This window comes from Sporolactobacillus nakayamae, from assembly GCF_900113325.1.
In the GTDB taxonomy this organism is placed as follows: Bacteria; Bacillota; Bacilli; order Bacillales; family Sporolactobacillaceae; genus Sporolactobacillus; species Sporolactobacillus nakayamae.
In genome coordinates, this window is the sequence record NZ_FOOY01000006.1 from 19208 (window position 1) to 76878 (window position 57671).

At 45.8% G+C, this 57671-nt stretch carries 54 protein-coding genes, 1 tRNA gene, 1 pseudogene, 2 riboswitches and 1 other annotated feature (1 of these 59 cut by a window edge); of the genes and pseudogenes, 12 read left to right on the forward strand and 44 right to left on the reverse strand.

Translation table 11 applies throughout. The features are described from left to right. Positions 1-346 precede the first annotated feature (346 nt). The 3 genes from BM003_RS04695 to BM003_RS04705 all read left to right on the forward strand — a co-directional run bounded on the left by BM003_RS04695 (position 347) and on the right by BM003_RS04705 (position 2156). Positions 347-763, forward strand: a complete 417-nt coding sequence (locus tag BM003_RS04695) for an Rrf2 family transcriptional regulator (protein ID WP_093670628.1) — start codon at positions 347-349, stop codon at positions 761-763. A 152-nt stretch (positions 764-915) separates the two neighbouring features. Continuing rightward, positions 916-1554, forward strand: coding sequence for an NAD(P)-dependent oxidoreductase (locus BM003_RS04700; protein WP_093670630.1), 639 nt, complete (start codon positions 916-918; stop codon positions 1552-1554). Between the two features lie 77 nt (positions 1555-1631). Continuing rightward, positions 1632-2156: a YceI family protein gene (locus BM003_RS04705; RefSeq protein ID WP_093670632.1), complete on the forward strand. Its 525-nt coding sequence runs from the start codon at positions 1632-1634 to the stop codon at positions 2154-2156. A gap of 52 nt (positions 2157-2208) precedes the next feature. On the opposite strand, the gene BM003_RS04710 is transcribed toward BM003_RS04705, so the two are convergent. The 12 genes from BM003_RS04710 to argC (BM003_RS04765) form a co-directional block, all read right to left on the reverse strand. Then, complete coding sequence (locus tag BM003_RS04710) at positions 2209-2595, reverse strand: hypothetical protein (RefSeq protein WP_093670634.1); 387 nt, start codon at positions 2593-2595, stop codon at positions 2209-2211. Between the two features lie 15 nt (positions 2596-2610). After that, a complete protein-coding gene (locus tag BM003_RS04715) occupies positions 2611-3846 on the reverse strand; it encodes a multidrug effflux MFS transporter (RefSeq protein WP_177184640.1) in 1236 nt (411 codons plus the stop codon). Positions 3847-3988: 142 nt separating this feature from the next. After that, positions 3989-4933: an N-acetyl-gamma-glutamyl-phosphate reductase gene (gene argC, locus BM003_RS04720; protein ID WP_093670638.1), complete on the reverse strand. Its 945-nt coding sequence runs from the start codon at positions 4931-4933 to the stop codon at positions 3989-3991. A 167-nt stretch (positions 4934-5100) separates the two neighbouring features. Beyond that, positions 5101-6489 carry an argininosuccinate lyase gene (argH, locus tag BM003_RS04725; protein WP_093670640.1) on the reverse strand — a complete coding sequence of 463 codons (1389 nt, stop codon included), beginning with the start codon at positions 6487-6489 and terminating at the stop codon, positions 5101-5103. Further along, positions 6446-7693, reverse strand: coding sequence for an argininosuccinate synthase (locus BM003_RS04730; RefSeq protein WP_093670642.1), 1248 nt, complete (start codon positions 7691-7693; stop codon positions 6446-6448). Before BM003_RS04730 ends, argH begins: the two co-directional genes overlap by 44 nt. Positions 7694-7787: 94 nt before the next feature. Continuing rightward, entirely contained in the window at positions 7788-8747 is a 960-nt protein-coding gene (gene argF / locus BM003_RS04735) for an ornithine carbamoyltransferase (protein ID WP_093670644.1), read from the reverse strand. Between the two features lie 5 nt (positions 8748-8752). Further along, a complete protein-coding gene (carB, locus tag BM003_RS04740; RefSeq protein ID WP_093670646.1) occupies positions 8753-11989 on the reverse strand; it encodes a carbamoyl-phosphate synthase (glutamine-hydrolyzing) large subunit in 3237 nt (1078 codons plus the stop codon). Beyond that, on the reverse strand, positions 11973-13061 hold the full coding sequence (locus tag BM003_RS04745) for a carbamoyl phosphate synthase small subunit (RefSeq protein WP_093670909.1): 1089 nt from the start codon (positions 13059-13061) through the stop codon (positions 11973-11975). The genes carB and BM003_RS04745 overlap by 17 nt, the downstream gene beginning before the upstream one ends. Before the next feature lie 17 nt (positions 13062-13078). Continuing rightward, on the reverse strand, positions 13079-14275 hold the full coding sequence (locus tag BM003_RS04750) for an aspartate aminotransferase family protein (protein WP_093670648.1): 1197 nt from the start codon (positions 14273-14275) through the stop codon (positions 13079-13081). After that, on the reverse strand, positions 14268-15071 hold the full coding sequence (argB, locus tag BM003_RS04755; RefSeq protein WP_093670650.1) for an acetylglutamate kinase: 804 nt from the start codon (positions 15069-15071) through the stop codon (positions 14268-14270). Before argB ends, BM003_RS04750 begins: the two co-directional genes overlap by 8 nt. A 26-nt stretch (positions 15072-15097) precedes the next feature. Further along, on the reverse strand, positions 15098-16324 hold the full coding sequence (gene argJ / locus BM003_RS04760) for a bifunctional ornithine acetyltransferase/N-acetylglutamate synthase (protein WP_093670652.1): 1227 nt from the start codon (positions 16322-16324) through the stop codon (positions 15098-15100). 13 nt (positions 16325-16337) lie between these two features. Continuing rightward, positions 16338-17375, reverse strand: a complete 1038-nt coding sequence (argC, locus tag BM003_RS04765; protein WP_093670654.1) for an N-acetyl-gamma-glutamyl-phosphate reductase — start codon at positions 17373-17375, stop codon at positions 16338-16340. A gap of 139 nt (positions 17376-17514) precedes the next feature. Continuing rightward, positions 17515-17762: a binding site (T-box leader), on the reverse strand. Between the two features lie 272 nt (positions 17763-18034). Between argC (BM003_RS04765) and bacA the strand changes: the two genes are divergently transcribed. Beyond that, a complete protein-coding gene (gene bacA, locus BM003_RS04770) occupies positions 18035-18838 on the forward strand; it encodes an undecaprenyl-diphosphate phosphatase (protein WP_177184641.1) in 804 nt (267 codons plus the stop codon). 71 nt (positions 18839-18909) lie between these two features. Here the strand turns inward: bacA and BM003_RS04775 are convergent, their stop codons facing one another. The 3 genes from BM003_RS04775 to BM003_RS04785 form a co-directional block, all read right to left on the reverse strand. Continuing rightward, the gene (locus BM003_RS04775; RefSeq protein WP_093670656.1) at positions 18910-21531 is read right to left on the reverse strand and encodes an SH3 domain-containing protein; all 2622 of its coding nucleotides are present in this window, start codon (positions 21529-21531) and stop codon (positions 18910-18912) included. A gap of 477 nt (positions 21532-22008) precedes the next feature. After that, positions 22009-22821, reverse strand: a complete 813-nt coding sequence (locus tag BM003_RS04780; RefSeq protein ID WP_093670658.1) for a C39 family peptidase — start codon at positions 22819-22821, stop codon at positions 22009-22011. 20 nt (positions 22822-22841) lie between these two features. Continuing rightward, on the reverse strand, positions 22842-23765 hold the full coding sequence (locus tag BM003_RS04785) for a ketopantoate reductase family protein (RefSeq protein WP_093670913.1): 924 nt from the start codon (positions 23763-23765) through the stop codon (positions 22842-22844). Between the two features lie 235 nt (positions 23766-24000). Here BM003_RS04785 and rnhA point away from each other — a divergent pair, with 235 nt between their 5' ends. Beyond that, a complete protein-coding gene (gene rnhA, locus BM003_RS04790) occupies positions 24001-24459 on the forward strand; it encodes a ribonuclease HI (protein WP_093670915.1) in 459 nt (152 codons plus the stop codon). Between the two features lie 51 nt (positions 24460-24510). Here rnhA and BM003_RS04795 read toward each other — a convergent pair whose 3' ends face one another. From BM003_RS04795 to BM003_RS04820, 5 genes are all read right to left on the reverse strand, one after another. Beyond that, a complete protein-coding gene (locus tag BM003_RS04795; RefSeq protein WP_245734065.1) occupies positions 24511-26517 on the reverse strand; it encodes an FAD-dependent oxidoreductase in 2007 nt (668 codons plus the stop codon). A 214-nt stretch (positions 26518-26731) separates the two neighbouring features. Beyond that, the gene (locus BM003_RS04800) at positions 26732-27004 is read right to left on the reverse strand and encodes a hypothetical protein (protein WP_093670662.1); all 273 of its coding nucleotides are present in this window, start codon (positions 27002-27004) and stop codon (positions 26732-26734) included. A gap of 444 nt (positions 27005-27448) precedes the next feature. Next, positions 27449-27952, reverse strand: coding sequence for an anaerobic ribonucleoside-triphosphate reductase activating protein (nrdG, locus tag BM003_RS04810; RefSeq protein ID WP_093670666.1), 504 nt, complete (start codon positions 27950-27952; stop codon positions 27449-27451). 48 nt (positions 27953-28000) lie between these two features. Continuing rightward, entirely contained in the window at positions 28001-29863 is a 1863-nt protein-coding gene (gene nrdD / locus BM003_RS04815) for an anaerobic ribonucleoside-triphosphate reductase (protein ID WP_245734067.1), read from the reverse strand. 276 nt (positions 29864-30139) lie between these two features. Beyond that, on the reverse strand, positions 30140-30997 hold the full coding sequence (locus BM003_RS04820) for an HAD family hydrolase (RefSeq protein ID WP_093670670.1): 858 nt from the start codon (positions 30995-30997) through the stop codon (positions 30140-30142). A 194-nt stretch (positions 30998-31191) separates the two neighbouring features. Between BM003_RS04820 and BM003_RS17550 the strand changes: the two genes are divergently transcribed. Next, entirely contained in the window at positions 31192-31338 is a 147-nt protein-coding gene (locus BM003_RS17550) for a DUF5670 family protein (RefSeq protein WP_177184642.1), read from the forward strand. Between the two features lie 44 nt (positions 31339-31382). On the opposite strand, the pseudogene BM003_RS18215 reads toward BM003_RS17550, so the two are convergent. Together BM003_RS18215 and BM003_RS04830 are read right to left on the reverse strand one after the other, a co-directional pair. Next, positions 31383-31595 (reverse strand): annotated as a pseudogene (locus tag BM003_RS18215) (ATP-binding cassette domain-containing protein); the annotation flags it as partial. Between the two features lie 99 nt (positions 31596-31694). Continuing rightward, the gene (locus tag BM003_RS04830; protein ID WP_093670674.1) at positions 31695-32990 is read right to left on the reverse strand and encodes an aspartate aminotransferase family protein; all 1296 of its coding nucleotides are present in this window, start codon (positions 32988-32990) and stop codon (positions 31695-31697) included. 152 nt (positions 32991-33142) lie between these two features. Between BM003_RS04830 and BM003_RS04835 the strand changes: the two genes are divergently transcribed. Next, positions 33143-34027, forward strand: coding sequence for a LysR family transcriptional regulator (locus BM003_RS04835; RefSeq protein ID WP_093670676.1), 885 nt, complete (start codon positions 33143-33145; stop codon positions 34025-34027). On the opposite strand, the gene BM003_RS04840 is transcribed toward BM003_RS04835, so the two are convergent. The 5 genes from BM003_RS04840 to BM003_RS04860 are packed head-to-tail and all read right to left on the reverse strand — an operon-like array spanning position 34024 to position 38956. Beyond that, positions 34024-34749: an amino acid ABC transporter ATP-binding protein gene (locus BM003_RS04840; protein WP_093670678.1), complete on the reverse strand. Its 726-nt coding sequence runs from the start codon at positions 34747-34749 to the stop codon at positions 34024-34026. The two genes, BM003_RS04835 and BM003_RS04840, sit on opposite strands and share 4 nt — an antisense overlap. Beyond that, the gene (locus tag BM003_RS04845) at positions 34736-35413 is read right to left on the reverse strand and encodes an amino acid ABC transporter permease (protein ID WP_093670680.1); all 678 of its coding nucleotides are present in this window, start codon (positions 35411-35413) and stop codon (positions 34736-34738) included. Before BM003_RS04845 ends, BM003_RS04840 begins: the two co-directional genes overlap by 14 nt. Positions 35414-35443: 30 nt before the next feature. Then, a complete protein-coding gene (locus BM003_RS04850) occupies positions 35444-36220 on the reverse strand; it encodes a transporter substrate-binding domain-containing protein (protein ID WP_093670682.1) in 777 nt (258 codons plus the stop codon). A 56-nt stretch (positions 36221-36276) separates the two neighbouring features. Continuing rightward, the gene (locus BM003_RS04855) at positions 36277-37941 is read right to left on the reverse strand and encodes a M20/M25/M40 family metallo-hydrolase (protein ID WP_093670684.1); all 1665 of its coding nucleotides are present in this window, start codon (positions 37939-37941) and stop codon (positions 36277-36279) included. A 28-nt stretch (positions 37942-37969) separates the two neighbouring features. Beyond that, positions 37970-38956 (reverse strand): dimethylarginine dimethylaminohydrolase family protein, encoded by a 987-nt coding sequence (locus BM003_RS04860; protein ID WP_245734074.1) that lies wholly within the window; start codon positions 38954-38956, stop codon positions 37970-37972. A gap of 353 nt (positions 38957-39309) precedes the next feature. Beyond that, positions 39310-39410, forward strand: a riboswitch (purine riboswitch). A gap of 51 nt (positions 39411-39461) precedes the next feature. Between BM003_RS04860 and BM003_RS04865 the strand changes: the two genes are divergently transcribed. The 3 genes from BM003_RS04865 (at position 39462) to BM003_RS04875 (ending at position 41975) form a co-directional block, all read left to right on the forward strand. Beyond that, positions 39462-40799 carry a 5'-deoxyadenosine deaminase gene (locus BM003_RS04865; protein WP_093670688.1) on the forward strand — a complete coding sequence of 446 codons (1338 nt, stop codon included), beginning with the start codon at positions 39462-39464 and terminating at the stop codon, positions 40797-40799. A gap of 167 nt (positions 40800-40966) precedes the next feature. Then, a complete protein-coding gene (locus BM003_RS04870) occupies positions 40967-41599 on the forward strand; it encodes a superoxide dismutase (protein WP_093670690.1) in 633 nt (210 codons plus the stop codon). Positions 41600-41723: 124 nt separating this feature from the next. Continuing rightward, positions 41724-41975 (forward strand): YuzB family protein, encoded by a 252-nt coding sequence (locus BM003_RS04875; protein ID WP_093670692.1) that lies wholly within the window; start codon positions 41724-41726, stop codon positions 41973-41975. Positions 41976-41978: 3 nt separating this feature from the next. Here BM003_RS04875 and BM003_RS04880 read toward each other — a convergent pair whose 3' ends face one another. The 13 genes from BM003_RS04880 to BM003_RS04940 form a co-directional block, all read right to left on the reverse strand. Then, positions 41979-43022, reverse strand: a complete 1044-nt coding sequence (locus BM003_RS04880; RefSeq protein ID WP_093670694.1) for a lactonase family protein — start codon at positions 43020-43022, stop codon at positions 41979-41981. A 37-nt stretch (positions 43023-43059) separates the two neighbouring features. After that, on the reverse strand, positions 43060-43908 hold the full coding sequence (locus tag BM003_RS04885) for a hypothetical protein (protein ID WP_093670696.1): 849 nt from the start codon (positions 43906-43908) through the stop codon (positions 43060-43062). A 3-nt stretch (positions 43909-43911) separates the two neighbouring features. Beyond that, entirely contained in the window at positions 43912-44655 is a 744-nt protein-coding gene (gene nfsA, locus BM003_RS04890) for an oxygen-insensitive NADPH nitroreductase (protein WP_177184655.1), read from the reverse strand. Positions 44656-45542: 887 nt separating this feature from the next. Then, positions 45543-46472 carry a manganese-dependent inorganic pyrophosphatase gene (locus BM003_RS04895; protein ID WP_093670700.1) on the reverse strand — a complete coding sequence of 310 codons (930 nt, stop codon included), beginning with the start codon at positions 46470-46472 and terminating at the stop codon, positions 45543-45545. 161 nt (positions 46473-46633) lie between these two features. After that, complete coding sequence (psiE, locus tag BM003_RS04900) at positions 46634-47038, reverse strand: phosphate-starvation-inducible protein PsiE (protein WP_093670917.1); 405 nt, start codon at positions 47036-47038, stop codon at positions 46634-46636. Positions 47039-47067: 29 nt separating this feature from the next. Next, positions 47068-47535 (reverse strand): hypothetical protein, encoded by a 468-nt coding sequence (locus BM003_RS04905; RefSeq protein ID WP_093670702.1) that lies wholly within the window; start codon positions 47533-47535, stop codon positions 47068-47070. Further along, positions 47532-47747 (reverse strand): helix-turn-helix transcriptional regulator, encoded by a 216-nt coding sequence (locus BM003_RS04910; RefSeq protein WP_143128430.1) that lies wholly within the window; start codon positions 47745-47747, stop codon positions 47532-47534. Before BM003_RS04910 ends, BM003_RS04905 begins: the two co-directional genes overlap by 4 nt. Positions 47748-47869: 122 nt before the next feature. Continuing rightward, complete coding sequence (locus BM003_RS04915) at positions 47870-48532, reverse strand: methionine ABC transporter permease (RefSeq protein WP_093670706.1); 663 nt, start codon at positions 48530-48532, stop codon at positions 47870-47872. Further along, positions 48532-49545, reverse strand: a complete 1014-nt coding sequence (locus tag BM003_RS04920; protein WP_093670708.1) for a methionine ABC transporter ATP-binding protein — start codon at positions 49543-49545, stop codon at positions 48532-48534. The genes BM003_RS04915 and BM003_RS04920 overlap by 1 nt, the downstream gene beginning before the upstream one ends. Before the next feature lie 12 nt (positions 49546-49557). After that, positions 49558-50376 (reverse strand): MetQ/NlpA family ABC transporter substrate-binding protein, encoded by an 819-nt coding sequence (locus BM003_RS04925; protein WP_093670710.1) that lies wholly within the window; start codon positions 50374-50376, stop codon positions 49558-49560. A gap of 144 nt (positions 50377-50520) precedes the next feature. Continuing rightward, a riboswitch (SAM riboswitch) is annotated at positions 50521-50626 on the reverse strand. Positions 50627-50729: 103 nt separating this feature from the next. Continuing rightward, a complete protein-coding gene (gene galE, locus BM003_RS04930) occupies positions 50730-51734 on the reverse strand; it encodes a UDP-glucose 4-epimerase GalE (RefSeq protein WP_093670712.1) in 1005 nt (334 codons plus the stop codon). Positions 51735-51808: 74 nt separating this feature from the next. After that, positions 51809-53341 (reverse strand): Ppx/GppA phosphatase family protein, encoded by a 1533-nt coding sequence (locus BM003_RS04935; protein WP_245734075.1) that lies wholly within the window; start codon positions 53339-53341, stop codon positions 51809-51811. A gap of 162 nt (positions 53342-53503) precedes the next feature. Then, positions 53504-54283 (reverse strand): polyphosphate kinase 2 family protein, encoded by a 780-nt coding sequence (locus BM003_RS04940; RefSeq protein ID WP_093670716.1) that lies wholly within the window; start codon positions 54281-54283, stop codon positions 53504-53506. Positions 54284-54462: 179 nt separating this feature from the next. Here BM003_RS04940 and BM003_RS04945 point away from each other — a divergent pair, with 179 nt between their 5' ends. Then, positions 54463-54651: a hypothetical protein gene (locus BM003_RS04945; RefSeq protein WP_093670718.1), complete on the forward strand. Its 189-nt coding sequence runs from the start codon at positions 54463-54465 to the stop codon at positions 54649-54651. A gap of 57 nt (positions 54652-54708) precedes the next feature. On the opposite strand, the gene BM003_RS04950 is transcribed toward BM003_RS04945, so the two are convergent. Continuing rightward, complete coding sequence (locus BM003_RS04950) at positions 54709-56064, reverse strand: PFL family protein (RefSeq protein ID WP_093670720.1); 1356 nt, start codon at positions 56062-56064, stop codon at positions 54709-54711. A 22-nt stretch (positions 56065-56086) separates the two neighbouring features. Further along, on the reverse strand, positions 56087-56356 hold the full coding sequence (locus tag BM003_RS04955; RefSeq protein WP_093670722.1) for an ACT domain-containing protein: 270 nt from the start codon (positions 56354-56356) through the stop codon (positions 56087-56089). Positions 56357-56554: 198 nt separating this feature from the next. On the opposite strand from BM003_RS04955, the gene BM003_RS04960 reads away from it, so the two are divergent. Continuing rightward, positions 56555-56625, forward strand: a tRNA-Gly gene (locus BM003_RS04960). Positions 56626-56708: 83 nt separating this feature from the next. Here the strand turns inward: BM003_RS04960 and BM003_RS04965 are convergent. Together BM003_RS04965 and BM003_RS04970 are read right to left on the reverse strand one after the other, a co-directional pair. Beyond that, complete coding sequence (locus BM003_RS04965; protein ID WP_093670724.1) at positions 56709-57305, reverse strand: histidine phosphatase family protein; 597 nt, start codon at positions 57303-57305, stop codon at positions 56709-56711. Between the two features lie 253 nt (positions 57306-57558). Next, a protein-coding gene (locus BM003_RS04970) for an ABC transporter permease (protein ID WP_093670726.1) crosses the window boundary here: on the reverse strand, positions 57559-57671 show its 3' portion. It continues 853 nt past the right edge of the window; only the last 113 of its 966 coding nucleotides appear in the window; its start codon lies beyond the right edge, outside the window; its stop codon occupies positions 57559-57561.

Genomic DNA, 57671 nt, shown 5'->3' on the forward strand with positions numbered 1-57671 from the left:
TCTCCGCTCTTCGGCTGAACTTTCCACGTGTTCGGTTCGGCTTTTTACTCTTTAGGTGTAACTTTTCACTCGTTAGGTTGGACTTTTGGTCTTCGGTTCGACATTTCCTCTCTTGGGTTCGACTTTGGCCGCGTTCGGTTCGACTTTCCGATGGTTCGGTTTGACTTTTCCTTCGTTAGGTTGAACTTCAATATTCGGCCTAACTCCTTCTCTTATAGGTTTGCTGCGCTTCTTCCGTCAGCCGTTTAGTTATTAAGCTAAATCGCCAAAAATATTATTCCGTTAAGTTTAAAATGATTGACAGGTGAATACCCTGTAATTATAATAGTTACAGGTGGTGTAGGAAATGATCAATACCCGTGTCGCTGTCGCCGTACATATTTTAGCTCTGATCGCATCTAAGCCCCATGAGGATTTGCCATCGGATTATATTGCCGCCAGTGTGAACACCAATCCGGTTGTCATTCGCAGACTTCTCGGCATGCTTAAGAAAGCCGGTTTGATCCAAACAACCGCCGGCAAAGCCGGAGCGTCCTTGACTCGGCCGCCTTCCGACATCTCATTACTTGATGTATTCCGAGCGGTTGAACCGAAAGATCATCTTTTCGCCGTTCATGACAATCCGAATCCGCACTGTCCGGTAGGCAAAAGTATCCGTCACGTGCTTGACGATGCATTTGGCACTGCTCAAGCTGCTTTGGAGCGCAAACTCTCAAGTGAAACGATTGAAACCATCCTTCACCATCTTTTTGAAGAAGAGTGATTTATGCACCAAGTAGGTGTGAAATCGTAAAAGATTAGCGAAATCATAAGCACAACCAAGGCTTCGCTTTCTCTAAAGGCTCAGCGAAGCCAAGTTTTCTAATAAGCAAGCTGTAACTAACTATGTTACACCGATAAGGAGGAGGATTTTCCATGAACATCGCAATTATAGGTGCTGCGGGCAAGGCGGGATCACGCATTGCTCAAGAAGCAATCAAACGCGGCCATCAGGTGACCGCAATTGTCAGACATCCTGACAAATTAGACGATACAAGTCTCAACATTATTCAAAAAGACTTATTCGATCTGACGCGCGGAGATCTGGCAGCTTTTGACGCTATCGTAAATGCTTTTTCAGCGCCGTTTGGTCAAGAAGACCTGCATGTCAAGGCAGGAAGAAAGCTCATTGAATTAGTGACGGGTCTCTCTCAAACACGTCTGATCGTTGTTGGCGGCGCGGGCAGCCTGTTTGTTGATAAAGATCAGAAAACACGTGTCATTGATACACCGGACTTTCCGGATATCTTTAAGGCAACTGCTTCCAATCAGGCAAAGAATCTTGAAGAGCTTCAGGAAACGACTGATTTGAATTGGACCTTTATCAGTCCGTCAGCAGTCTTCGCGTTGGGCAAAAGAACCGGTCATTACAGAACCGGAAAGGATCAACTGCTTCTCAACAACACCGGCAAAAGCTATGTCAGTTGTGAAGATTACGCAGCGGCGCTCATCGACGAAATCGAAGCACCGAAGCATGTTAGAGAACGATTTACTGTAGTTTCCGAAGAAAATTAAAAGCTAATAAATCAGCAGAACACGCAGCTGCGTTGATTCTAAAATAGATTTCAAAAAACCATTAGGAGTGGATGAACATGGCAAAATGGACAATTGATTCAGCACACACAGAAACAGGCTTCTCTGTAAAACATATGGGGCTCTCAAATGTAAGAGGAAACTTCAAGACAACATCAGGCAATGTGACAACTGATTACAGCGGAAAAATTACTGCGGTCGAGGTTACGATTGACGTCGCTAGTATTGATACGCGCATTAAAGATCGTGATGATCACTTAAAAAGCGCCGATTTCTTTGATGCAGAAAAATTTCCGGAAATCAAATTTGTATCAACAAAAGTGACCGCATCTGATGATGGCGACTATGAAATTGAGGGAACACTCACGATCAAGGGAACGAGCAAAGCAGTGACCTTTGAAGCAGAGGTTGGCTCTCCTGTCGACGATCCATATGGTCTCAAACGAAACGGTGCAAGCTTGTCCTTTGCGATTGATCGTCGCGAATACGGCTTAGTTTGGAGCCAATCACTTGCTAACGGCAATCTTGTTGTCAGCAACAAGATCAAGATTAATGTTGAAGCTGAATTTACGCAAAACGCTTAATAACCTGCAAAAAATAAGAGCGGACGGCTTATCCAAGCTGTCCGTTCTTATTTTATTTTTCTTTTCTCACTGCTTTTTCACAACGCTTAATCCATTCGTTTTCAAATTGATCATGGGGGAGGATTCGTTCTTTCAAGTCGTCGATGAACATGACACGCTCTTCGCGGCACCAGTTGAGGCGGCTTTGATAAAGGTTCATATCCAAATCATCTTCATCCCAATAGACCGGAATGACCGATATTTTCGCCTCACTATAGAGGAAAGCGCGCGTGTGACCATCAGTCAGAAAAGCCTCACCCCCATTTTTCTTAATGGGGAGCGGCGCATTGAAGCGCACATTAAGCGGATCAAATAGCTCTTTTAAGCGATCAATTTTATCCTGATCTAAGTAAAGCTGGCTTGGTCGAATCTGGTATAAATCCATTAAAAATGATCTCATGCTGTCAATCTCTTTTCATTTCGTGATTTTTAAAGATCCCTTAGCGATAAAAAACAAATAGATGAAGAGCGCGCTTACTTCACAGAAGAGAATCATCAGCGCCATCGGAAAATACGTATGGCTGCCGCCAAGTCCGACTAGCGGCGAGAGCAACGCGCCAACGGTATTCATGCCCATCCCGAGAATCGCCGATGCACTTCCCGCCGCTCTCCCCTGACTTTGCATCGCTAGCGAGAAAGCCGTTGAGTTGACAAGCCCTACCATTGAAACAACGAGGAAAAGCGGAATCATCACTGCGATTAAATGTGGCGGTTCAAACAATAAGCTCGCAAAAAGCGCAATACTTCCGATTGTCGCTATATAAATACCGGTTCGCAAAATTTTTCGTGCATCCACTCGGCCGGCGAGCAGGCCCGCAAGCTGCGACATAAGCACAATGCCAAGACCATTGGTGGCGAAAAACAAGCTGAATCCCTGTGGTGACACCGAAAACATGTCCTGGAGTACAAATGATGAAGCCGAAATATAGCAGAACATCGCACCCATAACGAGCCCTAATACGAGCGCGTACCCAACGAAGCGGGTGTCGCGAAAAATATGACCCATCGCGGATACGGTCGCGCCAATGCCACCGGAAATCCGTTTTTCGGCAGGCAGTGTTTCCGGTATACAGGTTACAGCTCCAATAAAAAGCAAGAAACCAATCACGCACAGCACGACAAAAACACCGTGCCAAGAAGTAAACCGGAGCACAAAACCACCCAAAATTGGTGCCAATATTGGGAAAATGCCATTAACCGCCATCAGCATTGAGAAAAATTTCGTTAGTTTCGTGCCGGCATACAGATCCCTGGCGATCGCTCGCGAAATCACCATCCCCGCCGCTCCCGCCATCCCTTGAATCAGGCGCAGAACAACGAGCAATCCGATGGATGTGGTGATGGAGCAAAGAAAAGAAGTTAGTGTAAATGTGATCAGTCCGGCAAGCAAAGGAAGCTTCCGTCCAAATTTATCACTGAGTGGGCCTAAAATAAGTTGTCCTACCGCGAGCCCGATCAGACAGGCGGTGATACTTAATTGCGCCATAGATGTTGTTGTCTGCAGATCTCTTGTCAGCGACGGCAAGGAAGGAAGATACATGTCCATTGATAGCGGTCCGAACGCACCAAGTGCTCCGAGTACAAGCACAAAACGGACATGTGCCCCTCTTCCAAGTCCCGGCACCGCCGAAGCTGTTTGTGTTGCTTTCACGTTCAATCAGCCTTTCCATTCACGAAGTTCTTGTGGCTATCATAGCAAAAAACTGGTTGGTGTTGCTGAATTTCAACTAGATAATCGTGGAAAAACCGAACTTGCATTAAGATGCAACGACTTGACCCGTCCATTCAGACGGTTAAACAAGTCCGGTTTGTTCAGGAATTTCCAGCATAATATTCATGCATTGAATCGCCGCCCCGGAAGCTCCTTTGCCTAAATTATCTAATCGTGTCATCAGCATGATTCGATCGTCGTTCCCAAGCACAAAAAGTTCCGCCCTATTTGTATCGTTGCATGCCGTAATGTCGAAACTCCCATCTTCAAGAAATCCTTCCGTCTCATTAGGCATAACGTTTACAAATGGTTCTCCGGAATAATAATTTGCTAAAAAATGACGTATCTCTTCAGGTGAGTGATCTTTAGCTAACTTATTAGAGAATAGTGGAATGCTTACGGCTAGTCCTTTATAATAATCGCAAATAACCGGGATGAGCATTGGCTTATCGTCCAGTCCTGCATACTTTTGAATTTCAGGTAAATGTTTGTGATTTTGACTCAACGCATAGTGTCTCGGGATGTCTAAATGTCGGTCTCTATTCCCACTCTCGTATTTTGCAATCACATCTTTACCACCGCCACTATAACCTGTAACGGAGAAAATAGCTGCCGGATAATTTTTCGGGACAATTCCACCTTTTACTAATGGGGAAAGCGCCAATATTGCCGCGGTTGCATGGCACCCGGGAACACTCACACGTTTCGAATTTTTTATTCTATCTCTTTGGGTTGGGCCAAGTTCAGGTATTCCATATGCCCAATCGTCGTCAATCCTGTGTGCGCTGCTCGCGTCAATGATTCTCGTTTCACTGTTTTCAATGAGCTTTACCGCCTCTTTAGCCGCCTGATCAGGGAGGCATAGAAAAACGATGTCCGCTTCATTCATGTATTTTTTTCTCGTTTCAGGATCTCGTCTTTTTTCATAGTCTATAGTTAAGATTTGTACATTTTGATGCTTCGACAAATAGTCTTTAATTTTTAATCCTGTAGTACCATATTGACCGTCTACATATACACAATACATAACGCGCACAATCCTTTCTTTCGTAGGTCTAAAAAAAAACGGATACGTTTTATCCGTATCCGGTGCTTTAAGTAAAAATAGTAAGCTAATTTAGGGGGTAATAAACCTTACAGTAAGAATACAATTTGTGGAATTCTTACGGAAAGACACTATATGAAACAGCTGTCTCAGAATGAATGATTCTGATGCAGTCGTGTTTCCGCGAGTTTCAATTGTTGCTCAATTTGATGTGGCGCAGTGCCGCCTTCACTTTCACGGGCGCGCATCACATTTTCAGGAAGCAGTGCTTCAAAGATATCCTCTTCAAAAAGAGGACTGAATTGCTTGTACTCTTCCAAATCTAGATCAAGCAAATACTTTTTATTTTCAATGGCATAGAGGACCATTTTTCCGGTGACCGCATGCGCGTCACGGAACGGCAGTCCTTTTTTCGCCAGGTAATCCGCAATATCGGTAGCATTCGAATAGTCTTTTTCAACAGCGTGACGCATCCGATCTTTCTTGACGGTCATGGTCTCAAGGATTGGGGCGAGTAATTTAAGTGCCCCTTCCAGCGTTTTGACGGTGTCAAAAATGCCTTCTTTGTCTTCCTGCATGTCTTTGTTATAGGCAAGCGGAAGTCCCTTGAGCACAGTCAGCAAGCCGACCAAATGTCCAAACACGCGACCGGTTTTGCCGCGCAGCAACTCGGATACGTCCGGGTTTTTCTTCTGCGGCATGATGCTGGAACCTGTGCAGAATGCGTCATCCAATTCAATGAACTGGAATTCCTGGCTGCTCCAAAGCACCATTTCTTCAGACAGGCGCGAGAGATGAACCATGATCAACGAGCAGTCCGCAAGCGCCTCGACGACAAAGTCACGGTCACTGACCGCATCCATGCTGTTTGGGTAGACATCATCGAAATCAAGCAGTTCAGCCACACGACGACGATTGATCGGGAAAGTCGTCCCAGCCAATGCACCGGCGCCAAGCGGCAGAATGTTGATCCGCTTAACGCTATCCTTTAACCGACCTTTATCACGCTCAAACATCCAAAAATAGGCGAGCATGTGATGCGCGAAGGAGATCGGCTGCGCGCGCTGAAGATGTGTGTATCCGGGAAGAATCGTGTCCACATTGGCTTTCGCTTGCTCAAGAAGTGCATATTGCACATCTTCGAGCAAGTCGATCAGAACCTGAGTCTTCTTCCGCATGTACAGGTGCATGTCGGTCGCGACTTGGTCATTTCGGCTGCGTCCGGTGTGAAGCTTGCCGCCGACCGCACCAATTTCATCAATCAGCATCTTCTCAATGTTCATGTGAATATCTTCCATGTCCGTTGAAAAATGTGCTTCGCCGTTCTCTATCTTTTTCAAGATGGCGCGCAGTCCCTGCTGAATGGTTTTTGCCTCTTCTTCTGTGACTACGCCGCATTCTCCGAGCATCTGAACATGCGCCAGACTGCCTTCGATATCTTCTTTTGCTAGTTCCTGATCATATGAAATCGATGCGGTGTAGTCATCAACCAGTTTATTGGTTGACTTCGTAAACCGGCCGCCCCATAGTTTCGCCATGATCTGCCTCCTTATGCACTTCCGCATTCACTTTGGTCGGGAGTCCCCACAGCTTGATGAAGCCTACGGCTGCGTTATGATCAAACGCGTCGCCTGTTGTGTAAGTCGCCAATTTTTCGTTGTATAGGCTTTTTTCCGATGCGCGTCCAACAACGACATGGTTACCTTTGAACAGTTTCACGCGTACTTTTCCGGAAACGACTTCCTGAGTTTGCTTTACAAAAGCCATCAGCGCTTCTCTAATCGGTGAGTACCAAAGACCATCATAGATCACTTGAGAAATTTCTTTATCGATCAACGGCTTGAATTTAGAAACTTCTTTGGTCAGCGTTATCGTTTCAAGTCCCTGATGCGCGTTGATCAGAATCAGCGCAGCCGGATTTTCATAAACTTCACGTGATTTGATGCCGACAAGACGGTTTTCGATATGGTCAATCCGTCCGACTCCGTGAAGTCCGCCAAGCGCGTTTAATTCTTTAATAATTTCGATAAAAGGCTTTTTCACGCCATTTAAAGCAACCGGAAGACCTTTTTCAAATTCAATTTCGATATATTCCGGTACATCCGGTGTTTTTTCAATTGGATTCGTCCAAGCGAACGCTTCTTCAGGTGCTTCGTTCCATGGGTTTTCCAGAACGCCGGCTTCGCACGCACGTCCCCAGATGTTCGCGTCAATCGAGAATGGATTGTCGAGATCAACTGGGATAGGAATATTGTTCTTTTCCGCATATTTAATTTCTTCGTCACGCGTCATGCCCCATTCACGAACCGGTGCAACAACTTTCAGGGACGGATCGAGTGCCTGAATGGCTACTTCAAAACGAACTTGGTCGTTTCCTTTTCCTGTGCAGCCGTGAGCAACAGCTGTCGCGCCTTCTTTATGCGCAACGTCAACGAGTAATTTACCGATGAGCGGGCGTGAAAGACCTGAAGAAAGCGGGTAAACGCCTTCGTACAATGCGTTCGCTTGGAGGGCCGGAGCAAGGTATCCTTCTGCAAGCAATTCTTTCGCATCAACGACATATGATTTGATCGCGCCGACATCAATTGCCTTTTGCTTCACTTTATCAAGGTCTTTACCTTCTTCGCCGACATCAATGCTGAGTGCGATTACATCATAGTTGTACTTGTCTTGCAGATACTTAATGCAGACCGAAGTATCCAGACCGCCGGAATATGCTAAAACGATTTTTTCTTTTGCCATTAGTGAAACCCTCCTGGAATAAATTATTTTTAGAATGTATTTTTCCTAGAATAAGAAAAACTAAAATTTTGCCAACATGCCGCCTCTCTAACGTTTAGGCGTTCTTTTCCAGCAAACATTTCAGAATTGCTTTATGCGCGTGCAGACGGTTTTCCGCCTCATCAAATACAACGGAATGCGCACCGTCAATCACGCTTTCCGTGACCTCTTCACCGCGGTGAGCAGGCAGGCAATGCATGAAGATATGATCCGGTTTTGCTAAAGCGACCAGTGCGTCGTCGACTTGGAAGCCTTTAAAATCATGCAGACGCTTTTCAGTCTCATCTTCATCGCCCATGCTCAGCCATGTATCGGTGATCACGACATCGCAGCCTTCAGCCGCTTCCTGAGGCGAGTTGGTGAACGCGATGGTACAACCATTCTTTGCGCCTCTTGCCTTCGCTGCTTCAAGAATTGCCGCATCCGGTTCGTAGCCTTTGGGGCTCGCGACCGTCATGTCCATGCCGACTGCGGCGGCGCCTTCCATTAATGAGTGCGCCATATTGTTGTAGCCATCGCCGATGAAGCATGTTTTTAACCCTTCAAGCTTGCCTTTATGCTCAAAAATAGTCAATAGATCGGCAATAATCTGTGTCGGATGGTGAGTGTCCGTCAACCCGTTAATCACCGGAACATCGGCGTTAGCCGCTAATTCTTCAACCACTTCATGGCCGAATGTCCGAATCATGATACCATCGACAAATCGTGAAAGCACTTTCGCCGTATCCGCGATCGTTTCGCCGCGGCCAATTTGAATATCTTTGCTGCTTAAGTATAACGCAGAACCACCGAGGTGGTACATACCTACTTCAAATGCCACACGCGTTCTCGTTGAGGCTTTCTCGAAGATCATCGCGAGCGTCTGACCTTCTAAGAAATGGTGCGGAACGCCTTGCTTTTGCATCGCCTTAAGCGCAACGGCCGTTTGTAAAAAGGTCTTCAATTCGTCTTCTGTAAATTCGGCAATCGTTAGAAAGTCTCTGCCTTGTAGTGTTGAAGCCGTCTCGTTTGTCAAATTACTCACTTCCCTTTATTCGTCATATAGCTTAAATCCCGATATTCATCCAATGTGTGCACTTCCGGTGAAGGTTCGCCCTTAGCCGCCGAGAGTGTTGCTTCTATCGTGTCTAAACAAGTGTAGACAGGTACTTGATAGCGAAGTGCAAGCGCCCTGATCTTAAAACCGAAGGATTGCCTGTTGCGCCCTGCCGTTGGAATATTAAGCGCAGCAGTTATCTCACCGCTCGCCATTTGTTTGGCCACTTCCGCTTCTTCATCGCTTACCTTTATTGTTCGAATACCCGCTTTAGCGTAGTAATCCGCAGTTCCAGGTGTCGCCAAAATGTCGAAACCGCAACTTTCAAGCTTTTTAATGAGCTTCAGGCTCTCACTTCTCTGATTATCCGTCACCGAACAGAACACTGCTCGTTTCGTCGAATTTAATGAAAAAGGATTGGCCTCGTTCAGATAAACACCCTTCATAAAGGCTTCCTCAACTGTCCGACCCATGCCAAGCTGTTCGCCTGTCGATTTCATTTCCGGTCCCAGCACAGGATCGACGCCTTTCAGTTTCGTAAATGAGAATACCGGAGCCTTCACCGCATAAAAACCCGGCCGCGGGCAATAGCCATTGGCGAGATCCAGTTTGTTCATACTTTGACCCAGCTGAACACTCACCGCTTTTTCAACCATCGGAATACCGGTCACTTTGCTTATGATCGGAACCGTCCGTGAAGCGCGTGGATTCACTTCGAGTACAAACACTTTCTCCGCTGAAATCACGAACTGAATGTTGATCAATCCCTTAACATTCAGGCTTTGGCAGATCTTACGCGTATCTTCTGCAATTTCATCCTGTACCGCTTGGCTGAGGCTGAAGGATGGAAAAACAGCGATGCTGTCGCCTGAATGGACACCCGCGCGTTCAACATGTTGGAAAATGCCGGGAATCGCTGTCGCTTCCCCGTCGCTAATCGCGTCGACTTCGCATTCTACACCGGGCATATATCGATCGACCAGTAGAGGAAATGACTGCGCATTTAAATTGCGTTCACTGTTGATATAGGCATCGAGTTCCTCTGAGTGATGGAACAAGAACATGGATTGCCCGCCGATTACGTAAGACGGACGAACAAGTATCGGATAGCCGAGCTGTTCACCTGCCGCAGGCAAGTCTTCAAGCTGATGAACCGTTTTTCCTTGAATATGAGGAATGTCGAGCGATTGCAAAAGTTCATAGAATTGCTCCCGATCCTCAACACGGTCGATACTTTCAGTTGATGTACCAAGCACCTTGATGCCGGCCTGTTCCAGTGCTTTGGCCACATTTACGGCTGTTTGGCCGCCGAACTGGACAAGCGCGCCTTGAACCTTTTCCTTCTCCGCAACATGCAAGATGTCTTCAATCGCCAGCGGTTCGAAATATAACCGATCGGCAATGGAATAATCGGTGCTGACGGTTTCAGGATTGTTGTTGATCACAATCGCTTCATAACCGTTCTTCTTCACCGCCATTGTTGCTTGCACCGAGCAATAATCGAATTCAATGCCCTGTCCGATTCGGATCGGCCCTGAACCGATGATCAGAATCTTCGGCTTGTCACTGACAGGCGCTTCATCTGCGCCGAACCATGTGGCGTAATAATAAGGTGTCTGCGCTTCAAATTCTCCCGCACATGTATCAACCAAGTGATATGAAGGCGAAAGGCCGGCATCCGTAACGCGCGCGTCAATATCTTTTAAAGAAGTATTGAGCAGCTGTGCAAGACGCTGATTTCCAATGTTCATCCATTTCGCTTTTTCGAACTCAGCAACGGTTATTTCGAACAGACTTTTTTCGGCAAGTTCTTCTTCAAAAGTAACAATTCCGTAAATCGCGTTCAAGAACCACGGATCAATCTCAGTAGCCTGATTGATGTCTGCGACCGACCGTCCTCTTCGGAAAAGTTCACTGATCGCGAGCAGCCGCAAATCCGTCGTATTTCTCAGGTGTTCCTCGAGAACATCGTCCGATTGTTTGCTAAGTGCCTTACTTTCAAGTCCGGTAAAGCCCATCTCCATGGAACGAACGCCTTTATTCAGTGCCCCTTCAAAAGTCCGATCAATGGCCATGACTTCTCCGGTCGCTTTCATCTGAGTCCCGAGGCTTCGATCAGCCTCGGTGAACTTATCAAAAGGAAAACGTGGAATTTTCACGACAATGTAATCAATCGCCGGTTCAAAGGATGCGTAAGTCGTCCCTGTAATCGGATTTAAAATTTCATCTAAGTGGAATCCAATCGCACATTTGGCCGCCATGCGTGCAATAGGGTATCCTGTCGCTTTAGAAGCCAGCGCCGACGACCGGCTCACACGCGGATTCACTTCAATAATCGCATAGTCATCTGAATTTGGATTTAAGGCGAACTGAATATTGCAGCCGCCGACGATCTTCAGCGCGCGAATGATTTTCAGCGACGCGTTTCGCAACATTTGATACTGCACATCAGACAACGTCTGCGAAGGCGCTACAACGATGCTGTCTCCAGTATGAACACCAACCGGATCCATGTTTTCCATATTACATACAATAATGCATGTGTCGTTGGCATCGCGCATGACTTCATATTCAATTTCTTTCCAGCCCTTAATGCTCTGCTCAATCAGCACTTCATGAATAGGACTGAGCGTCAAACCACGGTGAAGCACAAGATTAAGATCCTGTTCGTTATAAGCAAAACCACCGCCGGAACCGCCGAGCGTGTATGCCGGACGAATGATGACCGGATAGCCGATTTTATTAACAAAAGCCAGACCGTCATCATAAGAGCGAATAATTCTGGAATCAGGAATCGGCTCCTTGATTTCAAGCATCAGATCCTTGAATAATTCCCGATCCTCTCCATGTTGGATCGAATCGACTGAGGTGCCAAGCAGTTCAACATTGTATTTTGCAAGAATTCCTTGTTCATAGAGAGCAACTGCAAGGTTCAGACCGGTCTGTCCGCCCAAGGTACCAATGAGTCCATCGGGACATTCTTTAGCAATAATCTTTTCAATTGTCGCAATCGTTAATGGCTCAATATAGGTTCGGTCGGCGATCTGATCGTCGGTCATAATGGTCGCCGGGTTGTTGTTAATCAGGACAACCTCGATACCCTCCTCTTTAAGAGCGAGGCAGGCCTGCGTACCGGCATAATCAAATTCTGCCGCTTGCCCGATCACTATTGGGCCGGAACCTATGACGAGCACTTTTTTAATGTCAGTACGTAACGGCATGAGTCACTTCACCTTTGTTCTGTTTAATCATATCAATAAATTTCAAGAAGATCGGGTGGGTATCGTCCGGTCCGGGATGCGCTTCCGGATGGAACTGAACCGTCTCAATTGGGAGCGTGTTGTGGCTCAATCCTTCTACCGACCCATCGTTAACATTAAGATAGCTGATGGAGAAATTTTGCGAATTCACGCTTTCCTTCTCGACCACATAGCTGTGATTTTGCGAAGTCATCCAAACTTTTCCCGTTTTCAATTCCTTAACCGGATGATTGGCACCGCGGTGACCGAAAAGCAGCTTGCCTGTCTTCGCACCATAGGCAAGTGCAATCAGCTGATGACCGAGGCAAATGCCAAGCGTCGGATAACTCGACGTGATTTTCTTAATCTCTCCAAAAAGCGGCTGCAACTGAATCGGATCACCCGGTCCATTGCTCAGCATTACCCCGTCCGGATGCAATTCCGCAATGGCTGCGGAACTCGTATCAAAAGGAACGACCGTTACCTTGCACCCTTCAGCCAGCAGCGCCTTCAGCATTGATTTCTTATAGCCATAATCGAACAGTGCGATATGCGGCCCTTCTCCTTCGTAGACCGTCATTTTGCTTGTCGAGACTTTGGCGACCATATCCTGAGGCAACGGCTGCTTCCAGTCAATCAGAGAAAAATCAGGAGAGTCACTGATGGCAGCTTTCATTGTCCCGCGCTCACGCACCGCTTTTACCACAGCACGGGTATCAATAGTCGCAAGTCCCGGAACACCTGATTGCTTCAACCATTCATCAACTGTTTTAATGGATTGATAATGGCTCGGCAGCTCGCAAAGATTGCTGAACAGCACGCCCTGCATTTGGATCTTGGCATTTTCATTATCATGCAAATTGACTCCGTAATTTCCAATCAGCGGATAGCAGAACGTCATGATCTGTCCCGCATAGGATGGATCAGTCATAATTTCTTGATAGCCGGTCATACTGGTGTTGAAAACAAGTTCGCCAATCACAGATGAAGAAGCGCCAACGCGTACCCCCGGGAATAGTTGGCCCGACTCCAGAAGCAGATATCCTTTTTTCATCATCAGCAGCCTCCTAATTATTGTTCTTTTAATACATCGTCAAAAGCTTCGATAAATTGATCAATTTCCGCCTCGTTGGTCACAAGCGGCGGTAAAATACGCAGTACATGCTTGCCTGCCGTCAGAATGAGCACGTGATGCTTCTCTCTCATTTCATTGACAATATCTATAGCCGGTGCGGATGTTTCCACGCCGATCAAAAGGCCAAGACCGCGGACAGCAATCAATTGATTCGCGTATTTTTCTTTAAGGTTAGTCAATTTCTGGTTAAAATAAGCCGCGTTCTTCACACATTGAGCAATAACATCTTGTTTCTCAAAGGTTTCGATGGTCGCCACTCCTGCCGCCGTTGAGAACGGATTGCCGCCGAATGTCGATCCATGGGTCCCCGGGGTGAGCAACTGGGAAATATGTTTTTTTGCTAGGAATGCTCCGATCGGAATCCCTGAGCCAAGCGCTTTGGCTACTGTCAGAATATCCGGTTCAATGTCGTACTGTTCATAGGCAAAAAGCGTGCCGGTTCTGCCCATACCCGTCTGCACTTCATCGACAATCATCGGAATGCCTTTTTCCTTGCACACAGATGCGAGCTTCTGAACCCATACTTTATCCGCAGGAATCACTCCGCCTTCGCCTTGAACCATTTCCAGCATGACAGCGATACATTCGTCATCCGTTGCAATGGCATCGATATCTGCTTCATCATTATAAGGAAGGTATTTGAATCCGGAAACAGGGGTTCCAAAACCACTGTGTATTTTTTCCTGGGCGGTTGCCGCCATTGTCGCGAGCGTCCGACCGTGGAAGGAGTGATCAAAAGTGACAATATGTCCCTCCGGTTTGTTCAGCACTATAGTCGCGTAGCGGCGCGCCAATTTAATCGCGCCTTCATTTGCTTCCGCCCCGCTGTTACCAAAGAAAACCTGGTCACAGCATGTGCGATCAGTCAGCATTTTCGCGAGTTTCTCTTGCGGTCCGATATGATACAAATTGGAACAGTGCCATAGTGTATCGAGCTGCTTCTTCAGAGCTGACTCTACAGCATCCGGAACATGGCCAAGTGCGAGAACAGCAATCCCAGCTGTAAAATCGAGATACTTTGTTCCTTCACTGTCCCATACATAAGTTCCCTTGCCTTTTTCAATAGTAATTGGAAAACGTCCATAAGCACTCATCACCGGTGCGATTTTTTCTTCCGACTTTGTATTAAGCATGGAGTACTTCCTCCTCAAGGAATATTTTTGTTCCGACTTCAACGCCCTTAGTATAATCAACCAGACATTCCGGCATCATACCATTCACAATGACAACTTCCTGGACGTTATTCTTTAAACTGTCCACCGCTGCCTTCGCTTTCGGAATCATGCCACCGCTAATTTTCTTGGATTCAATCAGCCGCTCAATTTCCAGATCGGAAACTTGTTTCAGTCGTGTAAGTGTCCCATCTTTTTCAACGAGGATGCCAGGGACATCACTGATGAAACATAGTTTCCCATTTAATGCCGCTGCAATCGCAGAAGCCGCCTGATCGGCATTTATATTGTAATGTTGACCCTTATCGTCCATGGAGATCGGCGAAACAACCGGAATATATCCTTGCTCGCAGAGATTGGTGATTATCGATGAATCCACCGAAGTGATCTCACCGACATAACCAAGCTTGGAAAGCGCCAGCGGTTTGGCCTTGAACAGTCCGCCGTCAATGCCGCTTAATCCAAACGCTTTGCCGCCGGAAGCGCCAATTTTGGAAACAATTTGTTTATTCATCGTTCCGCTAAGCACCATCTCCGCAACGTCGAGTACTTCCTGAGTCGTCACCCGAAGACCATGATGAAAAACCGTCGGGATAGCTAGTTTATCCAGCATCTGTGAGATTGCCGGACCGCCGCCATGCACAATGACCGGCAGCCACTCGCCCTCCGCCTGGATCGCCTGTATGCTTTTGAAAAAGGCCGGAGTCAGTCGTTCAAAAACGCTTCCTCCACATTTAATCACCAGATAACGGTTCATTGTTGTCCTCCTAACATCATTTTCTCTCACGAACGATAAGATGCATTAATTTTCACGTAATTATAAGTAAGGTCGCAGCCCCAAGCGACCGCTTTACCAAATCCTTCACCAAGCTTGGTTTTAATGACGACGCTATCGCCGTCTAAATACGCCTTCGCTTGTTCCTCATTGAAGTCAACCGGCATGCCGTCCTTGAAGAGGACAAAATCGCCAAGTGCCATGGACACTTTGTTAGTATCGAAGTGTTCACCGCTGTACCCCATGGCGCAAATCACGCGGCCCCAATTCGCGTCACTGCCGAATACTGCCGTCTTCACGAGACTTGAGCCAATAATGGATTTGCTGATGATTTCAGCGGAATGATCATCCTTAGCTCCGCTCACCTGCACCTCAATCAGCTTCGTCGCACCTTCGCCATCCCCGGCAATGAACTTAGCAAGACCTTGACACACATGCTCCAGCCCATTCAGGAACGTTTGCCATTCCGGATGCTGCTCGTTCAGCTGATGATTCTCAGCCTGACCATTTGCCAGCAGCAGCACCATGTCATTCGTACTCGTGTCGCCGTCAACGGTGATTCGATTAAATGTTTGATTAACAACTGATTTCAGCGCTAAGCTTAGTGCGTCGGGTTCCACCGCCGCGTCGGTTGTCACAAATCCAAGCATGGTAGCCATATTCGGGTGAATCATCCCCGAACCCTTGCACGCGCCGCCGATGGTCACCTTTTTGCCGTCAATTTCGAACTGAACAGCAAGGTGTTTCGGTTTCGTATCCGTTGTGAGGATCGCTTCTTCGAATGGTGCTTCAGGTGCGTCTAAGGCGATACCTGTAATACCATGCTCCATTTTATCCATGGGCAGCTGCATACCGATGACTCCTGTTGAAGCTACACCGACAAGATGATCGGATATGCCAAGATGTTCGGCCATCCACTTTCTCGTCATGAATGCATTGTCGATTCCTTGCTCGCCCGTACATGAATTGGCGCTCACCGTGTTCACCAGGATTGCCTGAAGTTTCTTTTCTTTTGCAATGCCGGCCTGAGTAACTTGCAACGGTGCTGCCTGAAACACGTTCGTCGTGTAAACGCCTGCCGCCGAGGCAGGAACTTCTGAATAAATCCAGCCCATATCCGGACGTCCTGTTCTCAGTCCTATATTCTGACCGCCTGTTTTAAAACCGTTCGGCGATCCGACACTGCCATCCTCTATATGAATGATTTCTGTTTGCTTATGATACGTTTCTTCCATTTCTCTCGCCCTCTCACGGATAGATCGGGGTGAACGCGAGTCCCGTCTGTTCATCCCAGCCCTTGATAATATTCAGATTCTGCACTGCCTGACCGGCCGCACCTTTAACCACATTGTCGATTACTGAAACGATGGTGAGACGCCTGGTTCGTCCGTCGACATTCAATCCGATATCACAGAAATTTGAGCCCAGCACTTCTTTTGTCGCCGGCCAAGTTCCAAGCGGCCTGATCCGAACAAAAGGCGATTTTTCATAAAACTTTTCGTAGTGTTCCAATAACTCTCGTGTTGAAAATCCTTTTTTCAAGTTCGCGTATGTGGTGCATAACAGCCCGCGCGTCATCGGGATCAGATGAGTGGTAAATGTGATCGCATTTTTTTCTCCGCTGATCTCTGAGATCATCTGCTCAATTTCCGGCGTATGCTGATGCTGACCAAGCTTATAGGCCAACACACTCTCATTGACCTCGCAGAACAAATTGCCCAGCGCTGCTTTTTTTCCTGATCCGGAAACGCCGGACTTCCCATCGACGATAATTGATTGTAAATCAATCACGTCGTTTTTCAGCACAGGCGCGAGACCAAGCAATGCGGCTGTCGGATAGCAGCCGGGATTCGAAATGAAGGTTGCTCCCTCAATCTGCTGTCGGTTAATCTCCGCCAATCCGTACACCGCGTCATTCAGCAATACCTGTTCAGCAGGGTCCTTATGATACCAGTCCGCATAGTCCTGCGGATTCTTGAGCCTGAAGTCCCCGGAGAGATCAATACAGATCAATCCACGTTTTAGGCATTCAGGAAGCAGATCTTTGCTGACGCCGGCAGGGGTCGCAAAGAACACGACATCCACTCTTGCCGCAAGTTCATCCGCATCAAATTCTTCCAAGGTTTTTTCAACAATACCGTTTAGATGAGGATAGATGCTTTGAATCTCCATGCCTTGCGTCGAATGAGCGATCAGCATCTCCAATTTGATTTGCGGATGATTCAGCAACAGGCGGATCAATTCCACACCGCTGTATCCATTTGCGCCAACAATTCCTGCCTTCACTTGTAAAGCCTCCAATAACCTGTTGATTTTCATTCGGTGTCTTATTAACGCTTCAGAGAGATAAATTATAATGATAGAAAAAGTCCACGAATAAGGTGTCCGACGTAAAAATAAAAAACGCCCGCCTCTTTTCATAAAGAAAAGAGACGAGCGTTGATCACTATGCCCGCGGTACCACTCTGGTTATTCCCATATATGGACGTTCAAAAATGATTAATCCAAAAGGGAATCTGCTTAAGACTCTGTAACGGGAGTTCCCGGACAACCCTACCTATTATTCAGGCTGCCGCCTCCGAAGTGCGGTTCACAGTTTCACTGCACCGGCTCTCATCAACCCGGCTCGCTTGAGCAGCGATTCACTGTTACTCTCTTCTTCACTGGTTTTCGTAAATAATTAGTCACTATTTCTAACTTATGTGATATTCATTATACCTTGTTCACTAAATATGTCAATCCTTATTTGCAAATTATTTTGTAGTTAATGTGTTTTCGCTTCACAAGTAATTTATTCCGCCGCCCAATCTTTTAGAAGCACTTATTTTTGTGAAATTCTGGGCTTGCCCCCGCTGACAGAAATGCTGTAGCGAAAGGTGAATATGATATAATAAAAAGGCTTGTTTAAAAATGAATATACTCCTGATTTAAGGTTGGTGACGTTCTTGATTCATTTATTGATCGCGGTTATTCTTGGCGCTGTTGAAGGGTTAACCGAATTCGCGCCGGTTTCTTCAACCGGGCATTTGATTCTCGCTGCTGATTTACTTCACTTTAGAGGCGATACCGCAAAAACCTTTGAAGTTATTATTCAATTGGGATCCATTATGGCAGTAGTTGTCCTCTATTGGAAAAGACTGTGGAGCCTCTTTGGCTTCTACAAAAACGATCCTAAAAGCGGACCTGAGCATCTGAATCTCCTGCATATCATTGTCGCAGGTATTCCCGCCGGGGTTCTCGGCATTCTTCTGCATGATTTCATTAAAAATGTTCTTTTCTCGCCACAAAGCGTTCTCGTTGCTCTGGTGGTCGGAGGTATTTTAATGATCATTGCCGAAAAGATCGCTGCAAATCACGTCGGCGCCGGAACTAAGGAATTGTCCTATGGTCAAGCCTTTGTCATCGGACTATTCCAATGTCTGTCACTCTGGTCCGGATTTTCACGTTCCGGATCGACCATCGCAGGCGGAATTATCGCCGGTGTTGAACGAAAAACAGCCGCGGAATTCTCGTTCATTCTTGCCGTACCGATGATGATCGGTGCAAGTGGCGTCGATCTTATAAAAAGTCTTGAGTTCCTGCATGTCAGTGATATCCCGCTCTTTGTGGTCGGTTTTATCACCGCGTTTATCGTAGCGATGCTCGCTATTGTCTTCTTCCTTAAGCTATTGCGACGATTCACTCTTGTACCTTTCGCGATTTACCGATTTATTCTTGCAGCAGTATTTGCACTCTATTTAATTTTCTAAGATTGTTTCCAATGAAAAATGGCCGGAGAGATGTGTGATCATTCTCTCCGGCCATTTTTCAAACCTATAAGTTAATTCGCGTATTCTGGGACATCAAAGATTAAGCTGTATTTGGAGATCGTACTGTACATGCTGTCAATCATTGGAGTCTGCTTGACCGCCCAACCAACATCTGTTGCGTATTGATGTGCGGCGCTCCCTACAACAAGCGCCTCTGGGTTCCAACGCATCTTATACAATGTATCTTGGCGGTATGTAGCATTGTAAACATAATATTTCGCAATCCAGGCAGCTCCGCCTTCGATCGCTTTCGCAGGCGTGGTCCACCCTTGCTCGTAAGCATATTTCGCACCGCTGTTAACAGCACTTCCGTCATACGCGCCGATACCGAACATGTTATAAACCGTTGTACCATTATAGTTGACACCATTAGCCAGCGTCGAACTGCCGTTGCCTGTCTCAAGCAGAGCATGGGAAACAAGATACACTTCATTCACTTTGTTCACATTAGCCGCGCTTATGAAAGCTGCGCCCTGTCCTGACAAGATCCCTCTGCCGCTAAGCATCTTATTCATATCACTCAAGGAAACGTTTGTTAGCGACGACAGCTGCAAAAATTGGTAGTACTCAATACTGCCCTTGGTAAAGTTTTTCGGATTGAGATACTGCGCTATAGAAGAACTGCTGTTCACGTTTTGTTCCTTCGCCAGTGCTTGTCCAAATGACAGCGGATAAGTGGTTGTTATATAAGCTGCATTGCCATCCTGAATGGTCGTTGTCGTTTCGTCTTTCAAATAGTCTCCGTAAACATAACCATCTTTTCCATCATAGCTGACTTTCTTCCAGCCATCCGGAGCGTCGGCAAGCATCTCTACAAGGGTACCCGCCTTAAGTACACCGTAACTTTTATATGACGTTCCGGGGCCTTGTCGAAAGTTCACGCCTGTTGTTATTAATCCCATTGTCTTCGACGCTTGTGATCCGGACGAATCGCTATCCGACGAAGCGTCACTTGATGTGTCGCTTGACGGCTTTTTCACAAATTCAGCCGACACGTACGCCGTGCCGCCGTTGTATTTGATTTTCAGCCAGTCACCCTCAGTTCCTACGACTTCCACACTGCTTCCTTTTTTCAACGTTGTCAGCAATTTACCCGAGGTCGATGCACTCGATCGAACATTCAGATTCGCCGTTGTCGTTCCGGTATACAGCACCGTCTCGCTCGTGCTGTCAGATCCGGAGCTGTTCTCGCTTGACGGCTTCTTCACATAGTCTTTCGATACATACGCCGTGCCGCCGTTGTACTTGACCTTCAACCAGTCACCCTCGGTTCCTACGACTTCCACACTGCTTCCTTTTTTCAACGTTGTCAGCAATTTGCCCGAGGTCGATGCACTCGATCGAACATTCAGATTCGCCGTTGTCGTTCCGGTATACAGCACCGTCTCGCTCGTGCTGTCAGATCCGGAGCTGTTCTCGCTTGACGGCTTCTTCACATAGTCTTTCGATACATACGCCGTGCCGCCGTTGTACTTGACCTTCAACCAGTCACCCTCGGTTCCTACGACTTCCACACTGCTTCCTTTTTTCAACGTTGTCAGCAATTTGCCCGAGGTCGATGCACCGGAGCGGACATTCAGGTTTGCCGTTGTTGTTCCGGTATACAGCACTGTCTCGCTCGTGCTGTCAGATCCGGGGCTGTTCTCGCTTGACGGCTTTTTCACATAGTCTTTCGATACATACGCCGTGCCGCCGTTGTACTTGATCTTCAGCCAATTTCCGCTCGTGCCTACGACTTCCACACTGCTTCCTTTTTTCAACGTTGCCATAATTTTGTTTGATGTTGACGCGCCGGAGCGGACATTCAGATTCGCCGTTGTCGTTCCCGTGTACAGAACGGTTTCATTGGAACTGTCGGAGCTCGACGTGCTGCCCGCATTCTTCACGTAATCGCCGGACACGTACGCCGTGCCACCGTTGTACTTGATTTTCAGCCAGTTGCCGCTCGTGCCTACGACTTCCACACCGCTTCCTTTTTTCAACGTTGTCAGCAATTTGCCTGAGGTCGACGCACCGGAGCGGACATTCAGGTTTGCCGTTGTCGTTCCCGTATAAAGTGTTTGTGTGCTTGCCGGCGCACTCGTTTCAGAGGCTGAACCTGTTTTTATGTAATCTGCCGAAACATAGGCAGATCCATCTTTGTATTTAATTTGAAGCCAGCCGTCGCCTGTTTTCCCGGTAACCGTCACAGTTGTTCCTTTCGTCAACGTCTTTAGAACCGTCCCATTTGTTGAAGGTAACAGCCGCACATTTAAATTCGCTGAGGTCACACCTTGGTAATTAGTTACCGATTGTATCGACAATGTCGGCGTGGCAGTTGCTGTCTCAGATACACGTTCTACATAATACCCGTCAACATAGGCAGTACGACCTTCATATTTGATTTTCAGCCAATTTCCTTTTTCACTCTTCTTGTCTATGCCAACTACATCAAAAGTCTGATTTTTCTTCAACATACCGATTTGTTGCTGCTCTGTGCCGGGTGTGCTTCGGATATTCAAATTCGTTTTTGCTTTTCCCTGATACGCTTCAAATGTATCCGCTGAAGCATGAGAAGGTACTCCTGCGACTGCGGCAACAGCCGCCGCTGCTGCGAACGTGCCGACAATAGTAAAGTTACGATTTGGGCTCAATGTAAGCCACCCCCGAATATGATAAATGATATATTATATTTTTACTATTATATCGGTAAGATATGGAATTTGTTTAATGGGTTAAGCTGATATAACGGTATTTTTTTAATAGTTCATCGTCAATAAGCGTTATTTAATAGGTGTCAAGGCACGGGTATATTATTACATTGGCAGTAATGCAAACGTTTTCTAATCAGGATGCATTAGTTAACTCGATTCTTGCTTTATATTTATAATTCTATTTCAATACTATACTATCATTATTTTCGCATCATGATCTTCCTAATTGATCCAAATACAGAAAAAAATTACTTGTAGGTTGATCGCATTATTATTTTCCGAAAAAAATCAACTAGGAAAAGGACAGTTTTCTATTTTTATATACCCCAAAATTCATAGGTGAAACGAAATGTTCAGGATTGATTGGATCGCCCGAAAACCGCAAAAAAAAGCCCGATTTCGGACTTTTCACCATCTTCATTGTTCAGATGTATAGGAAATGGCTTGATTGCCAAACTGCTTCCATGCTTTAATAAATGCTTGCTTGTCGGACTTGCTTCCCGGTCCACCGGCAAGCGGGTCATTAAAATAGACATTATGTTCATCAAACCCAGTCAGTAAAACTGAATGTTCTCTGAAGGTGATGCGCATCGTTCCTTGTCTGGTACGCCACTCCTGCCACGCGCTATCCGGGATCGGCTGAAAATTAATGCTGGTGATCGTCCAGACCGGGTTGCCTGAAACTAATTGCGTTTCAATTGCAGACCATGATTTTCCAGACAAATCAATCACACGGTTGCCCAAATAGCTTCGCGCGAGATCAGCAACAGGTCCATGGTACACCGCCAGACCCGGATTTGCCCGGCTGCCATGATACATATTGCCGACAAACCCTTCGTTGGGGTTACCCTTGAACTCCCCTGACTGAAACGGCACTTTTTTCATTTTGCTGGCCAATGTCAACTTGTCCACTTTCACTGAGGCGGATTGAAGCAGCATCGTCAAGCTTGTGACCTCGCAACCGTTCGGCAACTCAGGCTTTTGACTGACATAGGGAGCGGTCAGTCTCTTTTCCGCTACGCCTTTCTTTTTTGCGCGCTTGGGTTGTAGTTGCTTTATCGGTTCACTTTTTTGTTCGCTTGTATTCTCATTGCTGGTTTGCCTCGGTTCAGTGGCCTGTGATTGCGTTTCATGATCATTTCGATTTTGTACTAAAAGTGAGATGACGAGCACGCATCCGATCATAATCACAATCATTAACACAGCAGATATAAATCTCTGTATTCGCATGAACAATCCCCTTGCGTCTTTTATTGATTCTGACGATCCATAAATTGAAGCAGATGGTAGATGGTCTCAATCGTCGGTACCTGTGCGGCGCATTGCTCGGCCGTCTGAATCACGAAGCCTAGAATCGCGTCTAATTCCATGGCGCGCCCATTTTCAAGATCCTGAAGCATTGACGTTTTGTGATTCTGAATTTTTTCGTCGGGGAACAGCAAACCGGCCTTGTATTGCTCTCTGATCGCAATTCCGGACTTCTCAGCGACCGACAAGAATTCTTCGCTGACCCGCTTCAGCAGGCCGTTAAGATCCGGATCCTTCAACGCTTCACCGACACGAGTTTTTGTTAAAGCGGTTAATGGATTATATGTGATGTTCCAAAGTAATTTTTCCCATTTGATCTGACGAATATGTTTGGAAATTTGAACAGTGGTGCCCGCGTGCAGAAGTGCTTTTTCCAGTTCGTAAAGCTTGGCATTTTTTTCGGCATTTTCTTGCCATTCACCAATGACCAGCTTTCCATCACCAACATGATTGACCACGCCCGGTGCTTCTCGAATAATTGAAATAAATGCAGAGCCTCCGACAATATGATCCGCGCCAAATACTTCCGCCAAGCGCTCCTCATTGCCGATTCCGTTGAGCAGGCAAATTACCTTTGTTTTCGGTCCCACGACAGCACGCAATTCAGGGATCACTGCTTCTAGAGCTGTTGATTTGATTGCTAGGAGAATAAAATCAAATGCATCGTCTTTTGCCAACTGCTCCGCATCACTTACGTTAACAGGAAGAGAAAAATTGCCATTAATGCTTTTAACGACAAGCTCATGATTACGCAAACGTTCAAGCGTTTGTCCCTTAGCAATAAATGTCACATCCATCTTTTCCTTTGCCAATACTCCACCATAATAGCAGCCGATTGCTCCGGCTCCCAACACTGCAATTTTCAAAAAAACACGCCCCATTCCCTGTGTTGAATTCTATCTCCTGCTGCAGTTCACAAGTCTATCTCTATGTTACTTTTTATTCTACAGTATTTCATCCGTTTTTTCTCTCGTAGTAACATTCGGGCTGCGCCTCACTATTTTTTGGTATACTGATCAGTGACTGTATTTGTGAAGGAATTGGCTTGGATATAAGAGAATACTGAATTGATCTGAATTTAAGAGAAACAGGTGAATGGAAATGAGTGAGATTATTATCTATTGTGACGGCGGATGCCGAGGCAATCAGGATGACCATAATGTAGGCGGCTGGGGTGCGATTCTAAAGTATGGCGATCATGTCAAAGAACTGCGCGGCGGATTGCGCAACACGACGAACAATGTGATGGAGCTGACAGCAGCGATTCGCGCACTTGAATCATTAAAAACGCGACAAATTCCAGTTTCTTTTTATATTGACAGCGCCTATGTGGTGAATGGCATGAACAGCTGGATCTCCGGTTGGATCAAGAAAGGCTGGAAAACGGCCGGCGGAAAAGCGGTCAAGAACAAGGAACTCTGGATGCGTCTGAATGAACTTGCGCAGATGCAGGAAAAGATAGCGTTCAACAAGGTCAAAGGCCATCACGGCGTCGAGTATAACGAACGGGCCGATCAGCTCGCCAATCTTGCAATGGACGATCTGGAAAAAGATAACTGAAAGACAGGGAGCCCTGCGTGATATGCAGAGCCCCCTGTTTTTTTGTACCGACTAGCAGTTCATGCCGATCTCATTTCCGCTCCAAACGGCATTCATAATATTCGCCGCCTGATACGCGTCGCCAATCAGATACAAATCCGGAACCTTTCCGTTCAGTTCATGATAGAGTCTCTGATCCGGCTTAAAGCCCACAGAAATGACAACGGTATCTGCGGTCACGGCCTGTCTGTGAAAATGGGTATTCGTTAAAACCGCACCTTCATCGGTGATTTCAGTTAGTGAACTATTTGTAGTTACAGCTACGTCATATTTATTAAGTAAATCAATGAGCATGATCTTGTTCATATGCGGAATCGGTTTGCCTCCGCCATTGCTGAGAATTTTATCTTGTGCCTCAACAATTGTCACTTTTTTACCTTTTTGCGCCAAATAGAGCGCCGTCTCGCAGCCAACAAGTCCCCCACCGACAATCAGGACATTGTCGCCTGCTTGTTTCTTACCGCTTAGAATTTCAATCGATGAGGCGACTTTGTCCTTATCCGCACCGGGAAGATTTAAATGAACCTCGTGCGCACCAGTGGCGATGATGACAACTTCAGGCTTTTCCTTATTAACAAGTACTTCATCGACCTCTGTGCCGTAGACAATGGCTATATTCAGTCGCTTCATTTCATTCTCGTACCAAGCGATCAATCGTCTGTCATCGATTTTAAAATCCGGCGTCGATGCAGGAATAATCTGCCCGCCAAGTGCCTCGCTTTTTTCATAAAGTGTCACTTGGTGCCCGCGCAAGGTTGCCATGCGTGCGGCTTCCATCCCGGCAACACCCCCGCCGACAATCATTACTTTTTTCGCTTTGCATGCCGGCTTTGGTTCATAGTAGCGTTCTCGTCCGCATGCCGGGTTTACGGCGCAGCTCAGCGGCTTGCCTTCAAACCCGCGTCCCAAGCATCCGACATGACAGCCGATGCATGGCCGTATTTGTTCAACTTGATGGTTCAGCACTTTCTTTGGCCAAAATGGATCGGTTAAAAGTGGGCGGCCAAGCCCAATCATATCTGCCGCATCCTCATCCAGCGCTTTTTCTGCCACATCAGGAACGCCGAGTTTTCCGGCAACGATGACTGGAATGCTTACTGCTTCTTTCAACTTCTTCGTGTATGGGAGGTACAGCCCCTCTTTCTGGTAGATTGGCGGATGCGACCAATACCAGGCATCATAAGTTCCCATATCAGTGTTCAATTCATCGTAACCAGCTGCCTCCAGAATTTTTGCAGCTTCAATTCCTTCTTCCAAGTCGCGCCCTTTTTCCACATAATCCTCATCAGGCAAACCGCCTTGGCGCCAGTCCTTGATACAACTCTTGACACTGTAGCGAACGCCGACAGGATAATCCTTGCCGCATCTTTTCTTAATGCCTTGAACGATCTCGATCGGAAGCGTCAGCCGTCCCTTGAGATCACCGCCATATTTATCCGTTCTTCTATTAAACAGTGCCAAGGTAAACTGATCAAGCAGGTAGCCTTCGTGAACCGCGTGGATTTCCACACCGTCAAACCCTGCTTTTTTTGCAATGTCTGCGCTTTCAACAAATTGCTGCACAATCCATTCGACCTGCGCAGTTGTCAGTTCATTGCATGTGACTGATGGTTTCCAATAGTTTGGAATATTCGACGCGGAAACAGGAGGCGCGGTCAGCAAAGCGCCCGGAACACCGCTTCGTCCGAAACCCATCGTCAACTGCAGAAAAATTTTCGCCCCGTATGCATGAACGCGTTCCGTCATTTCTGCAGAAGTCATTAAAAAACGTCCCGGATTCTCTGAGACAACAGGAATAATTCCTGAAACAACTTTGTCCAATTTATTCTCAACTTTTGTGATACTTGTGATAATTAAACCTGTACCGCCTTTAGCCCGCTCGACATAGTAGTCAATCGCACGCTGACTGTAACAGCCTTCATTGTCGACTAAGCCGAAAGCGCCCATTGGAGCCATCGAGATTCGATTCTTCACTTCCAGTTTTCCAATTTTCATAGGCTGAAACAATGATTCATACATCATGTGCTGCCCCCTCAATTTGGATTCGGATCACACATCCGTTATAACACTGCGGTTAGGACATGTATGTTAAAAAATTCACATTACGTGTAAACGTTTTCGTATAAATAGGGAAATTCTTGCACAGTAAAGACGGAGTGCGCAACAAATTCGTTATGAGTCTGAGAATTCGTTACGATTTTCGGTGACTTCGTTACGATTTTGAGCTCTTTCGTTACGATTTTCCTTCGGTTCGGTACGAGTCTGGGAATTCGTTACTACTTCCCATGAGTTCGTTACGACTTTCGAGGAGTTCGTTACGAGTTTCAGGCTTCGTTACTACTTTTCCTCTCTTGGGTTGAACTTCCCAGGGATTGGGTTCGACTTTGGTCGCGTTCGGTTCGACTTTCCGATGCTTCGGTTCATCTTCGGGTCTTCGGTTCGACTTTTCCTCTCTTGGGTTCGACTTTTCCCCCGTTAGGTTCGACTTTCCGATGCTTCGGTTCAACTTCGGGTCTTCGGTTCGACTTCTCCTCTCTTGGGTTCGACTTTGATCGTGTTCGGTTCGACTTTCCGATGGTTAGGTTCAACTTTGGGTCTTCGGTTCGACTTCTCCTCTCTTCGGTTCGACTTTGATCGTGTTCGGTTCGACTTTCCGATGCTTCGGTTCATCTTCGGGTCTTCGGTTCGACTTTTCCTCTCTTGGGTTCGACTTTTCCCCCGTTAGGTTGAACTTCAATATTCGGTCCAATTTTCCACGGGTTCGGACTAACCTCAAACTCGGCTGCTGTCCTGATTTAGCAGGTGACCGCCTATCTGTAATTTTTTCGTACAGGTTGCTGCTCATCTTACGTCTACTGTTCAAGAATGAATGTTGAAGATTCATTCCCCTGGTCCGCACGTAAAAAAAAGACACCAGGTTCAGCTTTTACCCTGGTATCTTTCGCTATTCCTATTGAACTTGCAATACAACTTGTCTTTTTTTCATCGACTCGTTCACATTAATAACACGTTGATTGGATGATCCGCGAAACTTTAATTTCAGATTTCGCTTTGTTATGTCGAATGGTCCGTCGATGAGCACGTCGATCTGATTCAGCATGTCTCGCCGCTCAGGGTCGTGCAGCAAATCTTCATAGTGAAATCCGGTCCAGCACCAAATGTCCTTGTCCGGGCATTCGTTCTTGACGCGCCCGATGAGTTTGGTCAAGGTATCCGGATGATCAAACGGCTCGCCGCCAAGCAGCGACAATCCCTGAACTGTTTTGCCCGAATCTTTTAAATCATTGATGATCTTATCCTCTATCTGATCTGTATACGGCTGACCAAATTCAGGATTCCAAGCGACTGCATTCCAGCAGCCCTTGCAATGAAAATGGCAGCCGCTTACAAACAGCGAGTGCCGGATGCCTGTCCCATTCAAAAAGTCAAAGCGTTTATAATCGGCGTAATTCATTTTGTTCACACTCCGGATAGCTCTAGTCAAAAAATGCATGCATCTTCATTAACTCTGCTGTTTTTCGCGGCTGTTGATCTCCTTCAGACGTCCCTTGATCGGTTTGCGTTGAATTACAGAGCCAAGATAGCCGCAAAGTCTGCGTATGCAGGATGTCGTTTCCGGGTTATGGTTGCCGCAGCTTGGGCATTTGAAGCCTGCCGCCGTTGACTCGAACTCGCCTTCATAGCCGCATTCATAGCATTTATCAATCGGCGTGTTCGTACCGAAATAGCCAACGCGGTCATAGGTGTAATCCCAAACCGTCTCCAATCCTTCAGGGTTGTTCACCAAGGATGGGAACTCGCAGTAATGAATGAAGCCGCCTCCCGTATAAGGTTCATAGTCCTTTTCAAAATCAATTTTCTCAAAAGGATTGATCTTTTTGCGCACATCATAATGGAAACTGTTCGTATAATAATCTTTGTCCGTAATATCCTCAATGCTGCCAAAGTGCTGTTTGTCCAGTCTGCAAAAACGGTCGGTCAAGCTCTCTGACGGTGTCGCATAGACACTGAACGCGTAGCCTGTCTTCTTGTGCCATTCATCTGCAACCGCTTTGAAGCGTTTCACGATATCGAGCGTGAACTTTTTGGCAGCCGGATTGTGCTCCCAATCCGGTCCATAGAATACCGTCGCCGCCTCATAAAGCCCGATGTACCCCATGGATACGGTCGCACGGCCATTCTTGAAAATGTCCATCACAGGTTGGTCTGCTTGCAGCCGTTTGCCGGTCGCTCCATATTGATACAGAATCGGAGCATTTTTCGCCTCCACCCTATCCAGCGTGTGAATCCGGAAAAGCAGCGCGCGGCAGACAAGATCAAGACGTTTCTCAAATAGGTTCCAGAAACCGGTCTGATCATCGCATGTTTCAATTGCGATCCTCGGAATATTGAGTGTGACGACACCCATGTTGTTGCGTCCGTCCGTAATGTATTGTCCGTCTTCCTGATAGGATGGGAGAAATGAGCGGCAGCCCATCGGCGCTTTGAAGTCCCCAGTCACCTCAACGATTCGGTCATAGTTCAAGATATCCGGATACATCCGTTTTGTCGCGCATTCCAATGCCAGCTTCTTAATATCATAGTTTGGATCACTTTCATTCAAATTCAATCCGCGTTTGATCGTGAACACGAGCTTTGGGAACACCGCTGTTTTGTGATCGCGACCGAGCCCAATAATCCTCACCTTCAGAATCGCTTTCTGAATTTCGCGCGCAAACCACGACTCACCAAGCCCGAAGTTCAGCGTAAAAAACGGTGTTTGTCCATTACTTGAAAACAAAGTATTGATTTCATATTCGAGCGACTGCATCGAATCGTAGATTTCTTTCTCAGTCATGGAATAAGCATAACGTTCTTGTTCCGCCGGATCCGAGAACCATTCCTTCGCCGTTTCCAAATATTTACGGAAGCTGGTTTTCGCATAAGGCTCTAATACTTCGTCCGCGCGATTGAACGATGTACCGCCATAAATATTAGAGGATACATTGGCAACGATCTGAGCTACCAGCGCAGTCGCTGTCTTAATTGATTTTGGCTGCTCCACATCTGCATTGCCGATTGAGAACCCATTTTCCAACATGCCTTTAAAGTCGATCAGCATGCAATTGTACATTGAGAAAAACGGCGAATAATCAAGATCATGGAAGTGAATGATCCCCTGATTGTGCGCGTCGGCGAATTCCTTTGGCAAAATATGGCGAAGCGCATAGTCTCTAGCTGCCACACCCGCAAGCAAATCACGTTTTGTATTAAATACCTTTTCATCCTTATTCGCATTTTCATTGGCGACATATTCATCCATATTAATTAAGTCGCGAATCTTATCATCTAACGTTTTCTCTTTAAAAATCGGTTCCTTGATCATCTTTACCGCCCCCAACATCTTGCTCTATAAGCAATTATATAACAATATATAGTATGTTCAACAGTATAGTAATACAATATGTAGATGAATCGTGTTTTTTAGGGATCGTAGAGCGAAAAATGAACTTGTGTCAATTTTTCGAACGAGTGCTTTGAGAGGGAAAAACTCCTGAGAGGATGAGAAAAAGAACAACTTATTAAGTATAACAGGTGGCACCATCAAAAAAAGCAGTAATAGGCAATAAAAATGACGATTTCGTGATCGTCATTTCCATCCTTACTGCTGAAAAATATGCTTGAGAAATTTATAAAGCCCATTGTCAAAATACGGAGCATCTGTCACCCAATCCGCCTGCGCTTTCACATGATCAGGTGCATTCTGCATCGCAGCAGAGTGACCGGCAATCCGAAACATCGGCAGATCATTTTCTCCATCACCAACCGCCAACACCTCATCCGGTGAAAGATGGTAATGATCCAATAAGCGTCGAATTCCACTTGCTTTTGAAATATTCTTTCCAACCAATTCAACATTGTTGTGCGACGATGAGAAATAATCAAAAGAGAATTCATCCTGCAATTCTTGCAACCCTGTCTTCCACGCATCCATTTCACGCACATCATCGCTGAAAAAGTAGATCTTAACAATTTCCTCGAGTTCTTTGTCAGACAGGCTGTCTTTCCAGACCATGTCTTCTAAGACCGCCTGTCTCCTTGAGAACCACTCATTAACCGCCACTGATTCCGGTTTCTCGCCATTAATTTGATCGGTAACATAGCCTCTGTCGCGACTTAGGATTGTTCGTCTGCCGCCGATCGGATGGAGCTGATAGTAAAATTTATGTTCCTCTGAGCGTTGAATCAAAAGTTGAACAAGCGGCTTTGAAAGTGTACGTTGGTAAATTTTTTCCGCACCGGCAAAAACAGTCATTCCATTTGACGCAACCATTCCCTTCGCAGGAAAATCATTTGGAAGCACATTCAAGGCATCCACTTCTGTCCGTCCGGTTACCACAAACACATGCTTGCCACGCGCGCTTAATTCCTTCAGATAGTGATTCAGTTCAGGAGTCACTTGATTATCCGGTGTCAGTGTTGTGCCATCTAAGTCAAGCATAATCGTTTGTATCCCCATATGTTCCCGCCTCCGCACAATCTAATCTCTTTCATTCATTCTAACGTTTCTTGGCGCGACGCGCATCTGTCAGCCCATATTCATGAACCGAAGCTGCACATTTTATGAAAAATCGTGTTTTTTCACGTTTCATGTGATGAAGTAAGATTCGCTTGCTCATACTAATACAATCCGTACAAAAGGGAGGAATAAACATGCTCGGTCTCATATGGTCGTTAATCGTTATCTTGTTTCTCATCTGGCTCGTACTCCTATTGCTTAAAATCGGCGGTGCAATCATCTATCTGCTTCTTGTTGCCGTAGCCGTTCTGTTTGTTCTTCAATTCTTCACAAGGAAGTAAACAACAAACCGGTCTGTTTCACACGCCAGGCCGGTTTTTACTTTCTATAAACACAATCTTTTATTACAGATTGATAGAACCTTCAATTTATGAGTAAAAATAATCAGTATTTTATTCTGTTGCAAAATTTCTTGCTTTAGCGCCAACATAATTTCTTCTTCCAAGTGATCATCAAGTGCCGAACTCGGTTCATCCATGATCAACAGGTCATAAGTCTTAACCAGTGATCGAGCAATTGCAATTCTTTGCTTTTGCCCGCCGGAACATTTTCGTACTTAGCAGTTCGTATTCTATGCAGAACACAAAAACCGGCTGCTCCCGAGAATACGAGATCAGCCGGTTTTACCGATTATCCTTTAATTTTTCTGAGCAGCCTCAGCAAGTGACGCTTCGAAGCTTTCACTGAAAATAGCGAAGGCATCATCGATTTGTTCCTTGGTGACAATCAGCGGTGGAATGAATCGGATGACGTTGTGGTCAACACCACAGTTGAGTAGAATTAGGCCTTTTTCCAGCGCATTGGCCCGAATCGCTGTAACGAGGTCGCCGTCAGGCTTTCCGTTTCGATCCACAAACTCAATGCCGATCATCAGCCCGAGTCCCCTGACCTCAAGCACCTCGTCATGCTGCTTGGCAAATTCAAGCAGTTTTCCTTTAAAATAGGCGCCGACTTCTACCGCGTTGTCGACAAGTCCGCCTTCAAGCAATTCAAAAACTGCGACACCGGCTGCGCAGGCAACCGGATTGCCGCCGAAGGTTCCGCCATGCGTTCCTGCCGGCCATTGATCCATCAGATCGCGCTTGGCCACCAGCGCGCTAAGCGGGAAACCATTGGCGATCGCTTTGGCCAGTGACATAATATCCGGCTTTACGTCAAAATTTTCATAGGCAAAGATTTTACCCGTCCGTCCGAATCCAGTCTGAACCTCATCGAACACGAGCAAAATGCCATGTTCGTCACAGATTTTGCGAATCGCTTGCAGGAACGATTTTGGCGGGACAATGTAGCCGCCCTCGCCTTGGATTGGTTCCATGATCATGCATGCAACCTGCTCCGGTTCAATCAAGTCGTGAAAAATTTCTTCGAGCGAATTCAAACAACGTGTTACTTCCTGCTCTTCAGTCAAGCCGGAATGCGTCGCATACGGATAGTCCGCGTAATAAACACTCGGCAGCAGCCCCTCATAGTTGCGGCGATATTTCGCATTTGAAGCCGTCAGCGTTGTCGTCGCGAGCGTCCGTCCGTGAAAACTGTGTTTGAATGTAATGATGCCGGGACGATGAGTAACTTGCTTGGCGAGCTTAATCGCAGCCTCATTGGCCTCCGCACCGCTGTTCGAGAAATAGATTTTATAATCCGAACCCACATGGCCGAGAATCTTCTCAGCTAGTTTAATATAAGAGGGATAGTAAACCACATTATGACCGCCATGAATGAGCTGGTCCATTTGTTCCTTAGCCTTCTCAACAATGTAAGGATGATTGTGTCCACAGTTAACAACCGCGACACCGCTGGCAAAGTCCAAATACTTTTTCCCATTCTCATCCCACACATAGGCACCTTCGCCTTTGACAACACCCAGTTGCGTCGCACGCAGCGCAATCGGCGGGAACAGATCTAATGATTTTTCATACATGCTTTTTTCCGGCATTCCACTCATACCTCTTTTTATTAAAAATTAGAAGAGCATTATCAAAGACCACTATATTACACAATATTATATAATGAATTTAATCAATCGTTTATTTACTTTTATTAAGTCAAAATTCGCACTTAATCGATCACTCATTGGAGGAACGGCCGATGGAACTCAGACAATTAAAAACCTTTCAGGTGGCAGCAGAACTGCTGAACTTCACACAAGCCGCCAAACAACTGAATTTCTCCCAGCCGACCATCACAGCGCAAGTCCGCGCACTTGAGAAAGAAATCGGTCATTCACTCTTTTTCCGAATCGGGAAGCAAACCTTTCTCACCGCGTATGGAGAAATTGTGAAACGCTATGCGGACCAGCTCTTCCCGATTTTGGAGCAAATGGACGCTGATTTGCAGGAAGAGAGCCAAGCGGCCAGCAAATTAATCATTGCAGCGTCGGAAACATTCTGTACGTATTACTTCCCGCCGATCATCCGTCAATTTTTGGATGCCTATCCTGAGATCGGCATCAAACTCGTGTCGTGTACCAGTGATAAGGTCATTGCCGGAATCAACGATAACAGCTTCGATATCGGTATTATTTCCGGATCTTACACTAAAGCCGGCGTGACGAACGTCGTCATTTCTGAAAAAGAAGATCTCATCCTGATTGTCTCAAAAGAGCTCCATGATAAGCATTCCAACCAAGAGTTACTTGAGCGCTTCCCTTTTATTAAGTATGAAATTATCGGACCATTCGAGCAGCAAATGAACAGCTATATTGAAGAAAACGACATCCAGGCACGTAAGGTCATTGAATCCAGCAGCCTCGAAGCAGTCAAGAGTGCTGTGTTGAACGATATCGGTGTCGGTCTCATCAGTCGCAATCTCGTTAAAAAAGAACTGGTTTCACGCCAGTTGTATGAAATCTCTCTGAACAAGAAACCGATTCAAATTCAAACATCTTTAATTATCGCCACAAACAAACTTACGGATCAAACGACCATGCACCTGATCAAGCTGATTGAGCAGAACTGGAACACCATCCATTAAAGAATCTTTTCCAAGAAATCCTTGGCACGCTCCGTGCTTGGATTGCTAAAGAACGCTTCCGGCGTATTGGATTCCAGTATCCTGCCATCATCCATGAAGACGACTTTGTTCGCCACTTGTTTGGCAAAGCCCATTTCGTGCGTGACGATCACCATCGTCATGCCAGATTCAGCGAGTGATTGAATAACGTCGAGCACTTCCTTGACCATTTCCGGATCAAGCGCCGATGTCGGTTCGTCGAACAGCATATAGTCCGGCTCCATCGCCAATGCGCGGGCAATCGCCACACGCTGCTTCTGTCCGCCTGAGAGCTTGTTCGGATACTGATTCTTTTTATCAAGCAGTCCGACTTTATTTAATAGTTCCTCGGCTTTTTTTACTGCGTCATCTTTTGAGAGTCCCTTGACTTTCATCGGTGCGTAGATCAGATTCTCAAGCACAGTCTTATGCGGAAAGAGATAAAAATGTTGAAACACCATGCCGACCTTTTCCCGTACTTTGGTTACCTGTTTCGGTTTCATTGCCGTCATATTGTGCTCATCGACCATGACTGTACCCGATGTGGGCTGTTCAAGCAAATTGATACAGCGCAAAAAAGTTGATTTTCCGGAGCCGGATGGGCCGATGACAACGACCACTTCGCCTTGATTGATCTGCAGTGAAACATCCTTCAAAACCTTGATGCTGCCGAAATTTTTTATTATATGTTCAGCTTTGATCACTGCGGCTCAGCCTCCTTTCGATGCGTCCGCCGATAAACGTCAAAAGAAGGATGACGAGATAGTACATGATAAACGCGACGAACATCGGTGGGAAATAAGTATAATATTGTGCCGAGACAATCTGCGAACGCCGCATCATATCAGTGACGGCAATCGTTGACACAATCGCCGAGTCTTTTGTCAGAGTAATGAATTCGTTCATCATCGCCGGCAGGATGTTCTTGATCGCCTGCGGGAGAATGATGTCCTTCATCATCGGCCAGTAGCCGACACCGAGTGCGCCGGCTGCTTCAAACTGGCCTTTGTCCACCGCATTGATTCCTGAACGAATGATCTCGGACATATAAGCCCCCGAATTCAAACCGAACGTGATAATTGCGACTGTCGTCGCATTGACATCGCCAAGGCCAAAGAGCTGCGGTACCGCAAAATAGGCGAGTGCGAGTTGCATAATCAGCGGGGTTCCGCGGAAAATCGATGTATAACCACGGGCAAGCCCATTCAATAATTTTACATTACTGATTTTGCAAAGAGACAGCAACGTTCCTAAGACAAAACCAATAATTGCCGCGCCTAACGCAATCCCCAAAGTTACCCATATACCATTAATGATATAGGGAATCGAAGGAGCAATTGTTTTGAAACTGCTAATGAGTTGTTCCATCGCCCCATTATCCTTTCAGTACTTTATTTATTACTGGTTTTTGATCCATTTGGTGACAAGCTTGTCTTTTGTGCCGTTCTCTTCCAACTTTTTCAGTGCTTTGTCAAATTTTGCTGTTAATTTGCTGTTCTTTGGGAATGCAGCACTGATCGGATCGTATTGCGTCTTGCCGTCAACGACTGCTTTAAACTGTTGGAATGTCTTGTCCTTGCTCGTGTAGCCGTAAGCAACCGTGTCAACTGTAACAATTGCGTCCAGCTTGCCGGCGCGCATCGCTTCAACCATTTCGTTCAGCTTGTCCCATGTTTGAATTTTCATCGGGATCGTTTTGCTGACTTTTTTTGCAAGTGTTTCTTGCGTCGTTCCGAGCTGAACGCCAACCTTCTTGTTTTTCAGATCTTCCATCGTTTTAATGTTTGTCGCTTTTCTCGTCAAAATAACTTGGAACGACTGATAATAAGTCTTCGAGAAATCGACTTGTTTGCGGCGATCAGGTGTATCAACCATTCCGGCCATAACAAAATCTACTTTCTTGCTGCCAAGTGCAGCTACGAGCCCGTTAAAATCCTGATTCTTTACTTCCAGTTTGTAGCCGAGTTCTTTAGCAATAGCTTTTGCCAAATCAAGGTCAAATCCAACGATCTTGTTGCCGTTTGCCGTATCAACCGATTCAAACGGCGGGTAATCCGCACTCGTACCCATTACAATTGTCTTTTTCTTGCTTGAATCACTGCTTCCTGAACTGCTGCATGCTGAAAGAACAATTAAAAGAAGAGCCATCATTACTAAACCAATTTTTTTAACCATTATCTTCGCCTCTTTTTTATATTATTGATTCCCTTGTTAGGGACCAGAAAACTTTATTATACATCTAAATCCTCGAAAATCTGCTCAGTCATTGAACGAATTAATTTCGGAAGTACGCCATATGAATAGGGCTTGTAGACGCGTTCCATCCATGTATGCGCCCGCTTGCCGTACACGCCCATATCAAGAACAGGAATGTTCAGCTTGCGAATCTGGTCGAGCGGCACGTTGTACATTTTGTCCCATACCGGGAAATTTCCAATAATCGCAGCCGTTTCTTCAGCAGTCTCGCTCATTGCGAGATAGCTGCTGTCGGCAAGATAAGGGAAAAAGCGCTTTTTGGCAAACTGCTCGCCGGTTTCTTGCTCTGCCTGACGCAATACGTGATCAAGAATCTGATCGCAGCGTTTCTCAGCCGCGACGTCCTCTCGCAGATAATTATGCGGGCAATACGGCGGGGCAAAGAACACGATCACCTTCGGACGCTTGTCTCCGGAGAGAGCCTCAAGCGCCTCAATCACCTTAAAACTGATTTGGCGGGAATCCTCGTTCGGATTCGCTTGCATCACTTGATTCGTTAATTCGTCGACAGGCACGCCTTTTGCCTTGAACTCACTCACAAATTCCTCATAGCTCAAGACATCGGTCGACCACTCGGGTGCCGGTCCTTCAAGCCCGCAATTCTTTGCGAACACAGTATACTGCTTTTTCAAAAAAAGCGCTAAATCATCACAGGCGTCTTGCGCCACTGCTTTCAACTGCTCAAGTACTTCTTTCGGTGTGCGCTCATAGAGAAAATAGTTGAAATACAGATGAGTGGTTCCTGCTGTCTGGACATTATAGAACGCTTTTTTATCCCTAAGAAAAAGACATGACGGAGGCAAAATAACTTCATCGGGAATTTGTTCCGCACAGGCCATATTATTGTTCAACGCATCATTAATTTTACTTGCGATCAGCGTTGGATCAATTCCCGAGAGCGTTTCTCCGACATGCGTTTCACGGCCCCTGATGTAGAAGCAGCCGAGCAGTTTTCCCGCAGATCCGGTATAGACATAACGGCGCGGATCACCTTTGTAAAGCGGGCTGTTGAAATCTCCGTTAATGGCCAGCAAGTAGTCAAGTCCACGCTCTTTCTTCAAGCGGATCAGCTCTTTCGTTGCTTCCATTACGCCCACATGATCATTTTCTTCGACCGGGTTAAACATGACAAGCAGGTTGCCTTTCAATTGGTTCCGATGCTCCGAATAATAGAGCAGATTGCTCAGGTGGACAGCGTCGCCGCTTTTCATATCCAGCATGCCGCGACCGAACAGCCAGTCCCCGGACGCCGCATCTTGCTGAACATCGCTATCCTTCGTGTACTTGGAAAAATAACGCTGCAGATAGTCCGGATCCAACGCATGTGACTCAAGGGATCCAAAGTCGTCAATACCGACCGTATCCATATGACCATGATAAATGATGGTCTTCTTATTTTCAAACGCCCCTTCAAGAAGAGCGAACACATTTTTTCTTCCAAGCGTATCATCACTTAGCGGCTGCGTCCAGACCTGATCCGGATTCTGCGCGAAATAAGGGAAGGAGCGGAGAATCATTTCCACCTGATCTGCCATGTTCACTTCTCCGTCCGTACCGTTGACGCTCTTCACGCTGACAAGATCTCTCGCTATTTTCTCAATCTGCTCTTCCGCCGGCAAGTCCTTAATGGCCTCATACATTATAAATTCTCTCTCCCTTTCTGTTGAATTATTCCACGGGATCACGTTGAAGCACGAGTGAGGAACAGTGAATGCCCCCACCCATTTTATTCAGTTCATCTACCGGAATCGCAATGACCTCGACACCGGCTTTTTCAAGTGCGTCGATGGTGCGAACGCCTAGAGAAGTGAAGAGTACCTTTCCAGGAGCGAGGCACAGACAATTAGTGGTCATCGGCGGATCAAGAGGATCGGTATAGATCAACTTAATACCGCGTTTCTGCAGGTATTGAAGGAACCAATGCGGCAGATTAGTCGGATCAACAAGCGCCTTGTCCACGTCAACCATATTGAACACTTCGTCAAGATGAATCATGCTGGAGGGCAGATCGACAACAACAAGATCCATGCCCTGCCAAGAAAGTATAGCACGCAACTGGTCGATCCCTTCTTGATTCACGCGAATGGAACGCCCAACCATCGCCGTTTTCCGATCAAATACCATGAAGCTGCCGCCTTCCACAAAGCCCTTTCCTTGGATGGATGCCAGCACCGGCATACCGATTTCAGCAGCCGTCTTGAGCGTACGTCGTGTTTCTCCATATCTGAATTTCAATGCAAATCGAGCCAAAATCAGACCACCGGGAATGACCATGCCGACATCACGTGCAAATAAATTGTTCGTCAACAACTGGTCGTCCTCAATAAGCGGAATGACCTCGACGCCTTCTTGTTTCAAAATGTCTGTCATCCCGTCATGCTGCTCCTGCATTTTCGCCAGATCCAGCGACTCTTTGCTTAAGCTGTAACTGACAATGTTCCCGCTCGCATCGCGAAGAATTCTCGCCCCGGCTTCCGGTTCGAATTTCGCTTTATTTAATTCATGGACCTCATTTCCCGGACGGTGGACAAAAACCTTTCTCACCTTTCCGACGGCATTCGGATTTCCCCAATCTGAAGACCAGTACTTTTCCAAAAGAGCAGTATCTTCAAATGAATCCTGAACCATATTCTCGTCAAGAAATTTATGCAACACAGACAAACAGACCCCTCCTTAGAAAATCGGCAACTCGTTTAGCACATGTTATGGAACAAAACCTTACATTAAATTCATCTGCTTCTATGATAATACAAAAATTACGTTAGCGTTATTTATAATTTTTTATGTCATGTATCTGAAAATTCTATCGCTCGTCAATTTTTTATTTATTACTTTATCAGAGCACAGTAATGATGTTAGGCACAGTTTGGGAAAATCATGTATTTTTAAAATTATTCGAACACCTCCTTCATCGCTTGTCAGATTTACTTTATTAAAGAATAACGTTGGTTAGATTTTATGACATTATAATTGACGATCTCTTCACATTCGATTATTATTAGATTTGTAAACTTCATCCTTTCTGTTTTCGTATATCCTTAATAATACGGTTTAGGGGTCTCTACCTGGGAACCGTAAATTCCCGGCTACGAAAAATATGTTCGCATATTTTTCGTAGCCCTTTTTTTGTTTTCCACAATTTTATTTGGAGATGGATGTTATGAAACGAACAATTATTAAGAATGCTGAGATCGTTACCATGGATCAAAATGAGACAATTACCCATGGAGATCTTTTGATTGAGAACGACCGAATTCAATCAGTCGGACCAACCATGCAGTCGAAGCCCGGCGATTATGTGATTGATGGAACAGGACGAACGGTCATTCCCGGATTCATCCAAACACATATCCATCTCTGTCAGACGCTGTTTCGCGGCAAGGCGGACGATCTGGAGCTCATGGACTGGCTGAGAAAACGTATCTGGCCGCTTGAAGCCGCACATGATGACGAGTCCATTTATCTCTCAGCATTACTCGGAATCGGCGAATTGGTTTCGGGAGGATCAACGACCATTGTCGATATGGAGACCGTACATTACACAAATGAAGCCTTTCAGGCAATTGCTGAAAGCGGCATCCGAGCGTTGTCCGGCAAAGTGATGATGGATAAAGGCAGCGATGTACCACTCGGCCTCCAAGAAAAAACGGATGATTCCATTCGCGAAAGTGTCGATCTTTTGGAAAAATGGAACGGGCACGACAACGGACGAATCCGTTACGCATTTGCACCGCGCTTCGTTATCTCCTGCACAGAATCTCTGCTCACACAAGTGCGTGATCTCGCCGATCATTACAACGTTTTTGTTCACACACACGCATCGGAAAATCGCGGTGAAATTGCCATTGTTGAGCACGATACCGGTATGCGCAACATTGCATATCTCGATCATATTGGACTTGCAGGCAAGCGGTTGATTCTTGCCCATTGCATTTGGCTCACTGAGGAAGAAAAAACGATCATTCGAAACCGCGGCGTTCATGTCAGCCATTGCCCCGGTTCAAACTTAAAGCTTGCTTCCGGAATCGCTCAAGTGCCGCAGATGGCGGATATGGGAATTAACCTTGGCCTTGGCGCAGATGGCGCGCCGTGCAACAACAATTTGGATATGTTCCAGGAAATGCGTCTTGCCGCATTGATCCAAAAGCCGGTTCATGGTCCAACCGCCATGAACGCGCGGCAGATTTTCCGTATGGCGACGATTGACGGAGCAAAAGCGGTCGGTTTAGAAAATGAAATTGGCAGCCTCGAAGTCGGGAAGAAGGCGGATCTTGCCATTCTCAATTTGAATACCTTTCACTGTAATCCGATGTTCGGCACCGATCCGATTTCACGGATTGTCTATTCGGCAAACAGCTCAGATGTAGAAACCACAATCATCGACGGACGCATTGTCATGGAAAATCGACAGATGAAAACCATTGATCAAACGTTTGTTTTAAAAGAATCCGAAGTCGCCATAGAACGCTTGATGAAGCGTGCGGGGATACGCGTTTAATGATCGGAGGTTTGATGCGGGTCCAATTGGATCCGCATTTTTTCTATAGAGTAAGAACTTGATACATAGAAGTGCCGCTTCTTGAGCAAAATAATTGATCAATATATCCTAAATCTGATTCAATAGAATTGGGGTTAGCAAATGAATTGGTTAAAAGGAGGATGTTTATGAGTCACTTTGAACTGCCTGCACTTGAATTTGCTCCTGACGCCCTTGAACCTTACATCGACAAGGAAACGATGATGATCCATCATGACAAGCATCATCAAACCTACGTCACAAACCTGAACGCTGCCCTTGATAAACACCCTGAATTAAAAGACAATTCGCTGACCGACCTGATTGCTCATTTGGATAAAGTGCCGGAGGATAGTCGAACCGCCGTCCGGAACAATGGCGGTGGTCACTACAATCACTGCTTCTTCTGGAAAGTGCTTATTCCCGGAGGATCCAAGCAGCCGACTGGAGCACTTGCCGAGGCAATTGATAAACAGCTTGGCGGCTTTGAAAAATTCAAAGAAGCCTTCACCGCTGCGGCAACCGGTCAATTCGGCTCCGGCTGGGCCTGGCTAACGGTCACAAAACAAAATGTTCTTAAAGTAACCAACTCGCCGAATCAAGACAGCCCGCTCATGGATGAGGCAACTCCGCTGCTTGGGCTCGATGTCTGGGAACACGCGTATTACTTAAAGTACCAGAACAGACGCCCAGAGTATGTTAAGAATTTCTTCAACCTTATTAATTGGGATTTTGTTTCTGACGTTTACGAAAAGACACTTAACGCCAATACCGTTCTTTAATGTAAATCCCGAAGTGAGTTTATTCACTTCGGGATTTCTATGTCCCGGGCGCTTCTTGATTTTCACCGCTCACTATCGTTAGAATGGATAGGGGCTTGCTTCAAAGCCATTAGGAGGATTGACTATGAACGAAGGATTAGGTCTTATCACCATTGAAGTTTGCGATTATGGATCGCTGACCGTTCAGCACCTAGAAAAAATAGCCCGTCACCCGGAAGTCGCAGTGATGAACTATGATTGTCTGAATGTTTGCGGTATGTGCAGTTTAAAACCATTTGCGATGGTTAACGGACAGCGCGTCTTTGCGAACACCATTGATGCCTGTCTCGAAAAAATCGAAAAAAAAGTCGATGAAGAGTTAAACGCACTTCAATAATGCTTATGCATGCAGAAATTTGATACAAACCGGATCGGGAACAGACAGTTTTGAGTTAAGTGGGCTGAGATGTCCCGATACTGAATCCCGCTCAAATAAGAAGAGATCTCCGGAATTCTGATTGGCGACAATGAGAAGCGTTCCGCTTGGATCCATTTCAAAATCACGCGGCCAATCTCCCAGTGTGTCCACATGCTCAATCAAGGCCAGTTTTCCGGTATGTTCATCTATCTGAAATACCGCAATGCTATTGTGCCCGCGATTGGATGCATAAACGAAACGTCCATCGGCGCTAATCTTGATTGCCGCCCCCTGGCTGTGTCCATCAAAGTCGGCAGGAAGTGCGTTCATTTTTTGTATCAAGCTAAATTGACCATGCTCCGCATCAAAATGCAGAGCGATTACTTCATTACTCAGTTCGGTCATCATGTAGGCATAAGGTGCATTCGGATGAAATGCCAAATGCCGCGGTCCGGTGCCGGGAAGAAAAGTCAATTCGCTTTGCTTCGTCCATCGATCATCCGACAATTGATAGGTAGTGAGCGCGTCCGTTCCAAGATCTACAGTAACTGCAAAGCGACCATCAGGTGTAAAGTCCGCAAAATGGACATGCGGTCCCTCCTGACGATCAGGATTCGCACCTGAGCCCTTGTGCACCACATCCCCCACAACGTTTAGGCCAACATCTGTGTTCGATGCATAAAGACTTGCCGTACCCTTGTGATAGTTTGCATCCAAGATACGTCTGTTTTCCCGATCAATGCTGACATAGCAAGGAGATGAGCCCTCTCTCAAGCTCGTTCCAAGCAACCGCAGGTGATCGGAAGCTTCAATTGCATAGGCAGCGACACCGCCTTTCGATCCGCTTTTCATCACTGAATAAAGATGGCGGTTATCTTGGCTAATCGAAAGATAGGTCGGATTGTCCAGCTTCACCTCCGCACGCAGTGCAGTCAATTCCTTGCGCACCGTATCAAGGACAAATGAATAGATACCCTCACTCTTCCCTTTTGTGTACGTACCGATGTACCCTTTATAGCGACTCATATACATTCCTCCTTTTTGAACTGACTCTTATAGTAAATTACTTTTTCAGCAATCCCATAATGACAAAGGCAAAATGGCTGGCGAAAAAGACGAGAAAAGAAAAAAAGACGGACATGCTTAACATGATCATGAGAAGAAAATTACAACGCGCAATCCAATACATCATTTGGCCGCGCAGTGTCGGATCGAGAAGCGCGCTTAGTGCGTTGACTAAAAGTAAGAACACGAGAAGCGCACCCGCTCCGCTCCAAGCACCGCGAATGTCCTCCCTGCTCAGCGACATCCGCGACGACACACAAACCGCGATCACTAAAAACAGCCAAAAATACGGATTGGTCAGATTTTCGAAAGCAAACAGGCTACGAAAAACAGCAATAACCGCCTTATTAAGCGCCAGCCATGACGGCAAATCAAAAAACGAGAAGAGCCGCGGTGCGCCGGACACATAGTCAAAAAAGGTCCCGGAAACATTGGGCAGCATCCATTTCGCCGCGGCGGCAATCACAAGGCTGCCGCCAATTAAAGGGGCGATGCCAATAAAAAGATTGCCGATTCGCTGGTAGAAACTATTCGGATTGTATGCATGGCGGACATAGCCCATCGTTCCGCCCGAATCCACTGCTTGCAACAATTTAATTTCAGTCACGCGGTGGCGAAAAAACAGGCACATGGCGGCATGACTCAACTCATGAATCGGCGTTCCCAGCCAGGCTGTGCCATAAATTCCCTTCATTCCGAACAAGTGTATCACACGGCCATTTGCCTGTCGTTCAAGGACCCCAAGAATAAATCCGGCAATGACCAATCCGCCAAGCAGAGAGATAAACTGTGTTAACGTGAGTCCGATGATCTTCAAGGCAATAGATAGCCATGAGGGACCAATCATTTGTCAGCGCCTGCCCAAGTGCTGTTTTTCAAGAAAAGGTTTCAGGGCAAGGCGTGGCGGCGCACTCAATCCTTGCGCAATCTGATCTGTCCATGTTTCATCGCGATGACCGCCTGTTCGCGTATGGTAATAGCTTGCGACTTGCTGATCATATTTTTTGAGTGCTTCCTCGTTCGTTGTCCGGCCATATACGTTCCGATGGAAGATGTTCTCAAAGGGCAGGCGCGGCTTCTTTTCCGGCTCTTGATCCGGATAGCCGACTGCAAGCCCAAATACCGGAAACGTATAGTCCGGAAGCTGTAAAATTTCGGACGTTTTCTCAACATCCCGCTGGATACTGCCGATGTAGCAAATGCCCAGCCCCATGGATTCGGCAGCCACAGCCATATTCTGGGCAGCAAAAGCAGCATCACCGAGCGCAACCGTAAGTCTTTGCGTGGTGTCCAGCACCGAAGTATCCGCTCCGTTCCGATCACCAATCTGTTTGTTGCGGTATTGATCCGCGACAAACACGAAGAAATAACCGCATTCCTCGACATAAGGCTGATCCCCTGAAATTTCGCGCAGCTGTTTCTTGATCGCCGGATCTTCAACACCGATAATTGAAAAAGATTGCGTAAAGCTTGACGTTGATGCCGCCTGCGCACAGTCAACAAGCAGCTTTATTTGTTCTTCCGATAGTGTCTGTTTTTTAAATTTCCGAATCGAACGATGGTTTAATAGCGTATGAATCGTTGGATTATGCATCAATCATGAGTCTCCCTTATTAGAAATCTTTTTTCTAATTATACGTGATTCATTCACTGCGCGCATGAATGAACCCTTGAGTTTGATTGAATCAGAGCGCCGTTAGTTGAAGCTCCTTTATTTACCGAGCGACTTATGTTTGTTTCCGCTATTTTTAAGATTTTACATATGCGTCATTAGCGAATGTTCCTTACATACGAAAGCTCCTTTGCTCTAAATACCGTTTTGAATCATCAACCTTGTCCTTAACAGACAATTCTGTTTCACACTGGTAGGAAAGTATAAGAAAACATTTAAAGGAAACGAGTGTAAGCGGTCCGGAAAAACGCCGCGTCCTGCGGCTCACCGGACACTAGGCCGTCCATGGCCGTCGCAACTAAGTCTTCGCCTTCGCCAGAGGCTTGGCGAAGCCAAGTTTTCTAACACTGATAAAAAAGTATAAAAAAATTAAAGATTCAAGGAAACGAGTGTAAGTGCAACTAAGCCTCTGTCTGCGCCAAGGCTTGCCAATCGGCAAGTTTTCTAATAACTCATTTTGGTCCTTGATTAAGTAACGCGGAGTAAAATAAGCGGAGATTTTCCGGTTATATGCATCCTGCCGCTTGTTTCACAGGTACATAAGGGTAATTTTTCCGCTTATTCACAGAAAAACCCTCCATTTTCACGTTTTTCGATTCGATAAGCGGAATTTCTCCGTCTATTTAAGCAATTTTTTCATTAATTTTGTAATTAGGCGGAATTTTTCCGTTTATTTCTCAGATTGGGCGCTTACCTGATCGCCCAACCGAATCTTATGGCCTTATCGTCGTACCGCCAAGCTGTCGTCCATGCCGGCGCACAGAAAAACAGAGGGAGACAATCCCTCTGTTCGTGAATTCTGATTAAAATTATTTTGTCAGTTCTTCAGTAAGTACCGGTACAATTTGTTTTTTACGGGAAACGACGCCTTTAAGAGTTGCCACATTGTTGTCCAGCGTGACCTTAAAGGCTGCTTCTGCTGCCGCAGCCGCTTTACCAAGGATCAGTGCTTCGGAATCACTGGTCAGAATATTGGTCACTGCGAGTACAAACAAATCAAGATTATTCGCATCAATTTCTTTGTTAATCGCAGCTTCGAGCTCCGCCTGACGAGAAAGTGCGTCATTTGTATCCACAACGTTGACCTGAGCGATTTTCACAGCATATTTGCCCATCTCAAATGGCTTTACATCAATTGAGATCAGTTCTTCCGCCGTTTTGTCCGCGATATTGGTACCTGCCTTGAGCATATCCAGTCCGTATGATTGTGTGTCTACGCCTGAAATAGCTTCGAGTTCCTTGGCAGCCTTCACGTCTTCTTCCGTACAGGTCGGCGATTTAAACAACAGTGTATCCGAGATAATCGAGGACAGCATGAGTCCCGCAATCGTCTTAGGAACAGCAACGCCTGCTTCTTTGTACAATTTATTGATAATTGTTGCGGTACATCCTACCGGTTCGGCGCGATAGTAGAGCGGCGCTTTCGTTTCAAAATTAGCAATTCTGTGGTGGTCGACAACGGAGAGCACGTCCACCTTTTCGATATCGTCGACGCTCTGTGCGCGTTCGTTATGGTCGACCAGATAAACAGCCGGAACTTCATTAGCAACGGTTTGTACCAGACGTGGCACCTCAACCTGAAAATGCTTCAGTACATATTCCGTTTCACCGTTCAAATCGCCAAGGCGAACGGCTTCTACATCTTCGCCGAGTTTGTTCTTAAGCTCAGCAAACGCGATTGCCGAGCAAACCGCGTCGGTATCAGGACTCTTATGCCCGAAAACAAGCACTTTTCCCATTTTTTCTACCCCTTAGTTAACGTATATTGGCTATTCACAGATGATCCGTTCATAGTCTCTCAACAAAACCATACCTTATGTTTCTAAGAATTTCAATAGCTGAAGGATGCACATTAATGGGCAAGCCCACTTTTATGAAAATCATTGAAAATGAATCGACTTTATTCCCGATTCAACAATTTCGTGTTGGCAATGTAAAGCGCGCCGACAAGTACTAAAATCGCGATCGCGTACAGCAGAACCGAATGCGGATTATCATGGCTGACAATGATCAAACGAACAATCGCTGTCACGCCAATATAGACAAAATAACGGAGCGGAAAATGATAATGAGCCTGAAAATATTTGATGATCAGCGCGATAAATTCAAAATAGAGGAAGAATACAAGAATTCCCTCCAACAAATGATAGTACGAGGCATTTTCACTCAAAAAGAGATAAGTAAAAAATTGATACGTTTCCTTAATCAAGGCAACGCTGAGGACAACTGCCAGAGCGATCAGTACAATGTTCAGTGTCCATTGCAGGATCGTTGTAATGGTTCGATCAATCTTATTTCGCTCCAATGGATTCACATCCTTTTTCAATGAATACCTTATAAAAAGATTCTTCTTATCTTTAAATAGTATACCGTTATCTGAATTAATGGAATCATGAGCACAACGAGAATCGGGTAGATCGGAAAAATTTCTACAAATAGCGGATAGAAGCACATGGCACCGGCACATATCGGTACAGCTGCCCATATGGTGAGAAAAGCAGTATGCGAAGCGTTAGCTGTGATGGCCCGTTCACGCTCGTCATCTGATGGCGTAACAAGCGGATAGATCCAGAATGATGATTTGTTCTTTCGTTTATTCCACAAATGATCCATTCCTTCAATGATTCCTAAAACAAGAATAGGAAGAAACCAGATCAATTTTATTTCTATTGAAAAGTTATCCGTATCACTGTAAATCAAATCGGCTAAGCCATTGGTCAATTGAATCAATGGAACCATGGCAAGCGCAAATGAACTAATTGTACAGAGTGACATGATTAGTGAAAACCAAAAGCGCTTCATTTTTCACTCTCTCCTTTCTCTAATAAAAAAACGTCATCCATAGGCAGTTGAAACACATCGCAAAGTTGCAGGCCAAGCAGCAGTGACGGGACATAGTCACCTTTTTCAATAGATGCAATCGTTTGTCGTGTCACGCCAACCTTTTCGCCCAATTGCGCTTGCGTCCAGTCATGGCGCGCGCGCAGTTCTTTTACACGATTCGATAGAAACACCATTTTCAGCTCATTTCAATGTATAGTAAACCAAACATAATGTTAACTCTAATTAACATTATAGATGTAAAAAAAGCGGCGGTCAAACAGTTTCAAATTGAAACGTTCGCGCCGTCCCCTTTTTAACTTTTCTTCAGTTTTCTGGCAATCACATTACCCAGCGACTGGATGATCTGAACAATGACAATCAGAATAATAATGACTGCGTACATGACATCAGGCTGGAAGCGTACATAGCCGAATTGATAGGCCAAGTCGCCAAGCCCGCCGGCACCGACAAATCCGGCCATCGCCGTCTCGCCGATTAATCCGATAATGGCAATTGTCAGTCCAAGTATAATTGATGATCGAGCTTCACGAATGATCACATGCCAAATGATTTTCGGAGTTGAAATCCCCATCGATTGGTACGCCTCAATCACACCCTTGCTCACCTCAAGCATCGCCGTTTCAAGCAAACGCGCAATAAATGGCGCACAGGCGATCACTAATGGGACAATAACCCCTCGAACTCCGATCGTCGTATGGGCAATGAACTTTGTGAACGGAAGCAAAAAGAATAACAAGATAATGAATGGTATCGACCGAATGATATTGATCAATGAGTTGACAATCGTATAAACAACGATATTTTCCCATTGACCTTGTTTCCTCGTCAAAACAAGCAGAATACCTAATGGAAGGCCGATAAGTATGGAAAATGCGAGCGAAATAAGCGTCATTTGTGTTGTTTGAATGAAGCCTTCCCAGATCGCGTCGCCCCATTGATTCAGAAAATCTGCCATCAGCCCTTCACCTCATCCACGAGAATATTCTGTTCATGCAAAAATTGTATGGCCGTTTCAACCTTATTCTGATCCCCTTTAATATGGACCAGCAGATTACCGACCGATTGATCCTTCAGTTGGTCGATTCCGCCCGCAATAATACTTGGCAGAACGTCGAACTGTTTCGCCAAAGTGGCAAGCACCGGATCTTTCGATGACTCACCGAGGAATGTCAGCTTGACCAGTTTCCCCGACTTCAGCAACTCACTTTTCAGTGATGCTGGAATTAGGAATTTGGCTTCATTGCTGATAAACTGCTTCGTCATCGCTTCCTTTGGCCGAGTGAATACATCGACAACTGAGCCCTGTTCAACAACCCGGCCATTCTCCATGACTGCCACCCGATCACAAATACGCTGAATGACATTCAGTTCATGAGTAATCAGGAAAACGGTAATACCAAGCTCTTTATTCACTTTCAGCAAAAGTTCAAGGATCGCGTCTGTCGTATTCGGATCGAGCGCGCTTGTCGCTTCGTCGCTAAGCAGTACTTCCGGTTCATGCGCGAGCGCACGGGCAATCGCTACCCTTTGCTTCTGGCCGCCGGATAACTGGCTTGGAAAAGCACTTCGACGATCCGACAGACCGACAATTTCCAAATATTTATCAGTGCGGGCCTTGATCTCTTCCTTCGATACGCCTTCCAGTCTCAGAGGCGTTGCAACATTTTCATAGACATTCGCCGTTTCAAGCAAATTGTAGCCTTGAAAAATCATGCCGATCTTTCGTCTTAATTGCCGCAAACCTTTTTTATTCAGTCCCAAAACATCCTGATCATCGACAAACACCTGCCCGCCGGTTGGTCGTTCAAGCAGGTTCACACAACGAATCAGCGTGCTTTTTCCGGCGCCGCTGAACCCAATCACACCGAAAATTTCACCTTTATTCACCTCTAGGGAGACGTCCTTCAAGGCTTCAATCTTGTTTTTTCCAACCCGAAACGTCTTTGACACATGCTGCAATTTAATCAAGAAGCTGCCTCCTTACCAAGCAGGAACTACAGAACCGCCGAATTTCTTCTTAATGAAATCTTTAACTTCTTTTGAGTGGTAATACTTTTTCAGCTGCTTTACAACTTTGTCGTTCTTATTATCGGTACGAACAACGAAATAGTTTGGATATGGGTTGTTTACTAACGGTTCATGGTAGATTGAGTCATTCAGAACGGTAAGTCCGGCGCCCATCGCAAAGTTCGTGTTGATTGCTGAGGCAGTAACTTCGCCAAGCTGAGCCGGAAGTTGAGCCGCATCCATTTCAATGATCTTCAGATTCTTCGGATTGCTGACAACATCTCGTTTCGTTGCTGTCACGTTAGAACCTTTTTTCAGTTTAATTACACCGGCTTTTTCAAACAATTGCAAGCCGCGAAGTTCGTTTGCCGGATCGTTCGGAACTGCGATTTTATCGCCCTTCTTCAGATCTTTAATGTCCTTAATGCTCTTGGAGTAGATCCCCATTGGGAAAGCGACTGTCTTAAATACGTCGGTAATTTTGTAATCTTTATTTTCAATCTGATTCTTAAGGAATGGAAGTGTTTGATAGCTGTTCGCATCCAATTCTTTTTCATTCAGAGCGATGTTGGGTTGATTGTAGTCATTAAAAACTTTCAAGTGAATCGTCAAACCATCTTTTTTAGCTAGCTTCACCACTTGCTCCATAACCTGTTGATGAGGGCCTCCGGTCACGCCGACCGTAATTTCTTTTTCACTCAATTCTTTTGAAGAACCGTTGCCGCAAGCAGCTAGCACGAATACTAGAGAAAATGCCACTAATGCTGATAAAAGTGCAGTAACCTTTTTCAATCTGTCTTCCTCCCATTTGTATATAAGAATACTATGAATTCTAACCGCAGATTCTTCAAACCATCCTGTTTCCCTTCTCCTGAGAAGTTGGAAAATATAAAGAGCTTCCCCCGATAAGAGAGAAGCTCGACTTGTCCGTATCTTCTCTTATCTCTCAAAACCCAAACGGATTCTGCAGGAATTGGCACCTAAATTTTCATTTGGTTGCCGGGTTTCATCGGGCCAGTCCCTCCGCCACTCTGGATAAGAAGTATTCAATTGGTTAGTAGTTTGATTGTACAATGAAACGATTAATGTGTCAAAAGTTTGTCATCACTTTTGAGAGCGTTCTGATAGTCAATGACTGTATCTCATCATTTTATTGGTTCAGCCGTCGCATAGCCTTGCGGATGGCTGCTGTGCCATTTCCAAGCGTCCGCAAGAATTTCAGGAATGTTTGTATGCTGCGGATTCCATCCGAGCACACGTTTTGCTTTTTCCGGTGAAGCAATCAAGGTACTTGGATCTCCAGCCCTTCTCGGAGCAAGTTCTGCAGGAATCGCTTTGCCCGTCACTTTGCGTGCGGCCTCAATGATTTCTTTAACGGAGAAGCCTTCGCTTGAGCCGAGGTTGAAAACGTCACTCTTACCGCCATCAAAAAGATATCGAAGTGCCAGACGATGCGCAGCAATCAAATCCTCAATATGCACATAGTCGCGCACGCAAGTCCCGTCCTTCGTGGCGTAATCATCACCGAAAATTGAGATATGATCACGTTCGCCGGCTGCGACTTGAAGCACAATTGGAATTAGGTGTGTTTCCGGATGGTGATCTTCACCGATAGCGCCGGACTTGCTTGCACCGGCAACGTTGAAATAGCGGAGTGCGACAAAACGCATACCATATGCGCGATCGCACCATTTCATCATTTTTTCCATAGTCAGCTTGGTCTCGCCGTATGGATTCGTCGGTTGGGTCGGCATCTCTTCTGTAATCGGCACCACTTCCGGCTCACCGTAAGTCGCCGCCGTTGACGAAAACACAATATGCTTTACATTATTTTCTTGCATGACTTCAAGCAATACCTGCATTCCATATACATTATTATTGAAATACATCAGCGGTTTCTCCACCGATTCGCCAACCAGTGAATTCGCCGCAAAATGAATGACACCTTTAATGACTTCTTTTTTAAAAACAGTGTCTAAAAATGCTTTGTCACGAATATCGCCCTTATAAAATTTCGCTTTAGGATGCAGTGCTTCCTTGTGACCCGTTTGCAGATTATCGACAACCACAACATCTTCCCCGGCATCAATCAGCTGATAAACGGCGTGTGAGCCGATATAACCTGCTCCGCCTAATACTAAAATAGACATAAACTACCCCTTCCCGTCCTGAACGTGACATTAACTTCTTTTATTTTCCACCTTATACACATGCTTGACAAGCCTTATTCGGCAACCCTCTTGAACTGAATCGCCACTGTTGTTTTTAAAGCACGCTCAAGATGCTTTTTATGCCTTTGCGCTGCCTGTTCTTCAAAATAAGCGTCATCATGATAATAGGCGATAATTTGAAGCTGCTTTTTCTTCGTCATTTTGACGGCTAAACGATCAACAACATGCAATTTTGTACGATCAAAGTCATGGGCGAGCCGTAGTACAGCACCTAATATCTCATACACCTTCATTTCATCTTTAGCCAGCAGCTGCTGGAAAGGTTTAGCGAAATCAATGAGATTCGCGCGATTTTTAAATGAAGCAACGAGAGCTACTGCCAGTCGGTCGTGATGACTGATCCCATTAATGTTAATATTCGTCAACAAGTAAAAGGTTTGTGCACTGCTCGATTCATTATTCACAAACTCGCCAAGGTACGCAAGATCGGCACTATGAGAAAGTACCCAGGCAATACGTTTTTCCGAGCCTTTTCCCTTTAACAATTCAAGTATACCGTCAAGCACTTGAAAGGCCAACTTCTTCACATATGCGGTATGGTGACTGTCCAAATTGAAGTTATGCCTCATCTGTCTCATACTTTCATTCAAAACATAGGGAATACGCGTCTCATCTCTCTGCCGAAGCATCCATTCATAAAAGGCGCCTTCGCGGAGACCTTCACCACTCAACATGAATGTTTCCCCATGATTCATTTTCACAAGCAAATTGATGACTGCCGACGCCGGTAAAATAATGTCGGACCTGTCTTTGGAAAGTCCGTCCATACTTTCGCGTTCCTCAATGGTCATGGATGCCAATTTTTTCGTCAAATTGTTCAGCCGCTCACGAGGAATCGTGTATTGATGAAGCCCGACCATTGGATAATGCTCCTGAATTTGGTCAATACGCGCCAGATTACGGGCAGTCCCGCCTATACCGATAATTGGGAGTTCATTGCCGCACAGCCAATCGAGTGAGCTGAATTTCTTTTTAACATAGGCCTCTAGCCGTTCCATTTTATTCGGATCACCGTTTTTATAAAAGGTTTGATAAAGCGTCACAGCTCCAAACGGAAAAGAATGCGAGTGAACCAGCCGGCGTCCTTTGAACATCGTGACTTCAGTGCTTCCGCCTCCAATGTCGATTGAAATGCCATCGTCGACATAAGTCGAATTAATGACTGCGAAATAGCCGTAATACGCTTCCTTTAATCCGGACAGAAGCCGAACCTCCACCCCTGTTTCATTTAAAACACGTTTCAATACTGTGTCCCGGTTCTTCGCTTTGCGCATCGCGGCAGTGGCAAAAGCGTCGACCACGCACACATCCTTTTCACGCTCAATGATGAATTGGAATCGTTTTAGAACCGACAGAAGAACAGCAGTACCTTCTCTACTTAAATTGTCGTTTTCATCTATGTAGTTACTTAATCTTGCCACTGCTTTAAAATTTATAAGTTCTTTAAAAAAATAGTCACGATCAATGCCAATAATCACAAGTCGAATCGAGTTTGACCCTATGTCAATCATCGCATGTTTCTGCACAATCTCCAAAATATTCTCCCCCTGCCCATTTCGCCCGGAGAGCGTGAATTTCGTCAACCCTTTAATTAGCAGTATGATCAGGCTCTTCTCAATTAAAATTATAGTCTAAAAAGTGGATCTATGCGTGAAAATGCTCTAATTACAGAAAAACTGATCGTCAACTCAATCTTTTTTTAGTTCTGAGTTATCCGGAAACTCCTCGACGACTTTGACCCCATTCATCTTCAAATGACGCTCAATTGATTTTGTCATTTGCTTCAGCACGGCAATACGCGCGTACCATTTGTTATTAGCAGGGATTATATGCCAAGCGGCAGCGGCTGTATTGGTTTTCTTGAACATTTCTTCAGCGGCTATGACATAATCATCCCACTTCTCACGGTTTCGCCAGTCTTCATCCGTAATTTTCCATTTTTTCAATGGGTCTGACTCTCGACTTTTGAAGCGTTTGTATTGTTCTTCTTTACTAATGTGAAGCCAGAACTTATCAATCATGTAACGGTCATCGGTCAGTGCTTTTTCAAAATTATTTATTTCTTGAAACGCCCGTTTCCACTCGTTCGGTTCCGCCAATTTTTCCACGCGTTCAACGAGTACCCGCCCATACCAGGAGCGGTCAAAAATCGCGATCTGTCCATATTGAGGAATTTTCCTCCAGAAACGCTGCATATAGTGATAGCGCTTCTCATGAGGCGCCGGTGCAGCTATCGGCCAGACACGAACGCCCCTTGGATCAAGGTTAGCTACCGCCCGTTTAATCGCCCCTCCTTTTCCGGCTGCATCCCATCCCTCAAAGACAAACAGAACCCCTAATTTATGCTCAAGAAGCAAGTGCTGCATTGATAGCAACTTCAATTGGTACTTCGCCAGCTTTTTCTCGTATACCTCCTTATGCTTTATGCCCCGTTGCAGATCCACTTTAGCTAATTTTCCTTCTTCCATTTTTAACCTTCCTCTCATTTTTTCGATAATTTTAAGATATGGCTTTTGCGACATGACTATCCAAAAACATATCGTATTATCCATATCAATTCATAATCTGATGAGGCATAATTATTTGAATTACGCTCACACTATCTCATGGCGGCAACGCCAAAATCCAATAGAGGGCTGTGGTTATTGTGGGACATAAAGATGAAAAATTCAATAAGTCGGAAAATCAATTTAACGAAGAGTTTGCCGAACCACTTGACGAACATTCTGTAGAAGAAAGAGAACGCGCGCAGCGCACAGGTGACAACGCAACTTCAAAAAATTACGGCGAATGTCACAGTCACAGCAAAGACCAGAACCATAATAACAATCGTTAAGCCCCTAATGAAAAGAGCGGAGACCGTTTCAATGCGGTTTCCGTTCTTTTCTGCATATTAATTTTTAAATGAGTGAATCGGAGCCGGAATCCGACCGCCTCTATTAATAAAATCGGCGGAGGAGTTGTGATTAAAATCCATGACCGGAGCGTAGCCAAGCAAACCGCCGAATTCGACCGTATCTCCGACAGATTTACCGGGAGCGGGAATCACGCGGACCGCTGTCGTCTTATTATTAATGACACCAATTGCCGCTTCATCAGCGATCATCGCGGAAATGGTTTCTGCAGGTGTATCTCCGGGAATCGCAATCATGTCGAGACCTACGGAGCAAACCGCGGTCATCGCCTCTAATTTTTCCAGATTCAACGCGCCCTTTTCAACCGCGTGGATCATTCCAGCGTCTTCGGATACCGGAATGAACGCCCCACTCAAACCGCCGACATGGCTGCAGGCCATAACGCCGCCCTTCTTGACAGCGTCATTGAGCATCGCCAATGCGGCGGTTGTACCATGCGTACCCACAGATTCGAGCCCTATCTCTTCAAGAATATGGGCGACAGAATCACCGATCGCCGGTGTCGGCGCTAGGGACAAGTCAACGATACCGAAAGGAACACCGAGCCGAGTTGATGCCTCGTGACCAACGAGTTGGCCCATACGCGTAATTTTAAAGGCAATCTTTTTAATTGTGTCCGATACAACATCGAACGGTTCGCCTTTTACCTTTTCAAGCGCTCTCTTCACAACACCCGGACCGCTCACACCAACATTAAGGACGCAGTCTTCTTCGCCGACACCGTGAAAAGCGCCAGCCATGAAGGGGTTATCCTCAACGGCATTCGCAAAGATGACTAATTTGGCGCAGCCTAAACCTTGCCTATCTGCGGTTCGTTCTGCCGTTTCTTTAACAATACCGCCCAGTTGCTTAACTGCATCCATATTAATGCCGGAACGTGTGGAACCGACATTGACTGATGAACAAACAAAGTCGGTTGTCGCAAGTGCTTCCGGTATCGAACGGATCAGCTTGTGGTCAGCAGCCGTATACCCTTTTTGGACCAGCGCGCTGAACCCTCCAACGAAATTAACTCCGGTTGTTTTCGCAGCCTTGTCCAAGGTTTGCGCAAAGGCAACATAGCTTTCATCCTGCGACGCTCCTGCCACAAGCGCGATTGGTGTAACGGAAATTCGTTTATTAATAATTGGAATACCAAATTCATCTGAGATAGCTTCCCCGGTTTTCACCAGGTTTTCAGCTAGGCGTGTGATTTTATCGTAGATCTTCGCACGCGCCTTCTCTCCATCGCTGTCAATACAATCCAAAAGTGAAATGCCCATTGTTATTGTTCGGATATCTAATTTTTCTTCCTCAATCATCCGAATCGTTTCTAATATTTGTGTTGTTTCCATGTTTTTTTCTTTTTCCTCCAACTTATAAGCTATGCATGGATGTAAAGATTTCTTCACGCTGAATTTTAATCTGAACACCAAGATCTGTGCCTTTATCAGCTAGAGACTTTTTAATTTCTCCAAAACTGTCTGAAACAGCCGATAAGTCAAGAATCATCATCATGGTGAAATAACCGTTCATGATGGTTTGGGAAACATCAAGAATATTTACGTCAAGCTCAGCCAGCTTGCTGCTGACACCTGCAATAATACCGACATTATCCTTGCCAATTACTGTTAAAATCGCCTTCACTTGTTCCACTCCCTGTTTGTCATTTACCTAAATTCATGTTTTTTGTTCGTTAGTCAAAATCGAGTACTGTCCCAATTACTTTTTCAGGGCAGCTCCTTATTGCCATTATCTCAAGAAATTTTTATGATGCAAGCGAATCTGAAACATTGACAAAAAGAAGCCATTCTTATAAGATGAATTATGGTTTTAAAGGCTTTCGCGGGTGTAGTTTAATGGTAAAATTAGAGCTTCCCAAGCTCTCGTCGTGGGTTCGATTCCCATCACCCGCTTTACAAGCAAAAAATTTTCAGGAGCGGATTTCCGCTCTTTTTTCGTTGCGTAAGACTTTAACCAGCTGCAAAAAATCGGCCAATTAGATGCTGGTCACTTTACCGAATCTGCTCAAATGCTCAATTCGATTGTAATCAATAATCTTCCACGAATCGCCAGCTGTCGCAATATGACTGATGCATGTGTTGAAAAGCTTGGTCTTTCCCGTTCCAATTTCCCCATTTGACAGGATTGCCAGAATAACATTAATTAGACCTCCATGCGCGACGAGCAGGATCGTCTGATTGGGAAAGCACGCTCTCATCGTTGAAAGGCCGTGAACAACACGCTTTTTGACAAAGTCAATGGGCTCCATATCCGGAATGTTTCCATCCGGGAACTGTTCATCACGCTCCGGGATTGTCATGCCGGACGCCTTACCGTACGCTTTTTCAATGAAGTCTGCGTTTTCTATTAAAGGCAAATTTCCAATATAATTGTTCACGATCTCCGCTGTCTGCTTTGCGCGAAGCAGTGGACTGGTCACAACAGCGGAAAACTTCGAGGATTCCAGAAATTCTCCAACCATTTCAGCTTGTTGTCTTCCCCGCTCATTCAGCGGTATATCTTCGCGTCCCTGCAGTTTCCCGATCGCATTCCAATCGGTCTCTCCATGCCTGACTAGGCAAATTGTCGTCATGATCAATCCTCCAACTGTTCTTTCTGATAAAGCCCGCTTATCACAGGCTCCAAATAATCTTATCTCCTATTATATCGGAAAATTATTTCTTATGTAGTGCCAAGTTTTCCAATTCATTATCCTGAACGACAATTCTTATCACCAATCAAGGCGTGAGCAGTGTGAAAAAGAACCGTCACCAATTAATCGGAAACAGTTCTTTTCTTAGACCACGCGAGCAATGCGTGGATAAGTATATAAAAAAATTTTTTCTTTACCTTTGCCCTTTTATATACGGAACACCATCCGCTTTTGGAGCTTCTGCACGACCGACAAATCCGGTGAGTACAATCAATGTCAGTACGTATGGCGCAGTCAGCATAATGA

Coding starts and splice junctions, on each gene's coding strand:
- BM003_RS04965 (WP_093670724.1), bottom strand. CDS start 57,305: ATGACGACAATTTGCCTAGTCAGGCATGGAGAGACCGATTGGAATGCG.
- BM003_RS04835 (WP_093670676.1), top strand. CDS start 33,143: ATGGAACTCAGACAATTAAAAACCTTTCAGGTGGCAGCAGAACTGCTG.
- BM003_RS04710 (WP_093670634.1), bottom strand. CDS start 2,595: ATGAGATCATTTTTAATGGATTTATACCAGATTCGACCAAGCCAGCTT.
- nfsA (WP_177184655.1), bottom strand. CDS start 44,655: ATGCATAATCCAACGATTCATACGCTATTAAACCATCGTTCGATTCGG.
- BM003_RS17550 (WP_177184642.1), top strand. CDS start 31,192: ATGCTCGGTCTCATATGGTCGTTAATCGTTATCTTGTTTCTCATCTGG.
- BM003_RS04745 (WP_093670909.1), bottom strand. CDS start 13,061: ATGAAAAAAGGATATCTGCTTCTGGAGTCGGGCCAACTATTCCCGGGG.
- BM003_RS04845 (WP_093670680.1), bottom strand. CDS start 35,413: ATGGAACAACTCATTAGCAGTTTCAAAACAATTGCTCCTTCGATTCCC.
- argB (WP_093670650.1), bottom strand. CDS start 15,071: ATGAACCGTTATCTGGTGATTAAATGTGGAGGAAGCGTTTTTGAACGA.
- BM003_RS04750 (WP_093670648.1), bottom strand. CDS start 14,275: ATGCTTAATACAAAGTCGGAAGAAAAAATCGCACCGGTGATGAGTGCT.
- nrdD (WP_245734067.1), bottom strand. CDS start 29,863: ATGATCAAGGAACCGATTTTTAAAGAGAAAACGTTAGATGATAAGATT.
- BM003_RS04795 (WP_245734065.1), bottom strand. CDS start 26,517: ATGTATGAATCATTGTTTCAGCCTATGAAAATTGGAAAACTGGAAGTG.
- BM003_RS04730 (WP_093670642.1), bottom strand. CDS start 7,693: ATGGCAAAAGAAAAAATCGTTTTAGCATATTCCGGCGGTCTGGATACT.
- BM003_RS04905 (WP_093670702.1), bottom strand. CDS start 47,535: ATGAAGCGCTTTTGGTTTTCACTAATCATGTCACTCTGTACAATTAGT.
- argH (WP_093670640.1), bottom strand. CDS start 6,489: ATGGCGAAACTATGGGGCGGCCGGTTTACGAAGTCAACCAATAAACTG.
- BM003_RS04870 (WP_093670690.1), top strand. CDS start 40,967: ATGAGTCACTTTGAACTGCCTGCACTTGAATTTGCTCCTGACGCCCTT.
- BM003_RS04780 (WP_093670658.1), bottom strand. CDS start 22,821: ATGCGAATACAGAGATTTATATCTGCTGTGTTAATGATTGTGATTATG.
- galE (WP_093670712.1), bottom strand. CDS start 51,734: ATGTCTATTTTAGTATTAGGCGGAGCAGGTTATATCGGCTCACACGCC.
- BM003_RS04865 (WP_093670688.1), top strand. CDS start 39,462: ATGAAACGAACAATTATTAAGAATGCTGAGATCGTTACCATGGATCAA.
- argC (WP_093670638.1), bottom strand. CDS start 4,933: ATGTATTGTGTATATGTAGACGGTCAATATGGTACTACAGGATTAAAA.
- BM003_RS04885 (WP_093670696.1), bottom strand. CDS start 43,908: ATGATTGGTCCCTCATGGCTATCTATTGCCTTGAAGATCATCGGACTC.
- rnhA (WP_093670915.1), top strand. CDS start 24,001: ATGAGTGAGATTATTATCTATTGTGACGGCGGATGCCGAGGCAATCAG.
- BM003_RS04915 (WP_093670706.1), bottom strand. CDS start 48,532: ATGGCAGATTTTCTGAATCAATGGGGCGACGCGATCTGGGAAGGCTTC.
- BM003_RS04705 (WP_093670632.1), top strand. CDS start 1,632: ATGGCAAAATGGACAATTGATTCAGCACACACAGAAACAGGCTTCTCT.
- BM003_RS04855 (WP_093670684.1), bottom strand. CDS start 37,941: ATGTATGAGGCCATTAAGGACTTGCCGGCGGAAGAGCAGATTGAGAAA.
- BM003_RS04830 (WP_093670674.1), bottom strand. CDS start 32,990: ATGCCGGAAAAAAGCATGTATGAAAAATCATTAGATCTGTTCCCGCCG.
- BM003_RS04695 (WP_093670628.1), top strand. CDS start 347: ATGATCAATACCCGTGTCGCTGTCGCCGTACATATTTTAGCTCTGATC.
- BM003_RS04850 (WP_093670682.1), bottom strand. CDS start 36,220: ATGGTTAAAAAAATTGGTTTAGTAATGATGGCTCTTCTTTTAATTGTT.
- BM003_RS04940 (WP_093670716.1), bottom strand. CDS start 54,283: ATGGAAGAAGGAAAATTAGCTAAAGTGGATCTGCAACGGGGCATAAAG.
- BM003_RS04820 (WP_093670670.1), bottom strand. CDS start 30,997: ATGGGGATACAAACGATTATGCTTGACTTAGATGGCACAACACTGACA.
- BM003_RS04700 (WP_093670630.1), top strand. CDS start 916: ATGAACATCGCAATTATAGGTGCTGCGGGCAAGGCGGGATCACGCATT.
- nrdG (WP_093670666.1), bottom strand. CDS start 27,952: ATGAATTACGCCGATTATAAACGCTTTGACTTTTTGAATGGGACAGGC.
- BM003_RS04950 (WP_093670720.1), bottom strand. CDS start 56,064: ATGGAAACAACACAAATATTAGAAACGATTCGGATGATTGAGGAAGAA.
- BM003_RS04875 (WP_093670692.1), top strand. CDS start 41,724: ATGAACGAAGGATTAGGTCTTATCACCATTGAAGTTTGCGATTATGGA.
- BM003_RS04895 (WP_093670700.1), bottom strand. CDS start 46,472: ATGGGAAAAGTGCTTGTTTTCGGGCATAAGAGTCCTGATACCGACGCG.
- carB (WP_093670646.1), bottom strand. CDS start 11,989: ATGCCGTTACGTACTGACATTAAAAAAGTGCTCGTCATAGGTTCCGGC.
- BM003_RS04880 (WP_093670694.1), bottom strand. CDS start 43,022: ATGAGTCGCTATAAAGGGTACATCGGTACGTACACAAAAGGGAAGAGT.
- argJ (WP_093670652.1), bottom strand. CDS start 16,324: ATGGAAGAAACGTATCATAAGCAAACAGAAATCATTCATATAGAGGAT.